This is a genomic window from Nocardioides bruguierae (genome assembly GCF_023554635.1).
In the GTDB taxonomy this organism is placed as follows: Bacteria; Actinomycetota; Actinomycetes; order Propionibacteriales; family Nocardioidaceae; genus Nocardioides; species Nocardioides bruguierae.
In genome coordinates this window covers 1-57,671 of sequence record NZ_JAMJPH010000034.1, presented here as the reverse complement: position 1 = coordinate 57,671, position 57,671 = coordinate 1, and the positions used below count along the sequence as shown (strand labels likewise).

The following is a 57,671-nucleotide window of genomic DNA, read 5'->3' as shown; positions in this document are numbered from 1 at the left end:
AGCAGGTCGCCCCAGGTGCCGGCGTCGCGGACGTCGCGCTGGTGGGTGCCCGCCGGCGCGGCGGCCTCGCCGTGCGCCATGGGCAGCATCAGGTCGACGCGGACGACCTCGTCGCCGCGGGCCTCGAGCGCGTCGGCGACCGCGCCGCCGATGAAGCCCTCCGAGCCGGTGAGCAGGACCCGCATCAGGCGCCGGCGCCCGGCAGGCCGGCCGCGTCGGGGTCGGGGATGGCGTAGGTCGGCGGGGTCGCCTCCAGCCAGGACGCGCAGGAGCAGTCGGCCGGGTCGGGCAGGGCCGCGACGGCCGAGCCGAGGATGCCGTGCAGCCGCTCGAGGTTCTGCGCGAACAGCGCCATCACCTCGTCCGCGGAGACGCCGTGCTCGCCCTCGGCGCCCGCGTCCATGTCGGTCACGAGGGCCATGGAGGCGTAGCACATGCCCATCTCGCGGGCCAGCGGCGCCTCGGGCGTCGCGGTCATGTTGATCAGGGTCCACCCGGAGGCGGCGTAGGCCTGCGACTCGGCCCGGGTGGAGAACCGCGGGCCCTCGATGACGACCATGGTGCCGCCGTCCTTGATGTCCTCGGCGGCGCCCACCAGCGCCGTGCGCACGCCCGGGCAGTAGGGGTCGGCGAACGGCAGGTGCACGCCACCGCGCTCGACGAAGGACGGGTTGCGGCGGTAGGTCCGGTCGACCAGCTGGTCGGGGACGACGACGTCGCCGGGCGCGACCTCGGGCCGCAGGCCCCCCACGGCGCACGGGGCGATGACCTGCTTGACGCCCAGGGAGCGCAGGGCCCAGAGGTTGGCGCGGTACGGGATGAGGTGCGGCGGGTAGCGGTGGTCGCGGCCGTGGCGGGGCAGGAACGCCACCCGCGTGCCGCCGACCTCGCCGACGCTGATCGCCGACGACGGCTCGCCGTAGGGCGTGGAGACCTCGACCTGCTCGGCCTCGGGCAGGAAGGAGTAGAACCCCGAGCCGCCGATGACGGCGACGTCGGCGCGGGGCGTGGTGGTGGTCTCGCTCATGCGGCCCACTCTGGCAGAGGGCTGCGACACCAGGTGGGTGGGACGTCGCCGATCTGCCGGCAGCGAGCCAGCGGCCGCGGGCGGCCGGCGCCGCGGGCGCCGGTGTCAGCTCAGGTGCTTGGGCAGCTCGAGGAACGCGTGGACGGCGGCCCAGACCTGCTTGGGGGGCACGCCCTCGTCCAGGGCCTCGAGCGGGGTGCGACCGCCCAGCTGGGTGAGCACGGTCAGCCGGGAGAAGGACCGGGTGCGATCGCCCAGGACCTCCTCCATCCGCGTCCAGAAGTCGGTGTGCCGCATGCGTCCATCCTGCACCGGGCCCCGCCCCCGGCCGTGGTCGGCCTCAGCCGGGGGCCACGTCCCAGCCGTGGTGGACCACGTCGTGCAGGTGGTAGGCGGCCAGGGTCTCCAGCGTGAACGCGCTGCCGTTGCTGCGCAGCCCCCGCTGCGCCCACAGCGCCTCGTCGTCGGCGTCGAGCCCGTCGTAGAGGTCGGCCACCTCGAGGACGCCGGCCTCCAGCTCCGCCAGGGTGGTGGCCGGGTCGGCCAGGTCGTAGCGCGCCTGCACGGCCGTGGCGTCCTGGTCCCAGTTCGCGAACCTCGCAGGCTCGTCGACGGCCGCCACGACCGCCCGCACCCGCTCGCCGAAGACCCGCTGCACGTCGCGGACGTGGCAGGCGTACTCGGTGGGCGACCAGGTACCCGGGTCGGGACGGGTCCTCGCCCCCTCTCCCGTCACGACCGCCCGCCACGTCGGCAGCTGGGCGCGCAGCGTCTGGCCCAGCGCGGTCCGCGGCACGGAGCCGGAGACGAACCCGCAGTCGGGGCAGGGCTGCTCCAGGACCCAGGTCCAGTCCTTGGTGTCGGGGGTGGCGGACGCCGCCGCGTCGAAGGGCGCGAGGTCGTGACCGGTGCTCATGTCTCTGATCCTCGTGCGGTGGCACTCCTCGCGGAAGCGGCAGGAAAGCCGAGCATCATCGATATCCTGCCACTGGGCAGGCTCCTCCCCCGGCCGTTGATCGAACGTTCGACGAAGGCGGACGCGGATGCTCGATCGTTCGACAACTCCGAGGACCCCCGGTCCCGGCCGGCAGGGCGGACCCGCGGCGCGTGGCGCGCCCGGTCCGCGGCCCGGCAGGGTGACCGGGCTGTCGGTGGCGTCGGCCAGGATGTGCGACGTGCCCGACGCCCTCGACAGGTTCAGCGAACCCACGCGCACGTGGTTCCGCGCGGCCTTCGCCGAGCCCACCGCCGCGCAGACGGGCGCGTGGGACGCGATCGCCGCGGGCCGGCACGCGCTCGTCGTCGCCCCCACCGGATCGGGCAAGACGCTCTCGGCGTTCCTCTCCGCCATCGACGGGCTGATGACCAGCCCCGTGCCGGAGGAGAAGGAGAAGCGCTGCCGCGTCCTCTACGTGAGCCCGCTGAAGGCCCTCGCGGTGGACGTCGAGCGCAACCTGCGCGCGCCGCTGACCGGCATCCGGCACACCGCGGACAGGCTCGGCACCCGCGTCCACGACGTCCAGGTCGGCGTCCGGTCGGGCGACACCACCGCCGCCGACCGCCGCCGCCTCACGACCCGGCCCCCGGACGTCCTCATCACCACCCCCGAGTCGCTGTTCCTCATGCTCACCTCGCAGGCGCGCGAGTCGCTGCGCGGGGTGGAGACGGTGATCGTCGACGAGGTGCACGCCGTGGCCGGCTCCAAGCGTGGCGCCCACCTGGCGCTGACCCTGGAGCGGCTCGACGAGCTGCTGGAGCGCCCGGCGCAGCGGGTCGGCCTCTCCGCCACGGTCCGGCCGCTCGAGGAGGTCGCCCGGTTCCTCGGTGGGCCGGCACCGGTGGAGATCGTCGCCCCGCCGGCGGCCAAGCAATGGGAGCTCGAGGTGGTCGTCCCCGTCGAGGACATGGAGCAGCCGGGCGGCGCGGAGGCCGCCCGCGAGCCCGACCCGTTCGAGGTCGACGACGGCTTCGAGGCCCCCACCCGGCCCGACCCCGACGCTGCCCGACGGGCCTCCAGCATCTGGCCGCACGTGGAGGAGCGCGTGGCCGACCTCATCGAGGCCCACCGCTCCACCATCGTCTTCGCCAACTCCCGTCGACTGGCCGAGCGGCTCACGGCGCGGCTCAACGCGATCGCCGCCGAGCGCGCCGGCGTCGAGGCCGACCCGGGCGACGTCGTGCCGCGCACGCCCGGCCCGGGCGGTCCGCCGGCCGAGACCATGGCGCAGGCCGGGGTGGCCGACGGAGTCGTCGAGGGCGCCCCGGTGCTCGCCCGGGCCCACCACGGCTCCGTCAGCAAGGACCAGCGCGCGCTCATCGAGGACGACCTGAAGCGGGGGCGCCTCCCGGCGGTCGTCGCCACCTCCAGCCTCGAGCTGGGCATCGACATGGGCTCGGTCGACCTGGTGATCCAGATCGAGTCGCCGCCGAGCGTGGCCAGCGCGCTCCAGCGCGTGGGCCGCGCCGGCCACCAGGTCGGGGAGACCTCGCACGGCGTGCTCTTCCCCAAGCACCGCGGCGACCTGGCCCCGACGGCGGTGTCGGTCGAGCGCATGCGCACCGGCGCGATCGAGTCCCTGCACGTCCCAGCGAACCCGCTCGACGTGCTCGCCCAGCAAGTCGTGGCGATGACCTCGATGGACACCCTCGAGGTGGACGCCCTCTTCGGCCTCGTGCGGCGGGCGGCCCCGTACGCGGCCCTGCCCCGCTCGGCGTTCGACTCCGTGCTCGACCTGCTCTCGGGCCGCTACCCCAGCGACGAGTTCGCCGAGCTGCGGCCCCGGGTCGTGTGGGACCGGGTGACGGGCGAGGTGACCGGGCGCCCCGGTGCCCAGCGACTGGCCGTGACCTCGGGCGGCACCATCCCCGACCGCGGCCTGTTCGGGGTCTTCCTCGTCGGCGGCAGCGAGGAGAAGGGGCCCGGCAAGCGCGTCGGCGAGCTCGACGAGGAGATGGTCTACGAGTCCCGCGTCGGCGACGTGTTCGCCCTGGGCGCCACGAGCTGGCGCATCGAGGACATCACCCACGACCGGGTGCTCGTCTCGCCGGCTCCAGGGCTGCCGGGCAAGCTGCCGTTCTGGCGCGGCGACACGCTGGGCCGCCCCGCCGAGCTCGGCGAGGCCGTGGGTGCCCTGACCCGCGAGCTGGCCGGCATGCCCCGCGCGAGGGCCGAGGCACGAGCCCGGGAGCAGGGCCTGGACGAGAACGCCGCGAGCAACCTCGTCGGCTACGTGCACGAGCAGGCCGAGTCCACGACCACCGTGCCCAGCGACGTCACGCTGCTGCTGGAGCGGTTCCGCGACGAGCTGGGCGACTGGCGGCTGGTGCTGCACTCCCCCTACGGCGTCCCCGTGCACGCACCCTGGGCCCTGGCGATCAACGCCCGGCTGCGCGAGCGGTACGGCATCGACGGCCAGGCCGTCGCCTCGGACGACGGCATCGTGGTGCGCGTGCCGGACACCGACGCCGAGCCCCCGGGTGCCGACGTCCTGGTGTTCTCGCCCGAGGAGATCGAGGACGTCGTCACCACCGAGGTCGGCGGCTCGGCCCTGTTCGCCTCCCGCTTCCGCGAGTGCGCCGCCCGAGCCCTCCTGCTCCCCCGCCGCGACCCGGGACGACGCTCCCCGCTGTGGCAGCAGCGGCAGCGCGCCGCCTCGCTGCTGGAGGTGGCCTCGAAGTACCCGTCGTTCCCGATCGTGCTCGAGGCGGTGCGCGAGTGCCTCCAGGACGTCTACGACCTGCCCGGCCTCGTGACCCTGCTGAGCCGCGTCGAGCAGCGCAGCGTCCAGGTCGCGGAGGTCACGACCACCACCCCCTCCCCCTTCGCCCGCACGCTGCTCTTCGGCTACGTCGCGCAGTTCGTCTACGAGGGCGACTCCCCCCTGGCCGAGCGGCGGGCCGCCGCTCTGTCCCTCGACCAGTCCCTCCTCGCCGAGCTGCTCGGCCGCGCCGAGCTGCGCGAGCTGCTGGACCCGGACGTCGTCGCCGAGGTGGAGGCCGAGCTGCAGCGGCTCGCCGAGGACCGGCGGGTCAGGGACGCCGAGGGCGTCGCCGACGCCCTGCGTCTGCTCGGCCCGCTGAGCACCGCCGAGGTGCAGCAGCGGTCGGTGCCCGGCACCGACACCGTGACGGTCGAGGAGTGGCTCACCGGGCTCGCCGCGAGCCGCCGCGCGGTGCAGGTGCGGATGGCGGGCGAGGAGCGCTGGGCGATGGTCGAGGACGTCGGGCGCCTGCGCGACGGCCTCGGCGTGCCCGTCCCGCCGGGCACCCCCGACGCCTTCACCGACCCGGTCGACGACCCCCTCGCCGACCTCGTGGGCCGGTACGCGCGCACGCACGGGCCCTTCACCGCCGACGAGGTTGCGGCCCGGCTGGGGCTCGGCAGCGCGGTGGTGCGGCACACGCTCCAGCGACTGGTGGCCGCGGGGCGCGTGATGGACGGGGAGTTCCGCCCCGGCGGCAGTGGCACCGAGTGGTGCGACGCCGAGGTGCTGCGCCGACTGCGACGGCGCTCCCTCGCACGGCTGCGCGAGGAGATCGAGCCGGTCGACCCCGACGCCCTGGGCCGGTTCCTGCCCGCCTGGCAGCACGTCGAGGCCGTCGAGCCGGCCGCCCCCGAGCGGTCGCCCGGCCACCGCGAGCCCCGGGCCCGCCGGGGCGCGCTGCGCGGGGTGGACGGCGTGGTCGCCGCCATCGACCAGCTCGCGGGGGCGATCGTGCCGGCGAGCGCGCTGGAGTCACTCGTCCTGCCCGCCCGGGTCACCGACTACGAGCCGGCGCACCTGGACGAGCTGACCAGCACCGGTGAGGTGGTGTGGGCCGGCCACGGTGCGCTCGGTGGCGCGGACGGCTGGGTCTCCCTGCACCTCGCGGACACCGCCCACCTGACCCTGCCGGCGCCCGCCACCGGCCCCGCCGGGGCCCAGGACGGTGGGTCGTGGCCGGCGCTGCACGCCGCGCTCCTGGAGGTGCTGGACGGCGGCGGCGCCTGGTTCTTCCACCAGCTCGTCTCCCAGGTCGGCGCCACCGGCGTCACCGCCACCGAGCAGAACGTCGCCACCGCCCTGTGGGAGCTGGCCTGGGGCGGCGTGGTCGGCAACGACACGCTGTCGGCCCTGCGCGCCCTGACCCGCTCGGGCAGGGCCACCCAGCGCACCCGCCGCGCCCCGGCCCGGCCACGGCTCGCGTCCACGACCAGCGGCCGCGGCGGTGCACGTCCCCGCGGGGTGGTGCGCGGCGGGCCGCCGGAGACGGTCGGCCGGTGGTCCCTGCTGCCCGAGGTGGACGCGGACCCGACCCGGCGCGCGCACGCGGCTGCCGAGCGGCTGCTGGAGCGGTACGGCGTGCTGACCCGCGGCAGCGTGGTCGCGGAGCGGGTGCCGGGCGGCTTCGCCGCGGTCTACAAGGTGCTCAGCGCCTTCGAGGACTCCGGCCGCACCCGTCGCGGCTACTTCGTGGCCGGCCTGGGAGCGGCCCAGTTCGGCAGCGCCGGAGCCGTGGACCGCCTGCGGACCTACGCCGACGCCCCGCGCGTCGCCGACCCGGCCGCGCGGCCGCAGGCCGTCGTCCTGGCCGCCTCCGACCCGGCCAACCCGTACGGCGCGGCCCTCGACTGGCCGCAGCGCCCTGCGCCCGAGGGTGCCGAGGCCGCCGAGTCCTCGGGTCATCGTCCGGGCCGCAAGGCCGGGGCCATCGTGGTCGTCGTGGACGGTCGCCTGGCGCTCTACCTCGAGCGGGGAGGCAAGACCCTGCTCAGCTTCACCGACGACCCCGACGAGCTGGCGACGGCCGCCGGCGCGCTCGTGGCCGCGGCACGCCGGGGGTCGCTGGGCCGGATCACCCTGGAGCGCGCGGACGGAGCTGCGCTGCTGGGGTCGGCCACACCGGTCCGCGAGGCGCTCGGGTCCGCCGGCTTCACCACCACCCCGCGCGGGCTCCAGCTGCGGGGCTGACGCCCTCCGAGGCACGTCGCTTTCGAAACCAGCACCGGGTCACCCTGCGCTCGCGAGCGCAGGATGACCCGGTGACGGTCGTGCGGGAACGTCAGGCCGCCGAGGCGACGACGTCCTCTCGGCGGGTGACGGGGATGGGCGTGGCGCCCGCGACGGCGGCATCCACGGCGGAGCCGAGTGCGGCCTCCTCCAGCGCCACGGCGTCGGAGACCGACCGGAGCACGGACGAGAGCGGCACCTCGAGCGCGCCGCACAGCGACGCCAGCAGCTCCGAGGACGCCTCCTTCTGGCCACGCTCGATCTCGGAGATGTAGCCCAGCGACACGCGTGCCTCCTGCGACACCTGGCGCAGGGTGAGGCCCCGCTCCACGCGGTGGGCACGGAGCACGTCGCCGAGCAGTCGACGGAACAGCACCATGCGGGCCTCCTCTCTCGTCCCACCGATCGGCGGGAGTTGGGTCAACGTTACCGGAGCCACCCTTGTTCCGGCGGTGAACCCCGGGTCCGTCCCTCCACCTGACCACGCCCGAGACGACCGCTGATCACCCGCACGGTGCACGCCTGCCCACACCTGGCCGCTGAGCAGCGACGACGGCGCCGAAGGGGTGGGTCGGGCCCTCCTAGGTTGGAGGGCATGGCCCTGCCCATCGAGCACTACGCCCTCATCGGTGACCGCCGCACCGCCGCCCTCGTCGGCCAGAACGGCTCCATCGACTGGTTGTGCCTCCCCCGGTTCGACTCCCCCGCCTGCCTGGCCGCGCTGGTCGGCACCGACGAGCACGGGTTCTGGCAGCTCGTGCCGGCCGAGGAGCACACGGTCAGCCGCCGCTACGTCGGCGCCTCCGCCGTCCTGGAGACCACCTTCACCACCGAGTCCGGCACGGTCACGCTGACGGACCTCATGCCGCGCGGTGACGGTCGCGCCGACGTGGTGCGGCGGCTGGACGGGGTCGAGGGCAGCGTCGAGATGCGCCACGAGCTGCGGCTGCGCATGGACTACGGGGCCGCGACCCCGTGGGTCCGACGCCAGGAGGTGGACGGCGAGGAGGTGATCACCGCCGTCGCGGGCCCGGACCAGCTGGTGCTGCGCGGCCCCCGCCTGCCCGTGGCCTCCGACCACCGGCACTGCGACTCCTTCACGCTGGCCGCCGGCGAGTCGCAGACCTACTCCCTCACGTGGCTCCCGAGCCACCTGGAGCCCTACTCCCTCGGTCACCACGACGACCGGGTGCGCCGCACGATCGAGGAGGACGAGGCATGGGCCGCGCTGTGCCGCGACGACCTCCCCCACCAAGCGGTCGTGCTGCGCTCCCTGCTCACCCTGCGACTCATGACGCACGCCGAGACCGGCGGCATCGTGGCCGCGCCCACCACCTCCCTGCCCGAGGAGATCGGCGGCGGGCGCAACTGGGACTACCGCTACTGCTGGCTGCGCGACGCCGCCCTGACCCTCGAGGCGCTGGTGGACGCCGGCTACACCGACGAGGCCGAGCTCTGGCGAGGCTGGCTGCTGCGCACGGTGGCCGGCGACCCGGCCGACCTGCAGATCATGTACGGCGTGGACGGGAGCCGGCGGCTGCCCGAGAGCGTGCTGGACCACCTGCCCGGCTACGAGGGCTCCCTGCCGGTGCGCGTGGGCAACGGCGCCGTCTCCCAGCTGCAGCACGACGTGCTCGGCGAGGTCATGCAGGCGCTGGAGAAGGTCCGCCGGGCCACCGGCGAGGACGACGCGAACGCCTGGGCGCTGCAACGGGCGCTGGTCGACGAGCTCGTCACGCACTGGGACGAGCCCGACTGCGGCATCTGGGAGGTCCGCGGCGAGCCGCGTCACTTCGTCCACTCCAAGGCGATGGTGTGGGCGGCTCTCGACAGCGCCGTGCGCGCCGTCGAGGAGCACGACCTCGAGGGTGCGGTGGAGGACTGGCGCCGGGTGCGCGACGAGGTGCGGGACGAGGTGCTGAGCCGCGGCTTCAGCACCGAGCGCAACAGCTTCCGCCAGCACTACGACACCGAGGAGGTCGACGCCGCGCTGCTCGTGCTGCCCTCCCTCGGCCTGCTGCCGCCCGACGACCCGCGCGTGCTCGGCACGATCGCGGCCATCGAGGAGGACCTCCTGCGCGACGGCCTGGTGCTGCGCTACCGCACCGCCAGCGGCGTCGACGGCGTGGAGGGCGACGAGCACCCGTTCCTGGCGTGCTCGTTCTGGCTGGTCGCCGCCCTGGCCGGGGCCGGACGGCGCGAGGACGCCGAGGCGCTGATGGAGCGCCTGGTGGGGCTCGTCAACGACGTGGGCCTGCTCTCCGAGGAGTACGACGTCGGCCGTGGCCGCATGCTCGGCAACTTCCCCCAGGCCTTCAGCCACCTGGCTCTCGTGCAGGCCGCCGTCAGGCTGGCGGACGCCGGCTGAGCCGACGTCACGCGCCCGTCGGCGCGGGTGACCTGACGACGAAGCCCCTCCGAGCCTGGTGGCTCGGAGGGGCTCGTCGTTCAGCGGGTCACCGGTCTCTCACCGGTGCCGGTGGCGTCAGCGGGTGACGCGCACCTGGCGCACGACCTTGCGGGCGTGCACCGCGTCGCTGCCGGTGTAGCGGATGACGACCTTCTTCACGCCCAGGCCCCGGTAGGGGTCGGTGGTGATGAGGGCCTGGCCCGACGTGAGGCGCCCGACGTAGCGCTCGCCGCCCGTGCGGACGACGACGCGGCCGTCCGGCACGGTGCCCGCGCCGAGGGCGCGGACCGTGACGATCCAGGACACGTGGGTCGTGCCCCGGGTGGCCTTGGCCGGGAACTTCAGCGTGCTGAGACCGGCCCTGGCCTTCTTCACGAACACCGAGGTGGTCGCGGAGGAGGCGTCGACCTCGTCGGAGCCCTGGTAGGTGACCACGAGCTTCTGCTTGCCGGTCGTGTAGAACGGGCCGGCCTGCAGGTAGGCGCCGCCGTTGTCGTTGAGCTCGGCGGTGTCGACGACCTGGCCGTCGACCGAGAGCGTCACCATGCCGGTGGGCGTGGTGCCCTCCGCCTGGACCTTGGCCTTGACCAGGACCTTGCGGTTGCCGTTGACGAGCGCCTTCTTGGCGTTGACCACCGTGGCGGTGGTCGTGGAGGCGACCGAGGTGGCCTCGCCGACCGGGACCGTCACCGTGGTGCCCGAGGGCGCCGCGGTGAAGGTGACGTAGTCGCCGACCGTGGCGTCCGCGGGGACGTCCACGTCGATGTCGGCGATGCCGTCGGTCACGGTGAAGGTGCCGAGCTCGGTCTCGCCGAGCGTGGCGACGACCTCGGTGTTCACCGGGCTCGAGAGCGAGGTGAGGTCCAGGGTCTTGCTCGCGGTCGGTGCCTCGTCCGTCGTGCCCATGCCGAGCGTGAAGGAGGAGGTCGAGCCCACGGGCAGCGTCGTCGGCAGGTCGTCGGAGAAGACCTGCTGGCGGGCGAAGTCCGGGGAGCGGGTCTCGGCGGACAGGTAGTCGCGGAAGGCCGCGGCGTCCTGGATGCCGGTGTTGACCACGTCGTCGGACTCGGCGAGGGCGGTGAAGTTGTCGCCGCCGGCCGCGAGGAAGTTGAGCGTGGAGACCTGGTAGGTCGCGCCCATGTCCAGCGGCTCGCCGTCGATCATCACCGAGGTGATGCGGCTGCCGGCCTCGGCGGTCGGGTCGGCGGTGACCGACACGTTCTCCGAGAGACCCAGCTGCAGGTACGGCCGGCTGACGCCGGACGGCTGCCACTGCTGCTCCAGCAGCTCCTTCACCTGTGCACCGGTGAGGGCCACGATGCTGACCTCGTTGCCGAAGGGCAGCACCTGGTTGGCCTCGGCGTAGGTGACGACACCGTCGGTGTTCGTCTCCGAGCCCTCCTCGCCGTCGTAGTACAGCTCGGCACGCAGACCACCCGAGTTGGTGACACCGAAGTCGGCGCCCTCACCGTCGAAGTAGCCGGACACGGCGTCGAGCAGCGAGTCGGCAACCAGGGTGCCCAGGGTCGACTCGCGGGAGCGGTCGTCACGCAGCGTGGTGCGGTCGTCGGCCGGGACCGAGAACTCACCGTCGACGATCGAGCCGCTCTTGAAGGCGGTGGTGAAGTCGTCGGTGATGGTGCCGACCGGCTGGGAGCCGACCTCGTCGGCGTAGGCCAGCGCGGCGTCGACGATCGAGACGACCTCGGCCACCCGGGGGTAGCTGGTGTCGACCTCGGTGTCGCCGGTGGACACGTTCTCCTGGGTGAAGTCGACGACGTCACCGGTCTCGGTGTCCAGCTGGAGCGTGACGGCGCCGATGTTCTCGCCGTACGAGCCGGTCTGGAGGATCGGGCGGGTGCCCTCCTCACCAGGGATCGGACCCTCCCACGCGTACTGCTTGTGGGTGTGGCCGGTGAAGATCACGTCGACCGAGGCCGCGGTGTTCTCCACGATGTCGGCGAACGCACCGCCGGCGGCGATCTCGTCCTCCAGGCTGGCACCGTCCGGGGTGCCGTCGGTCGCGCCCTCGTGGTACTCGGCCACGATGACGTCGGCCTCGCCGTTGGACTCGTCGCCGTCGGAGAGCTCCGCGGCGACGCGGTTCACGGCCTCGACGGGGTCACCGAAGGTGAGGCCCTCGACACCGGCCGGGGAGACGAGGGACGGGGTCTCCTCGGTCACGGCACCGATCACGCCGACGGTCACGCCGTCGACCTCGAAGGTGTCGTACTCGGGGAGGATCGGCTCGCCGTCGGCGTCGTAGACGTTGGCGGCCAGGTAGTCCCAGTCGGCAGCGTCGGAGACACGACCGGTGAGGTCGTCCACGCCCTTGTCGAACTCGTGGTTGCCCACCGCGGACGAGGCGAGCCCCAGCGCGTTGAGCACGTCGATCGTGGGCTGGTCGTCCTGGATGGAGGAGGCGAACAGCGAGGCACCGATGTTGTCACCGGCGGAGAGGAACAGCGTGCTGTCCTCGCCCTGCTCCGCGCGGAGCTCCTCGATCGTGGTGGCGAACGCCGGAGTGTCCTCGCTGATCCGACCGTGGAAGTCGTTGATGTTCAGCAGCAGGAGGCTGTCGACGTCCGCGGCCGCGGAGGTGACGGGGACCGACACGGTGGTGCCGGACTCGTCGGCGACGACCTCGAGGGTGTCGCCCACCTTCGCCAGCGCCGGCACGGTGACGTCGACCGTGGCGAGACCGTCGGTGACGGTGACGTCACCCAGGTCGCGCACCAGGGCGCCGTCGCGGTACAGGCCCACGGAGGCGGAGGTGTTGAGCGGGCTGCCCTGCGAGCGCAGGTCCAGCGACTTGTCGTTGATCGGGTACACCGGCGCCTCGCTGGTACCCATGCCCAGCGTGAACGAGGTGGCCTCGCCCGCGGCCAGCTCCGTCGGCAGGTCCTCGGAGAAGACCTGCTGGCGGGCGAAGTCCGGCGACCGGGTCTCGGCGGCCAGGTAGTCGCGGAAGAGCGCCACGTCGAGCAGACCGGTGTCGACCACGTCGCCCTCGGCGAGGGTGCGGAAGTTGTCACCGCCGGCCGCGAGGAAGTTGAGCGTGGAGACCGTGTAGGTCGCGCTCTCGTCCACCGGCTCGCCGTCGATGGTCACGGAGGTGATCCGCTCGCCCTCGGGGGCGGTCGGGTCGGCCGTGACGGCCACGTTCTCGGAGAGACCCAGCTGCAGGTACGGACGCGAGGGGATCTCGCCCTCGTCGTTGCGCTGCCACTGCTCCTCGAGCACGGCCAGCAGCTGGGCACCGGTGAGGTCCACCAGGGTCACGGTGTTGCCGAAGGGCAGCACCGCGTTGGCCTCGGCGTAGGTGACGACACCGTCGGTGTTCGTCTCCGAGCCCTCCTCGCCGTCGTAGTACAGCTCGGCGCGCAGACCACCGGGGTTGGTCAGACCGAGGTCCGCACCGTCCTCGAGGTCGGAGACGCCGTCCAGGAGCGCCTCGGCGACCATGTCGCCGAGGGTGGACTCCGAGGAACGGTCGTCGCGGGTGCCGCCGGTGTACTCGCCGTCGACGTAGCTGCCGTCGGTGAAGGCGGTGGTGACGTCACCGGTGATGGTGCCGATCGGCTCCTGGCCGATCTCGTCGGCGTAGGCCAGCGCCGCGTCGACGATGTCGGAGACCTCGGCCACCCGCGGGTAGCTGGTGTCGGCCTCGACGCCCTCGGTGGAGACGTTCTGCTGGGTGTAGGAGACGACGTCGCCGGTGGCGGGGTCGACGGTCAGGACGACCTGGCCGATGTTCTCGCCGTAGGAGCCGGTCTGGAGGACCGGGCGGGTGCCGGACTCGCCGGGGATCGGGCCGTCCCACGCGTACTGCTTGTGGGTGTGGCCGGTGAAGATCACGTCGACCGAGGCCGCCGTGTTCTCCACGATGTCGGCGAACGCGCCGCCGGCGGTGATCTCGTCCTCGAGGGTGGCGTCGTCCGGCGTGCCGGCGGAGGCGCCCTCGTGGTACTCGGCGACGATGACGTCGGCCTCGCCGTTGGACTCGTCGCCGTCGGAGAGCTCCGCGGCGACGCGGTTCACGGCCTCGACGGGGTCACCGAAGGTGAGGTCGGCGACGCCGGCGGGCGAGACGAGGGACGGGGTCTCCTCGGTGACGACGCCGATCACGCCGACGGTCACGCCGTCGACCTCGAAGGTGTCGTACTCGGGGAGGATGGGGTCGCCCTCGGTGTCGTAGACGTTGGCGGCCAGGTAGTCCCAGCCGGCGGCGTCGGAGACACGACCGGTGAGGTCGTCCACGCCCTTGTCGAACTCGTGGTTGCCCACGGCCGAGGAGTCCAGACCGAGCGCGTTGAGCACGTCGATCGTGGGCTGGTCGTCCTGGATGGAGGAGGCGAACAGCGAGGCACCGATGTTGTCACCGGCGGAGAGGAACAGGGTGTTGTCCTCGCCCTCGGCCTCGCGCAGCTGCTCGATGGCGGTGGCGAACGCCGGGGTGTCCTCGCTGATCCGACCGTGGAAGTCGTTGATGTTCAGCAGGTTGATGTCGACGTCGCCGACGACCTCCTGGTCGGGGCTGACGCCCACGACGACCGGGTCGTGGTCCGAGGCGCGGAACTTGTTCTCCTGGTACAGCAGCGTCGCGTTGTAGTTGTAGCGGCTGTACTCGAAGCCGACGGACTCGCCGGAGTTGATGTTCCAGATGTCGGAGCCGGTGACCATCGCGGCGCCGGCCTCGTTGGCCAGGACGTGGTCGAGGCTGCCGGACAGGCCGGAGTACGAGTAGGAGTACTCGCCCTCGGGGGCCAGGTCGGTGTACCCGTCGTCGTAGAGGACCTGCATGGGGTCCTCCATCGTGTACGAGTTGAAGTCACCGGTGAGGAACACCGCGCCCGAGCCACCGAGGTCGGCGGCGAAGTCGTCGGCGAAGGTGCTCAGCGAGGTGGCCTGCGCGACGCGGTCGGGGTTGGCGTTGCCCTGCCCGGTGCCGTCGTCGGTGCCCGAGCCCTTGGACTTGAGGTGGTTGACGATGACGCCGAACGCGTTCGCGTCCTCGTCGCCGACCAGCTTGAAGCCCTGGGCCAGCGGCTCACGGGCGTTGTCGAACGCGGCGTCGCCGGTCAGCACCGAGGAGGCGCCGACGGTCTCGACCGCGGCCGGCTGGTAGATGAACGCCGTGCGGATGACGTCCTGGTCGGCCAGGTCGGGCAGGTCCGCCGCGTCCGGGGACGGGACGAAGGCCCACTTGGTCTCGCCGGCGTCCGCGTTGAGGGCGTCGACCAGGGTGGAGAGCGCGGCGTCGCGGTCGAAGCCGAACTTCACCGAGTTCTCGATCTCCTCGAGGGAGACGATGTCGGCGTCCAGGGTGTTGATCGCCTTGACGATCTTCACCTCCTGGCGGGCCAGGCTGGCGTCGGTCGCGGCACCACGGGGGCCGTCGCCGCCGTCGGCGGTGTCGCAGTAGCCGGCGCCGATCGGGTTGTCCTCACGGTCGACGTAGAAGTCGCACGTGCCGCCGTCGGCGACGTTGTCCTCACCGGTGTAGGTGAAGTAGTTGAGGACGTTGAAGGACGAGAGCGTGAGCGCGCCACCGACCTCGGCCGGGGCGGCCTCGTCGAGGCGGGTGTTCTCGAACGAGACCACGTCGCTGCCGTCGTCGGTGACCTGCGCGGTCGGCTGGACCGTCCAGGCGCCGTAGCGGTAGTCGACGATCACCGGGGACTCGAAGGTGGCGGCCGCGCCGACCCGGATCGGGTTGTCGGTGGTCAGCCACGCCATCGGCGTGTCCTCGGCCGCACCCAGGTAGTTGGCGCTGGAGCCGTCGTCCAGCACCAGGGCGCGAGCGTCGTTGTCGGCCTCGATGCCGGCGACGTCGCCGGTCTGCGCGTCCTCGACCTCGGTCGGCTGGATCAGCGGGGTGTCGCCCGAAGCGAGCCCGATGGTGCCGTAGCCGTTGGTCGAGTAGGTGTTGGAGACGGTGAAGTCGCCGGTCGGGAGGATGAGCTCCGACTCGTGAGCCTCGCGCTCCTCCTCGGTCTCGAACCAGGTGGTCTCGAGCGGGGTGACCGGGTCGAGGGCGGTCTCGAGCGCCTCCCACGACGGGTCGACCAGCTCGGTCAGCGCGTTGTACTCGTCCACCGTGGCGGTGACGGCGACGGAGTCGCCGACTGCCGGGAAGGTGTCGGGGCCGTAGACGTAGACGGCGTCGGAGGCGCCGGGCGTCGCGTCGGCGCCGGCACCCGTGCCGCCGGTCTGGATGACGAAGGCGTTGAGGCCGCCGGTCTCGTAGACGGCCGTGACGACACCCTCGGTGGTCACGGTGTCCCCGTCGAGCGGGGACGCCGCCGCGTCGGTGCCCTGGATCTCGGCGATGCTCACCGCGTCCGGGTCGACCGGGTCGACCGGGTCCGGGGCGGGCGCCTCGGTCTCGCCGGCGCTGTTCGTCGGGGACGGCGCACCGGCGGTGAAGTCAGCACTGTTGTCGTCGGTGTCCGTGCCCGCGGCCGCACGGGAGGCGGACGTGGTGCTGGACAGGCCGGGCGCAGCCGCGGTCTCGACGATGGACGCCGAGCCGTAGCCCACGAGGTCGACCACCGCGCTGGCGTCGACCCGCGGGTCGACGACCTCGGTGCCGTCCACGAGGGAGACCGTGCCGCTGGAGCCGCTCATGCCGAGCGTCCCCTCGGCGTCGGGCGTCGGCAGGGCGTCGGTGCCACCGTTGCCGGCCGCCTCCTGGATCAGGAAGGTCGCACCGGGAGCGACGCTGCCGCTCAGGTCGGTGGTGCCACCGGAGTTGCCACCGGAGGAGCGGTACTGGACCGACATGCCGTCGACCGAGATGGCCGCGTCCGTCGGGTTGTACAGCTCGATGAAGTCGTTCGTCCACGTGGCACCGGAGTTACCGCCGCCTCCGTACACCTCGCTGATCACGAGGCCGCTGCCGTCCGTGGCTGCCTGCGCGACTCCGGTCAGGGCCAGCGGGCTCAAGCCCGCCGCCATGACCGAGACGCTCAGCAGCCCGGCAACACGCTTGCGCGCTGAGGGCATGAAAAAATCTCCCGAAAGTGAGAATGAGTTCAACAGATGCTGAGAAGCGCCTCACCCTAACCAGGAGCACATGCCGTGAAACAGGCGTTCTGGTGAACGCTGCGTAACGAAACGGGACGGCTCGTTGTTACACAGGTCTGGACCGCTCGCGCGCAGGGGCGCGAACCTTACACGGGCGGTCCGGAACAGCGGAACGCGGGGGTCCACGACCCCCGCCTCCACCGGAATCTCACAGCAGAACCCCAGGTCAGGGGCCCTGCGCGCCTCAGCGCAGCTGGTCGCGCTGCTTCCACAGCTCCTTGTAGAACTCGAAGCCGGACCAGAGCGTCAGCCCGACCGCCACGGCCAGGCACGCCTGGAACACGTAGAAGACCACCTGGAACGGCAGTTCCAGGCTCGCCGGCACGTCCGAGTCCAGCCACGGCAGCGTGAGGCCGCCGAGGGCCAGCGCCTGCACCGTGGTCTTGAGCTTGCCCAGGTCCTTGGCGGCGATCACGACCTTGCGCAGCACCGAGAGCCGCAGCAGGGTCACGCTCCACTCGCGCAGGAGGACGACGATGGTGACCCACCACCAGATGTCCCCCACGATCGAGAGAGCGATCAGCGCCATCCCGGTCATCGCCTTGTCCGCGATCGGGTCGGCGATCTTGCCGAAGTCGGTGACCAGGTTCCGGGCTCGGGCCAGGTCACCGTCGATCTTGTCGGTGATCATCGCGACGGCGAAGATCACCCAGGCGATGATCCGCGACGTCGCGGACTCACCCCCGTCGTAGAGCAGGGCCCAGCCGAAGAACGGCACCAGGACGATCCGCAGGGTCGTCAGGGCGTTGGGGAGGTTCCAGTTCGAGGGCTTCGGTGCCTCGGTGGCGGCGCTGTCGGTCACTCAGACCTCCTCGGCGATCAGGTCGACGCCGTCGGTCCCGACGACCTCGGCGCGCACGATCATGCCGACCTCGGCCGAGGAGCCGAGCAGCAGGGTCGTCCCGTCCACCTCCGGGCCCTGGAAGGCTGCGCGGCCGACGGCCCCCTCGGGGTCCGACTCGACGTCCTCGACCAGCACCTCGACGAGCTCGCCCACGCGCTCCTCGGCGCGCTCCGCGTTGAGCTGCTCGACCAGCTGGGAGACGTGCTCGGCGCGGGCGCGCACCTCGTCCTCGTCCAGCTTGTCCTCGTACCCGGCGGCCTCGGTGCCGTCCTCGTCGGAGTAGCCGAAGACGCCGGTGACGTCCATCCGCGCGGCGACGAGGAAGTCGCACAGCGTCTGCAGGTCCTCCTCGGTCTCCCCCGGGAAGCCCACGATCACGTTCGAGCGCACGCCGGCGGTGGGGGCCAGCGACCGGACCTGCTCGAGCAGGCCCAGGAAGCTCTCCGGGTCGCCGAAGCGGCGCATGCGGCGCAGCACGGACGCCGAGGCGTGCTGGAAGGACAGGTCGAAGTACGGGACGACCCCGGGCGTCTGCGCGATCGCCTGGACCAGCCCCGGCCGCGTCTCGGCCGGCTGGAGGTAGCTCACCCGGACGCGCTCGATCCCGTCGACCGCCGCCAGCTCGGGCAGAAGGGTCTCCAGGAGCCGGATGTCGCCGAGGTCCTTGCCGTAGGACGTGGAGTTCTCGCTGACCAGGAACAGCTCCTTGACGCCCTGCTCGGCGAGCCAGCGGGCCTCGTCCAGCACGTCGGTGGGCCGACGGGAGACGAACGAGCCGCGGAAGGAGGGGATCGCGCAGAAGCTGCACCGACGGTCGCAGCCGGAGGCGAGCTTGAGGGAGGCGGTGGGCCCGTCGTCGAGGCGGCGACGCAGGGACGCGGGGCCGGAGGCGTGACCGGGGACGGGGGCGGTCGACAGCGCCCGCTCGACCGGGCTGATCGGCAGCAGCGTGCGGCGGTCGGCCGGCACGTGGGAGGTGTGCGCCTCGCCCGCCATGATCGAGCGCAGCCGGTCGGCGATCACCGGGTAGTCGTCGAAGCCGAGCACCGCGTCGGCCTCGGGCAGCGACTCGGCCAGGTCCTTGCCGTAGCGCTCGGCCATGCAGCCCACCGCCACGACCGCCTGGGCGCGGCCACCGTTGGTGGTCTTGAGGTCGGCGGCCTCGAGGAGGGTGTCGACCGAGTCCTTCTTCGCGGACTCGACGAACCCGCAGGTGTTCACGACCACCGTGTCGGCCTCGGCGGCGTCGGTGACGAGCCGGAAGCCACCGGCCTCCAGGCGTCCGGCCAGCTCCTCGGAGTCGACCTCGTTGCGGGCGCACCCGAGGGTGACCATCGCGACGGAGAGGAGGGGCCGCTCCCCCGCCTCCGCGTCCACGGCGGTGGTCTCGGCGGGAGTCTGGTCCGGGGCTGGCTGGGTAGTCGTCATCTCGATCACCGAGTATGACGCGCCACGACGGCCGGGGCGAACCCTCGGCCGTCGTGGCGCGTGCTGGTGGAGGTGCAGGTGGCGGCTCCGGTGACAGGGGCCGGCACCGGCGTCAGTCGGCGGTGTAGGTGTCCTCGGCCGCGTGGCCCGTGCGGCCCATCGCGCCCTGGGCGACGCCACCGACGCTGACCTCGAGCGAGCCGTCGCTGGTGCGGATGCGCACCGGCTGGGAGACCCGGTCGAGCGTCTCGACCTCGCCGAACGCCAGGGTGCCGCGGAAGACCAGCTCGTTGGCGCCGTCGCGCACCACGACCCGGGCGCCACCGCCGGCCGCGGTCAGCTCGACCGTCGTCCGCGCACCGGTGCCGGCGGCCGACGAGGTGCTGAGCGTCGGCACGTCCTCGACGGCCGGCGAGCCGCCGTCCACGACGAGCCGGGCGATGCTCCACGCGAGCACCAGCGCCATCACGGCCGCCACGAGCACCGACCAGCGGGGGCTGCCGCCGCGACCGAGCCGCGGGTGCCGGACGGCGGGGTCCACGCCGAGCACGCGCTGCGCCGAGACCGGCGCGTCGGCGTAGTGCTCGTCGTAGAGCGCGACCAGCGGTGCGGGGTCGGTGCCGAGCACCCGGGCCAGGGTGCGCAGGTGGCCTCGGGCGTAGAAGTCGCCGCCGCAGGGGCCGAAGTCGTCGACCTCCATGGCCTCGATGACGTGCGGGCGGACGCGGGTGCGGTCGGCCAGCTGGTCGACGCTGAGCCCCAGGCGGGTACGGGCCGCGGCCAGCTCCGGCCCGACGACGGGCTCGTCGGCCGGCTCGTCGGAGTCCGCCCACGCGATCGGGTCGACGGGGTGGCCGGCCCGGGCGATCGGGCGCACCCGGTCTCCCCAGGTGGTGGTCTCCTCCACCAGGTCCACCGAGCCGGGGCGTCGCAGCTCGCGCGCCTCGGGCAGCCGGCGGGCGCCGTCCCCGTCCTCGGTATCGGCCGGGTCCAGGCGCAGGGCGTTCGCGCCGAAGACGGTCAGCGGGCTGCCGCCGTCGGAGCCGACCTGAGCGCCGGTGCGGGGGCCGTCGGCCCGCACGCCGGCGACGACCGGGCGGGTCGCCTCGGGCGTCGCCGACGGCAGGTCGCCGGTCTCGGTCGCACCCGCGTCCTGGCCCTCGCGGCGGAACAGCGAGAGGGACGGCAGCAGGCCGCTCATGCGGTGCACGGCGTCGGTGAAGGGGTTGCGCGAGCGCGGCAGGCCGGCGTCGGCCGAGGCACGCGGCTCGTCGTGGGGGAACGGGTCGCTGAGCGGGTCCCAGCCGCGGGTGGTCGCCTCGTCGGAGGACGGCTCCACCGGCGAGGCCTCGAGGGTCTCCGCGGCCGCGGCGGGCTCGTGCTCGACCGGCGCGTCCACGACCGGCGTGGGCTCGTCGTCGACGTCCTGCGGCTCCGGGGCGAGCTCGTCGTGCTGCACGTCGTCGTGCACGTCGTCGTGCTCGACGTCCTGCTCGGTGTCCTGGTCCACGGGCTCGGCCGGGACCGGCTCGTCGGCACGTCGTGCCGCGGCGGTCTCCGCGACGACCACCGGGACGGCGGCCACGACCGCGTCCGCGGGCTGCGTCCGTGCCTGCTCCTGGTCCTGGGCGCCGCCCGGCTCGGAGGGCTCGGGCTGCTGCACCGGCCGGGTCGGCTGGTGCGAGGCCTGCCCCGCGGCCCACTCGTCCGCGTCGACGTACTCGTAGCCGTCGATCTCGGCCACGTCGCAGCGGCCCTCGGCCAGCTCGGAGAGGGCGTCGACCAGGTCACGGTGCCGCGAGTGGAGCCCGGCCACGCGGGTCGCGGCGCCCAGGCGCAGGGCGATCGGGTCGCCGTGGGCGGGCAGCACGTCGAGCGAGCCGTCCTTCCACCACGACCGACGTGGGGGGGCCCGCCCCCCCCCCCCGGCCCGCCCCCCGGGGGGCGCCCCCCCCCCCCCCCCCCCCCCCCCGGGGCCCCCCCCCCCCCCCGGGCGCGCCCCCCCCACGGGTAGCCCCGCCACGTCCGCCGCTCACGCACGCGGACGCCGAGGCCGTCGGCCACCAGCAGCGGCGCGCGGGAGTCGACCAGCGTCGCCACGTGCAGGCCGGCGACGACCAGCACGACGACCAGCACGGCCAGGTCCAGCGCGCTGGGCCCGGAGAGCACCCGCACGAGGTAGCCGAGGGTCAGCAGCGCCGCGAGGGCGAGGACGACGGCCGAGAGCCGGGTGTTGCGACGCAGCTCCACGACGGGGCCCGCCGGGGTGCCGGCGTCCCGCTCGAGGGTGTCGGTGCCGCTCGTGGTCAGGTCCTGCTCGTGCTCGTTCACATCTCCCCCTGCAGGGTCGCGATGACGCCGTCCACCTCGTCGGGCTTGACCAGGACGTCACGCGCCTTGGAGCCCTCACTGGGACCGACCACGCCACGGGACTCCAGGATGTCCATGAGGCGGCCGGCCTTGGCGAAGCCGACGCGCAGCTTGCGCTGCAGCATCGACGTGGAACCGAACTGCGTGGAGACGATCAGCTCGATGGCCTGGATCACCAGGTCGAGGTCGTCGCCGATGTCGTCGTCGAGCTCCTTCTTGGACGACGCCGGGGCGGTGACGTCCTCGCGGTAGCTCGGCTCGAGCTGGGTCTTGACGAACTGCACGACCTCGCGGACCTCGGACTCCGAGACCCACGAGCCCTGCACGCGGACGGGCTTGGAGGCGCCCATCGGCAGGAACAGACCGTCACCCTGACCGACCAGCTTCTCCGCGCCCGGCTGGTCGAGGATGACGCGGGAGTCACCCAGGCTCGAGGTGGCGAACGCCAGTCGGCTGGGCACGTTGGCCTTGATCAGGCCGGTGACGACGTCGACAGAAGGACGCTGCGTGGCGAGCACCAGGTGGATCCCGGCGGCACGGGCCAGCTGGGTAATGCGGACGACCGCGTCCTCGACGTCGCGCGGGGCGACCATCATCAGGTCCGCGAGCTCGTCGACGATGACCAGCAGGTACGGGTACGGCTCGAGCGTGCGCTCGCTGCCCAGCGGCAGCTCGACCTTGCCCGCCCGGACGGCCTTGTTGAAGTCGTCCACGTGCCGGAACCCGAAGTTGGCCAGGTCGTCGTAGCGCAGGTCCATCTCGCGCACGACCCAGGCCAGCGCCTCGGCGGCCTTCTTCGGGTTCGTGATGATCGGGGTGATCAGGTGCGGGACGCCCTCGTAGGCGTTCAGCTCGACCCGCTTGGGGTCGACCATGATCATCCGCACCTCGTCCGGCGTGGAGCGCATGAGGATCGAGGTGATCATCGAGTTGATGAAGGACGACTTGCCCGATCCGGTGGCGCCGGCGACGAGCAGGTGGGGCATCTTGGCCAGGTTGGCGACGACGAAGCCGCCCTCCACGTCCTTGCCGAGGCCGGTCACCATCGGGTGGTGGTCGCTGCGCGCCTTGGTCGAGCGCAGGACGTCACCGAGGGTGACGACCTCCTTGTCGGTGTTCGGGATCTCGACGCCGACGGCGGACTTGCCCGGGATGGGCGAGAGGATGCGGACGTCGGCCGAGGCGACCGCGTAGGCGATGTTCTTCTGGATGCCGGTGATCTTCTCGACCTTCACGCCGGCGCCGAGCTCGACCTCGTACCGCGTGACCGTCGGGCCGCGGGTGTAGCCGGTGACGGCCGCGTCGATGCCGAACTCCTCCAGCACCTGGGTCAGTCGCGCGACGACGTCGTCGGAGGCCTTCGACTTCGGCTTGTGCGGCGAGCCGGCCTTCAGCAGGTCGCTGGCCGGGAGGCTGTAGGCGATGTCGCCGGAGATCTCCAGCTGCTCCACGCGCGGCGGCAGCTGGGCGTGCTGCGGGGCCTCGAGGCCCTTGCCGGGCAGCGGCTCCCCGCCGGCGACGACCGCCAGCGCCTCGGCCGCGTCGGGGGAGGTGTGGTTCTCGTCGGCGCGGCCGTAGCCGGCGTCCGAGCCGCGCGTGGCCTGCGGCTGGTCCCCTTCGTCGTGCTCGGCGTACTCGCCGTAGGGGTCGACCGCGCTCATGTGCTCGGTCTGCGCCCCCTCGTCCGCGGGCTCCTGGCCGTCGAGGATGTCGAGGCCCGCCTCGTCCTCGCCGGTCTTCTTGCGGCCGCGGCGGAACAGGGTGCGGCCGCGGCCGCCCTCGGTCTGCTCCATGGCGACGTCGAGGGCGTCCTTCTCGCGCGCGGCCGTGGCGCCGACCGCGGGCATCGGACCGGTGTCCTCGCCGGTGGTGTCGTGCACGCGCTTGCCGCTGCGCGTGTCGACCAGCGGGGAGTCGTAGGCGGGCGAGCCCATCTCGGGGTCGATCTCGCCGCGGCGCGCGGCGAGCTCGGCCTGGGCCTCCGGGGTGCGGCCGAGCATCCGGTCGCGGGCGTCGGCCAGCTTCAACGGCACCTGGTAGACGGGCGTCGCGGTGATGACCAGGACGCCGAAGAAGGAGAGCAGGACCAGCAGCGGCACGACCAGGAAGCCGGTGCGCAGCAGGTCCATGAGCAGGGAGGCGACGACGTAGCCGACCGCTCCCCCGCCCTCGCGCAGCGGCGTCACGTCGCCGGCGATCGGCTGCGGGTCCCCGTTGGCCAGGTGCACGATGCCGAGCACGCCGAACGCGAGCGCGGCCCAGCCGATCACCTGGCGGCCCACCGGGCCGTTGCCGACCGGGTCGCGCATGAGGCGCCAGCCGGCCCACACCAGGGCCAGCGGCACGAGCCAGCCGATCTTGCCGACGCTGCCCTCGACCGCCACGCGGACCACGTCGGTGACCGGGCTGGAGATCTGGAACCAGACCGCCGCCGCCGTCACCAGCGCGAGCGCGAGCAGCGCCAGGCCGCCGCCGTCACGGCGGTGCTCCGGCTCCAGGTCGCGGGCGCTGCGGCCGATGCCGCGAGCGGCCGCGCCCAGCGTGTGGGCGATGCCCAGCCACACGGCGCGCAGGCCGCGGAAGACCAGCCCGAAGAACCGGGAGACCGGGCCCTGCCCGCTGCGCACGGCGCGGGGCTCGGGCCGACTGCTCGTCGACTTCTTGGTGCTCTTGGAGGAGGTCTTCGAGGTGGCCTTGGAGGACGCCGGGCGCCGTCCGGTCGACGTGGACCGGGCGGTGCTGGTGGTCGTACTCCGGGATCGGGTGCTCGAGCCGCTGCGTCCGGCCGGGGAAGAACCGGACGATGTCGTGCTCGTGCTCCGCGACCCCGGCGGGGAAGACGTACGGGTCGCCATGGTGAGCACCCTAGGTGAGAGTCACTGCCGTCCCAGGGATTAACAGGCGTCCCACCCTCACGTGTCGCTTGAGGGTTGTCTCACCGGCGTGTCGCGACCCCTCCCCCACCGGGACCGGCCGCGGTCGGGGTTGTGTCACCGCACGCACCTCCGAGACCCTCGGAGGCGTGCGTGCGGTGACGCAACCCGGGTCGCGCGAGGAGTCCGGCGGTCAGGCCGGTGCGTCCCAGACGGTCACCGACCGCCACAGCCGCACCCGACGCGTGCGGGCCCCGGGCAGGTGCCGCTGCAGGAGCGCGGCCTCCTCGGCCCACGTCCGGGTCGGCTCGGCGCGAGCGGTGGGCGGCTCGTGCCACCGGCCCCGGGTCCGCGAGAGCACCTGGTGGGCGAGGACGTCGGCGGCCTCGGCCGGCAGGTCACGCCAGCCGCCCGTGCGGGCGACCGAGAGGACGACCACCCGACCGCCCGGCACGACCGCACGGCGCGCCTCGGCCAGCGCGAGGGCGGCGTCCACGTGGTGCAGCACCGCGCCGAGGACCACTCCCCCGCACGATGAGTCGGGCACGGGCAGCGCCTCGGCCGAGCCCCGGAACAGCCGGCCGCGGGCGCCGGGCACGGCAGCCGCGACCGCGACCGGGTCCGGGTCGCAGCCCCACGCCGGCGTCCCGGAGGCTCTCAGGGCCGCGACCAGTCCGCCGTCCCCGCAGCCGACGTCCAGCACGGGGGCGGGCAGGCCCGCCAGGAGACGACAGAGCCGCGGGTGGTGGTGGACGTTGTGGTTCCAGCCAACGTCCACCCCGGCCCGCGGCTCGGTCATGGGATCAGGAGATCCCCTCAGGTCGTGACGACCGTCGGGATGATCATCGGGCGACGGCGGTGCTGGGTGTTGACCCAGCGACCGATGGTGCGGCGCACGGCCTGCTGCATCTGGTAGCTGTCCGGGACGCCCTCGGCGGCGAGGCGGTCCAGGGCCTTGACGATATCCGGCTTGACGTTCTCGAAGACCGAGTCGTCCTCGGCGAAGCCGCGGGCGTGGATGTCCGGGCCGGAGATGACGCGACCGGTCGAGGAGTCGACGACGACGATGACGGAGATGAACCCCTCCTCGCCGAGGATCTGGCGGTCCTTGAGGTCGGACTCGGTGATGTCGCCGACCGAGGAGCCGTCCACGAAGACGTAGCTGCAGTCGACCTTGCCGACGACCGAGGCGACGCCGTCGACCAGGTCGACCACGGTGCCGTCCTCGGCGATGACGGTGTTCTCGACGCCGGTCTGCTCGGCCAGGGCCGCGTTCGCCTTGAGGTGCCGGTACTCGCCGTGCACGGGCATGACGTTCTTCGGCTTCACGATGTTGTAGCAGTACAGCAGCTCGCCGGCGCTGGCGTGGCCGGAGACGTGCACCATCGCGTTGCCCTTGTGGACGACCTTCGCGCCCCAGCGGGAGAGCCCGTTGATGACGCGGTAGACGGCGTTCTCGTTGCCGGGGATGAGCGAGGAGGCGAGCAGGACGGTGTCGCCCTCCTCCAGGTGCACGAAGTTGTGGTTGCCCTGGGCGATCCGGGAGAGCGCCGACATCGGCTCGCCCTGCGAGCCGGTGGAGATCAGCACCTGCTTCTCCGGGGCGATGTTCGCCAGCTCCTTGGCGTCCACCAGCACGTTCTCGGGCAGGTCCAGGTAGCCCAGGTCGCGGGCGATGCCCATGTTGCGCACCATCGAGCGGCCGACGAAGCCGACCTTGCGCTTGTGCGCGACGGCGGCCTCGAGCACCTGCTGGACGCGGTGCACGTGCGAGGCGAAGCAGGCCACGATGATCCGCTGGTCGGACTCGCGGAAGACCTGGTCGATCACCGGGGTGATCTGCTTCTCGCTCGGGGTGAAGCCCGGGGTCTCGGCGTTGGTGGAGTCGGTGAGGAACAGGTCCACGCCCTCCTCGCCCAGCCGCGCGAACGAGCGCAGGTCGGTGATCCGGCCGTCGAGCGGCAGCTGGTCCATCTTGAAGTCGCCGGTGTGCAGCACGGTGCCCGCGGAGGTGCGGATGAAGACCGCCAGCGCGTCCGGGATGGAGTGGTTGACGGCTACGAACTCGAGCTCGAACGGGCCGAACTTGATCACGTCACCCTCGGCGACGGTGTGCTGCACGGTCTCGCGCAGGCGGTGCTCACGGAGCTTGGAGGCGACCAGCGCCAGGGTCAGCTGCGAGCCGACCAGCGGGATGTCCTCGCGCTCGCGCAGCAGGTACGGGGTCGCGCCGATGTGGTCCTCGTGACCGTGCGTCAGCACCAGCGCCTCGACGGTGTCGAGGCGGTCCCGGATGGAGGACCAGTCGGGCAGGATCAGGTCGACACCGGGGTGGGAGTCCTCGGGGAACAGGACGCCGCAGTCCACGAGCAGGATGCGCCCGTCGTGCTCGAAGGCGGTCATGTTGCGGCCGACGTCGCCGAGACCGCCGAGCGGGGTGACCCGCAGGGCGTTCTTCTTCAGCTTCTTCGGGGTGCCGAGGTTGGTCTGGGGGTTGGTCATGCAGTTCCTGTTCTGTTCTCGTCCGCCGCGCAGGGCAGCCCGAGACCGCGGTGTGTCGCGGCTCAGAGCACCCCGGCGGCCTCGAGGCCGGCGCGGAGGTCGGTGACCTCGGCGTCGGTCAGCGCGACCAGCGGTGAGCGGACGTTGCGGTTGTCGAGAACGCCCTGCAGCTCGAGTGCTGCCTTGGCGGTGGTGGCTCCGTAGTTCGCGACGCCCATCATGGCGTCGATCGCGGGGAGCAGCCGCGAGAAGATCTGGGTGGCCTCGTGGGCGTCGCCGCCGAACCAGGCATCGAGCATGGCCCGCAGCTGGGTGCCGGCGGCGTGGCCGACCACGGAGACGAAGCCGCTGGCGCCGTAGGCGAGCCAGCCGAGGTTGAGGGCGTCGTCGCCCGAGTAGACGGCGTAGCCCATCTTGGTCAGTCGCAGGCCGCGGACGAGGTCGCCCACCGCGTCCTTGATCGCGACGACCGACTCCCACTCGCGCATGACCTCGTAGGTCTCCAGCGAGATCTGCGAGCCGGTGCGGCCGGGGATGTCGTAGATCATCACCGGCAGGCCGGCGGCGGGCACGACCTGGGAGAAGTGGTGCAGGATGCCGGCCTGGCCGGGCTTGTTGTAGTACGGCGTCACGAGCAGGACGCCGTCGGCGCCGCGCTCCCCGGCCTGGGCGGCCAGCTGGAGCGAGGTGCGGGTGTCGTTGGTGCCGATGCCGGCGACCAGGTGCACGTCCGGGCCGACGGCGGCGCGGACGGCGGCGAGGATCTCGCCGTCCTCCTCGATGGTGGTCGTCGGCGACTCCCCGGTCGTGCCGGAGACGACGAGACCGTCGTGCCCCGTGGCCACGAGGTGCTTGGCCAGACGCTGCGTCGACTCGAGGTCGAGCGACCCGTCGTCGTGGAACGCGGTGGCCATCGCGGTCAGCATGCGCCCGAAGGGCGCGGCGGGGGCGGTGCTCATGGGGGTCAGGCTATCGCCCGTACCCCCTGAACCCCTCCCCCGCGTCGCCGTGCCGCCGTGGGGGCACCTCACACGTGCGGCATGACCTGCTCGGCGACCAGCCGGAGGTGGTCGAGGTCGGCGAGGTCGAGCACCTGGAGGTAGAGGCGCGAGTGGCCCGCCTCGGTGTAGCGGGCGATCTTCTCGACGACCTCCTCGGGCGTGCCGGCGAGCCCGTTCTCGCGCAGCTCCGGCACCTCGCGGCCGATGGCTGCCGCACGGCGCGCCACCTCCGCCTCGTCCTCGCCGACGCAGAGCACGAGGGCCGCGGAGAAGGTCATGGACGACGGGTCGCGGTCGATCGCCTCGCAGGCCGCCCGGACCCGGTCGTTCTGCACCAGCGCGTCCTCGAAGGCGGCGAACGGGGTGTTGAACTCGTCGGCGAAGCGCGCGGCCAGGGCCGGCGTCTTCCGCTTGCCCGAGCCGCCCACCAGCACCGGGACACCGCCGGCGCGACCGCTGCGGTTGACCGGCTTCGGCAGGCCCGGGGAGTCGGTGACCTGGTAGTGGGTGCCGTCGAAGGAGTACCCGCCCTCGGTGGCCCACAGGCCGGTGATCAGCTCCAGCTGCTCGGCGAGCTTCTCGAAGCGCTCCTTGAGCGAGGGGAACGGGATGCCGTAGGCGCGGTGCTCGGCCTCGAACCAGCCGGACCCGAGGCCGAGGTCGACGCGGCCGCCGGACATCTGGTCGACCTGGGCCACCTGGACCGCCAGCGGGCCCGGGTGGCGGAAGGTGGCGCTGGTGACCAGCGTGCCGAGGCGGATGCTCCGGGTCTCGCGGGCCAGGCCGGCCAGGGTCGTCCAGGCGTCCGTGGGGCCGGGCAGGCCGTCGCCGCCCATCGTCAGGTAGTGGTCGGAGCGGAAGAAGGCGCCGTAGCCCAGCTCCTCGGCCTCCCGGGCCACCGCGAGCAGGTCGTCGTAGGTCGCGCCCTGCTGGGGCTCGGTGAAGATGCGCAGGTCGGTCTTCTCGCCAGTCATGGCGACCAGCCTGCCAGCAGGCTCAGGCCCGTTCGTAGGTGACCCGGGTGAACCCCTCGAACGGCTCGCGGCCGGTCTCGACCCAGCCGTCGCGGGGCGGGAAGGAGGGGTAGCGGACGTCGCCCGGCGGGTCGAGCGGCACCTCCGTGAGCACCTGCGCGTCGGCGTGCTCGAGCAGGGCCGCGTAGACGCTGCCGCCGCCGGCGACCATCAGGTCGCCCTGCGTGCCGGCCGCCGCGGCGAGCGCGTCGGCCACCGACGTCACGACGAGCACGTCCTCGGAGCCCGGCGCCGGGGCGGGCCGCCACGCGGGGTCGCGGGTGAGGACGATCGTGGTGCGGCCGGGCAGCGGGCGGCCGATCGACTCGTACGTCGTGCGGCCCATCAGCAGCGTGTGGCCGGTCGTGAGCTGCTTGAACGTCCTCTGCTCGCCGGGCACCGACCAAGGGATGTCGGGCCCGTCGCCGATGACGCCGTTGCGGGCGACGGCAGCCACGAGGACCACACGCGTGCCGTCGGGCAGGGGCATCAGACCGCCACCGGGGCCTTGATGCCCGGGTGCGGGTCGTAGCCCTCGACGCTGATGTGCTCGAGCTCGAAGGCGTCCAGCGCGGTGACCGAGGGGTCCAGCACCAGCGTCGGCAGCGGACGCGGCTCGCGGGTCAGCTGGAGGCGCGCCTGCTCGAGGTGGTTGAGGTAGAGGTGCGCGTCGCCGAGGGTGTGCACGAAGTCGCCGACCCGCAGGCCGGTGACCTGGGCGACCATGTGCGTGAGCAGCGCGTAGGAGGCGATGTTGAACGGCACGCCGAGGAACACGTCGCCCGAGCGCTGGTAGAGCTGGCAGGAGAGCCGGTCGGGGCCGCCGTCGTCCGCCGGGGCGACGTAGAACTGGAACATCGTGTGGCAGGGCGCGAGCGCCATGTCGGGCACGTCGGCGACGTTCCACGCCGAGACGATGAGGCGCCGCGAGTCCGGGGTGGCCCGGATCTGCTCGACGACCTGGGAGATCTGGTCGACGTGGGTGCCGCTCGGGGTCGGCCACGAGCGCCACTGGTGGCCGTAGACGGGGCCGAGGTCGCCGGCCTCGTCGGCCCACTCGTCCCAGATCGAGATGCCCCGCTCCTGGAGCCAGGCGACGTTCGTGTCGCCGCGCAGGAACCACAGCAGCTCGCCGAAGACCGAGCGCGTGTGCACCTTCTTGGTCGTGACCAGCGGGAACCCCGCGTCCAGGTCGAAGCGCATCTGGTGGCCGAAGACCGACAGCGTGCCGGTGCCCGTCCGGTCGGTCTTCTCCACGCCCTCGTCGAGGATGCGAGTGAGCAGGTCGAGGTAGGCGCGCACGGCCTCAGCGTAGGCGCTGGCGCGGCTACAGGGTCACGCTGCCCGTGATCGTGGTCAGCGTGTCGCCGCCGACCCACACGTCCGCCCCGACCCGGCTCACGCGGACCCGGCCGCTGCGCCCCAGCACGGTGCCCTGGGCGGCGGTGTAGGCCTCCGGCAGCAGCCCTCCGGCCAGCCACTGCCCCAGGGCGGCGTTGAGCGAGCCGGTCACCGGGTCCTCGTCGACGCCGAAGCCCGGGCAGAACGCCCGCACCTCCACCGCGGCGCCGTCCGGGTGCTCCCCGGGGGCGTAGGTGCCCACGACGCCGACCTCGAGGCCGTCGAAGGCGGTGAGGTCCGGCTCCAGCGCCAGGACGGCGGCGGCGTCGGCCAGCCGGACGCCGACCCAGCCGGGGCCGTTGTCGCACCAGCGGGCGTCCACGATCGCCGACCGCGCGACGCGCAGCGCCCGGGCCACGCGCGCCAGGTCGACCTCGTCCACCTCGCCGGAGCGGGCCCGCGGCGGGGCGGCGAAGGCCAGGCCGTCCTCCCCGACGCGCAGCGCGACGGTGCCGACCCCGCACTCCTGCACGACGCGGCCCGCCACGCGGGGCGCTCCCCCGGCCTCCAGCCAGGCGTGCGCGGAGCCGAGGGTCGGGTGGCCGGCGAAGGGCAGCTCCTCGCCGGGGGTGAAGATCCGCAGCCGGTAGTCGGCCCCGGCGGCTGCCCCCTGCGGCGTCGGCGCGAGCAGGAACGTGGTCTCGGACAGGTTGGTCCAGCGCGCGAACGCCGCCATCCGCGCCTCGTCCACGCCGTCGGCGTCGTGCACCACCGCGACCGGGTTGCCCCCGAGCGAGGCGGAGGAGAAGACGTCGACCTGGCGGAACGGGTGCGTGCTCACGCCCCCGAGCCTGCCAGGCGCGGGGGCGTGAGCGGGGGGCCGTCACCAGCCGATGTAGATCTCCACCCGGCGGTTCTGGGACTTGCCGGTGGTCGTCGCGTTGCTGGCGACCGGGTCGTCCTCGCCGAACCAGGCCTGGTCCGAGCCGATGCCGCGCCCGGCCAGCAGCGCGGCCACCGTGCCGGTGCGGGCGTGGGCGAGCCGCAGGTTGGAGGCGGCGTCACCGTCGGCGTCGGTGTAGCCCTCGACGTAGGCGCGGCCGAAGCCGAGGGCGACGATGCGGCGGGCGATCTTCTCCAGACGGGTGCGCTGGCCGTCGGTCAGCTCCCACTCGTCCGGGTCGAAGTAGACCGTCGCCATCCACACCCGCGAGCCCTCGGTGCGCGTCGCCGTGCGCAGGCCCGAGGCGGTGCCGTCGCGACCGAGCACCCGCACCCGCACCTGGTGGGTGGGGCCGAGCACCCGGTCCAGGTCGCACAGGAGGTCGGCGGTCACGCACACGCGCTGCCCGTCGACGAGGACCTCGTAGCGGGCGTCGGTGGTGGGCGCCGGGCTCCAGGAGACCCGGGTGTCGGCACGGCCGGCACCCTCCACGAAGCGCTGGCTGGCCACCCGCACCCGCGGCGGGGTGACGACGTCGACGAGCACGGCGGACGCGGTCGCGCCCACCTCGTCCGTCGCGGTCAGCCGCACCCGCACGTGGCCGGAGACCTCGCGCCCGGCGCGGAGCACCAGGCGGCCCTCACGCACGGTGGCGGTGACGCCCGGCTCGTCGACGGCCGCGGTGACCACCACGTCGTCCCGGTTCGGGTCGGCCACCCGGAGCCGCACCGCGCGAGTGGTGCCGGCGGGCTGGCGGACGTCGGAGACGACCAGGCTCGGGGCCGCGTTGGCCACACGGACCGAGACGGTGGCCGTCGCCGTGCGCCCCTGCTCGTCGCGGACCGTGTAGGTGAAGGCGTCCGCGCCCCGGTAGCCGGCGCGGGGCCGGTAGGTGACGGTGCCCGCACGCAGGGCCGTGGCACCGTGCTCGGCGCGGCCGACGCGGCTCGGGACGGGGCCGGCCGGGTCGTTGTCGAGCACGTCGACCACCACGGCGGCGGTGGTGCCGGCCGGCACCCGGAGGACGTCGTCGACGGGGGTGACGACGTCGAGGGCGGCCGAGACGGGCTGCGCCGGCGCGTGGTCGGCGTCGCCCGGCTGCTGCGCCTCGACCTCGCAGGCACCCGGGTCGGTGACCGACAGCGTCGCGCTGCTCGCCCCCTCGGCGTGGGTCACGTCGAGCACGGTGCAGGCGCCGGCGGCGACGAAGGAGACCGGGAGCCCGGCACTGCTGGTGGCCGTGACGGTCACCGGGGCGGGCCCGGCGAGGACGACGGCCGGCGCACCGAGGCCGAGCAGCTGGGCGTCGCGGGGCACGACGGCGAGACGCACGACCACCGGCTCGGCGGGCAGCCAGGCGTCGTCGCCCTCCTGCGAGACCTCGATGTCGCAGGCGCCCTCGGCGAGCGCCGTGACGGCGCCCTGCTCGTCCACCGAGCAGGTCTCGGGGGTGAGGCTGGTGAAGGTGACGGGCAGCTCCGAGGTGGCCTCGCCGAGCACCGTCGCCGTGCCACCGACGCGCACCTGGGCCGGGCCCGAGGCGGTGACCACCTGCGGCTGGGCCGCTCCGGTCACGGTGAGGACGAGCACCAGCGGCTCGGCCGGCAGGTGCGCGGCGTCGCCGGGCTGGGAGGCCTCGAGCCGGCAGGTGCCCGCAGCCAGGGTCACGACGTGGCCGGCCTCGTCGACGGTGCAGACCTCCGGGGTCAGGCTGGTCCAGCCGACGGGCAGGCCGGCGTCGCTGAGCACGGACAGGTCCACCTCCCCGCCCGGCTCCAGCCCGGTCGGGAGGGCGCCGTCCAGGGTGAGCACCTGCGGCGCCCGGGTGACGGTCACGGGGACCTCGACCGGCGTCGCGGCCGCCCAGTCCTCGTCGCCGTCCTGGGTCGCCACCAGGACGCACTCGCCCTCGGCGAGCGCCGTCACGGTGGCGGTGCCGTCGCCGTGGTCGACGACGGAGCAGGTCTCGGGGGTGGTGGTCGCCAGGGCGACCGGGAGGCCGGAGGTGGCCGTGGCGCGGACGAGGACCTCGTCGCCGACCAGCTGGTCGGGCACCGGCTCCACGGTGATGGTCTGCGGCGCGGCCGTCGGCGTCGCACCGAACGGGAGCACCAGCAGCGTGCCGGTGGCGGTGCCGCCGCGGCCGTCGGAGACGGTGTAGCCGACCGGGTCGCCCTCGGGCAGCGGGTCGCCGAGGTAGTCGATCCCGGACGGGTCCCAGAAGGCGGTGCCGTCGAGGGGCTGCTCGACGTCGGTCAGGACCAGCGGGTCGCCGTCAGGGTCGGAGGCCAGGAGGTGCAGCGGCACCGAGGCCCAGCCGCCCGGGTCCACCACCACGGTGCGCGGCACGGTGACCGGCGGGGTGTTCACCTCGACGGTGACGCCGGCGGCGTTGGAGCCGTCGACGACGTCGGTGCTGGTGCCGACGATGCTGTCGCCGACGGTGGGCTCGACCGTGATGTCCTGGTCGCCCGGGGTGCCGTCGAGCAGCACGTCCACGACGAAGTCGCAGCCTCCGGGCATGAGGACGAAGGGGCCGGTCACGACCCAGACGCCGTCGACCAGCTCGGGGTCGCCGACCGGCTCGCCGCACCAGGTGGCGGTGCCGGGCACCACGCTCGCCCCGTCGGGCAGCGTCAGGCCGACCTCGTCGAGCTCGGCGCCGGCGGTGCCGGCGACGGCGGTGGTGACGGTGGTGGTGCCGCCACCGGTCGGCAGCGTCGCCGGGTCGGCGGTCGCCGCCGCGGTCAGGTCGTTGTCCGGCGGGGTGATCGGCGGCAGGGAGGCCGGGTAGGAGCCGGTGTACTTCATCAGGTTGCCCGAGGCGATCTGGTGCACCGGACGCACCGTGGCCGGCGCGTGCGTGAAGCCGACGGCGCGGAAGGTGTAGACGGCTGTGTAGGGGCGCGCCGAGGCGCCGAGGTCGGCCAGGCGCAGCGTGTTGGTCCAGGTCACCGCGGGCGCCGAGCCGTCGGGCGACATGGTCAGCTCGGTGCCGACCAGCCGGAAGGCGTCCGCCGGCCACGCCGCGTCCACCGAGGGGGTCATCCAGAACGACTGGCTGTCGCCGGTGACCCCCGCGCCGATGGTGCCCGTGGTGCCGGTGACGGTGACGGTGAAGGTCGAGCCGATGGTCGGCGTGCCGCCGTCGACGGTGACGGTCTCGACCTTGTTGGCGTTGGCCGAGGTCGTCTGCGCGACCTGGGTGAAGCCACCGCTGGTCGTGCACAGCACGGACGAGGAGGGCAGGCCGGGACGGTGCTGGGAGACCGTGACCGTGTGCTGCTGGGCCAGCGCGCTCGCGCCGGAGGCGGTGAGGTACCAGAACCGCTCGCCGTCGCCGGCGTCCGCGAGGTCGCCCACCCGCTGCGTCGGCGCCTGCCCGGCGGCCAGGTCGAGCGCACCGCCGGTGAAGTCGCCCAGCGTCACGTACAGGTCGTCCAGCGGGGCGCCGGAGGCGTTCAGCACCCGGTAGCCGGTGTAGCCGGAGAGGAAGGACGGCGTGCTGCCCGAGCCGATGTAGAAGTTCGGGCCGCCCAGGCTGGTCACGGTGAGGCCCGCGGACGCGCAGGTCGGCACGGAGGCCGAGGCAGCGGTCGGCAGGGCCACCACGCCGGCCGCGGTGGTGGCGGCGGCCAGGAGGCCTGCCAGGACGGAGCGGACCCGCGGGGCGCGCAGCGCCCAGGGTCGGCGGGACGAGCGCGGACGTGACGAGCGCATGGGGGTCCGATCGCGAGCAGGGATGATGCTGCTCACATCGGCACCGGTTGCAACCGTTTGAGAAGACCCCCTGCGGGGATGACCAAGGTCCCGCGGGCGGACTGGACCGGCCCCGGCTCAGACCTTGCCCAGCACCAGCCTCGTGACCTCGCGGCCCTCCTGGACCAGGACGACGGAGGCCACCCCGGCGGCGGCCAGGCCGCGCCAGGCGTTGCCGAGCCACGTCTCGGCGTCACCCCGGCTGGGGAACCCGGCGGGCACGTCGCTCACCGCGTCCCCGGGTTCCGGCTCACCGTCCCCGTTCCCGTTCCGCTCCCGGTCACGGGGTGCCGAGGTCGCGGGCTCCCCGGCGTCGTCGAGCAACCGCCACGACCACGGGCGGGCGACGGGCTCGGGGTCCCGGAGGGCCGACTCCCGGGCGGGCGGCAGCGCCGGCAGCACGTCAGCCCCGGACGCCGGTCTCGACGAACGGCGGCTTGACCAGGTCGAACTCCAGGGTGCGACCGCGGACGTCGACGCTGACCCGGGCGTCGGCCGGCACGTCCGCGGCCACGAGTGCCAGGCCGATGCCGGTGCGCAGGGTGGGGCTGAAGGTGCCCGAGGTGATCTCCCCGACGGGGCGTCCCTCGTGGGAGACCTCCATGTGGGCGCGCGGGATGCCGCGTCCCACGGCCTTGAGGCCGCGCAGGACGCGGGCGGGCTTGGCGGCGCGCTCGGCGGCCAGCGCCTCCTTGCCCCAGAAGGTCGGCTTGTCCCACCCGACGGCCCAGGCCGACCGGGCCTGCACCGGGGTGATGTCCATCGACAGGTCCTGGCCGTGCAGCGGGTAGCCCATCTCGGTGCGCAGCGTGTCGCGAGCCCCGAGGCCGGCGGGCCGCAGGCCGTGCTCGGTGCCCGCCTCGACGAGGGCGTCCCAGAGCCGGGTGGCCACGGCCACGGGGGCGATGACCTCGTAGCCCCGCTCGCCCGTGTACCCGGTGCGGCAGACGACCACGTCGGTGTCGGCGAAGCTGGCGGTCACGAAGCTCATGTAGTCGTGCCCCACGGGGAGCCCGGCGCCCACCATGACGGCGTCGCAGGCGGGGCCCTGGACGGCCAGGACGGCGTGGTCGCGGTGCTCGTCGGTGACGGTGACGCCGGCGGGGGCCGCCTCGCGCAGGCGGCGCACGACCTCGGCGGTGTTGGCCGCGTTCGGCACGAGCAGCAGGTGCTCGGGCGAGTGCAGGTAGACGATCAGGTCGTCGACGACGCCGCCGCTCTCGTCGCAGCACAGCGTGTACTGCGCCTGGCCCGGGACGATGCGGCCCAGGTCGTTGGTGAGGCAGGCGTTGACGAAGTCGGCCGCGCCCGGGCCGGAGACGGTCGCCTTGCCGAGGTGGCTGACGTCGAAGATCCCGACGGCCTCGCGCACCGCGGTGTGCTCGGCCACCACGCCGCCGGCCGCGTACTCCAGGGGCATCGACCAGCCGCCGAACTCGCCGAGCTTGGCGCCCAGCGCGACGTGGCGCTCGTGCAGGGGTGAGGTCAGCAGCGACATGGCCCGGAACCTACCCGAACGCCTCACCGATCGGCCGTGCCCGGCCCCGTCCCCACCCGACCCGGCGTCAGGTGTGGTTAGCCTGGCCCGCGTGAGCCCGTCCTTCCTCCTCCGTGCCGCCAGCCCCGCCAAGACCAAGGCCGACGCCGTCGTCGTCGGCCTGGTGCCCGCCTCGCCCTCGGGGCGCCGCAAGTCCGGCCCCGCCGTCGCGCTGGCCGCGGGCGGCGAGGACGTGGCCAAGGCCTACGGCCGCAAGCTGGACCCGATGCTCGCCTCGCTGGGGCTCAAGGGCGAGGCCGGCGAGGTCGTGCGCGTGCCGACCAACGGCGTGATCGGCAGCCCGCAGCTCGTCCTGGTCGGCCTCGGCAAGGACGCCGGCCCGGCCGCCCTGCGCCGCGCGGCCGGTGGCGCGGCGCGCGTGGTGACCAACTGCGCCAGCGTCGCCCTGGCCCTGCCCGCCGACGACCCGGCCCTGCTGCGCGCCGTGGTCGAGGGGTGGCAGCTGGGCGGCTACACCTACACCGACTACAAGTCGGCCGCCCGCACGGACGAGGCGCCCGGCCAGGTCGTCGTGCTGACCCCGTTGGCCCGCCGCAAGGAGTCCCAGAAGCTGGTGGAGGAGACGCAGGTCGTGCTGCGCGCCACCGAGCAGGTGCGCTCGTGGGTGAACACTCCCCCGGGCGACCTGACCCCGCCGACCTTCGCCGACGCAGTGGTCGCCGCCGGGCAGCCGCTGACCAAGGGTCGCGGCGCCACCGTGAAGGTCACCGTGCACGACGAGGCGTCGCTGGTGGAGATGGGCTGTGGCGGCATCCTCGGCGTGGGTGCGGGCTCCGCGGCCGCCCCGCGGCTGGTGGAGATCACCTACACCCCGAAGAAGCCGGTCGCCCACCTCGCGCTCGTCGGCAAGGGCATCACCTTCGACTCCGGCGGCCTCACCATCAAGCCCGCCGCGTCCATGAAGGAGATGAAGTCCGACATGGCCGGCGCCGCCACCGTCGTCGCCGCCACGTACGCGATCGCCGAGCTCGCGCTGCCGGTGCAGGTCTCGTGCTTCGCCCCGATGGCCGAGAACATGGTCTCCGGCGCGGCGATGCGCCCCGGCGACGTGCTCACCACCTACGGCGGCAAGACCGTCGAGGTGACCAACACCGACGCCGAGGGCCGCCTCGTGCTGGCCGACGCGCTCGGCCGGGCGATCGAGAAGGAGCCCGACCTCGTCCTGGACGTCGCGACGCTCACGGGCCACATGGTCCTGGCGCTCGGCGACAAGGTCGCGGGCGTGCTCGGTGACGACGCCGTCGTCGCGCAGGTGCTCGAGGCCTCCGAGACCGCCGGCGAGCCGATGTGGCACATGCCGATCCCCGAGGAGATGAAGGGTCGCGTCACGTCCTCGAAGATCGCCGACCTCGCCCAGCACGACTGGGTGCGGTGGGGCGGCGGCCTGTTCGCCGCCGCGTTCCTGCGCGAGTTCGTCGGCACCACCCCGTGGGCGCACCTCGACATCGCCGGCCCGTCGTTCGCCTCGGCCACCTCGGGCCACGTCACCGCGGGCGGCACCGGCTTCTCCACGGCCACGCTCGTGGACGTGGCGCGCAACCTGGCGGGCTGAGCCGGCGGCTCAGCCCCGCTTCTGCTGCTCCCGGTAGCGGCGGTTGTACTCGCGCATCCGCTGCGGCACGCCCACGACGGCCGCGTCGTAGGACGGCACCCGGTGGTCGTTGCAGAAGGCGTGCGCCCACTTCACGGACGGGACGCGGCGTCGCGTCCACTCGCCGTCGTGCGCGACCAGGAGGAGCGTGACGTCGCTGACCGACGTGCGCGGCTCGACGAACCCCTCGACGCCGTGCCGGGGCTCCATCCACGCCTGCAGGTGCTCGACGTCGGCCGCGTCCGAGGCACGCACGCGGGTGGAGCCGGTGCGGAAGCCGTCACGAGCGGGGGCGCTCGTGCGCGGGCCGCGCCGGAAGCGGTCCAGGATTCCCATGCTCACCAGTGTGCCCTGTGCGACCCAGGCCACGGAGCAGGACCGTCCCGACGCGCCCCCCGGAGGCAGGTGGACAGCCGCCCGTGAGGTGGCAGGATGGCGGCGCACGGACGCAACGAGGCGTCTCGTGGGGAAGGACAGGTGTGACCGGGACCGACGTCGACGTGCTCATCCTCGGAGCAGGATCTGCGGGCTACGCCTGCGCCCTCCGAGCGGCCCAGCTCGGCCTGAGCGTGACGCTGGTCGAGGAGGCGAAGGTCGGCGGCACCTGCCTGCACGCCGGCTGCATCCCCACCAAGGCGCTGCTGCACGCCGCCGAGGTCGCCGACGCCGCGCGCGACGCCTCCTCCTTCGGCGTGCTGGCCACGCTCGACGGCGTCGACATGGCCGGGGTGCACGCCTACAAGGACGGCGTGGTGGCCCGCCTCTTCGCCGGCCTCACCGGCCTGGTCCGCAGCCGCGGCATCACCGTCGTCGAGGGACGCGGCACGCTGACGGGCCCCCGTGAGGTCACCGTCGTCCGCACGGTCGACGGCGAGCAGGAGCGCACCACGCTCACCGGCCGGGCCGTCGTCCTGGCCACCGGGTCGGCGCCCACCGTGCTGCCGGGCATCGAGGTCGACGGCACCCACGTCCTCACCTCCGACGAGGCGCTGCGCCTCGACCGCGTGCCCACGTCCGCGATCGTGCTCGGCGGCGGCGTGATCGGCTGCGAGATGGCCAGCGCCTGGCGCTCCTTCGGCGCCGAGGTCACGATCGTGGAGGCCGCTCCGAGCCTGCTGCCCGCCGAGGAGCCCTCCAGCTCGGCCGCCCTGGCCCGTGCGTTCCGCAAGCGCGGCATCACCTCCCGCACCGGGGAGACCTTCCAGAGCGTGAAGCGCTCGGACGACGGCGTGGCGGTGACCCTCGAGGGCGGTGAGGTCCTGGAGGCCGAGGTGCTGCTCGTGGCCGTCGGCCGTCGGCCCGCCACCGCCGGGCTGGGCCTGGAGGACGTCGGCGTCGCCACCGAGCGCGGCTACGTGACCGTCGACGAGCGGTGCCGCACCTCCGTCGCGGGCGTCCACGCGCTCGGAGACATCGTGCCCGGGCTCCAGCTGGCCCACCGCGGCTTCGCCCAGGGCATCTTCCTCGCCGAGGAGCTCGCCGGGCTCTCCCCCGCACCCGTGGTCGAGGAGACCATCCCGCGGGTCACCTACTCCCACCCCGAGGTGGCGTCGGTCGGCCTCACCGAGGCCGCCGCCCGCGAGCGCTACGGGGACGACGCGGTGCAGACCCAGACCTACGACCTGGCCGGCAACGGCAAGAGCCAGATCCTGCGGACCTCCGGGCACGTCCGGCTCGTGCGCCGGGTCGACGGGCCGGTGGTCGGCGTCCACCTCGTCGGCGAGCGCGTCGGCGAGCTGGTCGGCGAGGCGCAGGCCATCGTCGGCTGGGAGGCCCACCCCGAGGACGTGGCACCGCTGGTGCACGCCCACCCGACCCAGTCCGAGGCGCTGGGCGAGGCGCACCTCGCGCTCGCCGGGAAGCCGCTGCACGTCCATGGCTGAGACGCCCGGCCGGGTCCGCCCTCGGACTTCTGCCGACGCGCCGCAGCCCCGTCCGACATCCGAAACCAACTCTCGATACTGTTCGCCCAGCGGTGCATCGCGGTCGCACTCCGACCACCTGTTCGCTGGGCGGACCCCGCCGCGCGACACGTTGCGCTACGGGTGAACAATCGGGAACAACTGAGCCTGGCACGACCCTGTGGCAACCGGACCCGCGCGACGCGCACGGACCCGCGAGCACCGACACGAAACCGCGAGCGAAGGAATCGAATTGGCTACCGAAGTCAACCTCCCGGAACTGGGTGAGTCCGTCACCGAGGGCACCGTCACCCGCTGGCTGAAGCAGGTGGGCGACACGGTCGCCGTCGACGAGCCCCTGCTGGAGGTCTCCACCGACAAGGTCGACACCGAGATCCCCTCGCCCGTCGCCGGCACGCTCCTCGAGGTCAAGGTCAACGAGGACGACACCGTCGAGGTCGGCACCGTGCTCGCGCTCATCGGCGAGGAGGGCGAGGCCCCCACCGGCGGCGACGACGCCCCCGCCCCGAGCGAGGAGCCCGCCGCGGAGGAGGCGCCCGAGCCCGAGGCCGCTCCCGAGCCGGAGCCCGAGCCCGCCCCGGCGGCGCCCGCCGCGTCCGGTGGCTCCGGTGGTTCCGGCACCCCGGTGACCCTGCCCGAGCTGGGCGAGTCCGTCACCGAGGGCACCGTCACCCGCTGGCTCAAGCAGGTCGGTGACGAGGTCGCGGTCGACGAGCCCCTGCTCGAGGTCTCCACCGACAAGGTCGACACCGAGATCCCCTCGCCCGTCGCCGGCACCCTGCTCGAGATCAAGGTCAACGAGGACGACACCGTCGAGGTCGGCACCGAGCTGGCCCTCATCGGTGACGGCTCCGCCGCCCCGGCCGAGCCGGAGCCCACCCCGGAGCCCGAGCCCGAGCCCGAGCCGGAGCCCACCCCCGAGCCCGAGCCCGAGCCGGCCCCCGCACCCGAGGCCCCGAAGGCTGCTCCGGCCCCCGAGGCCCCGAAGCCGGCCGCCCCGGCCGCGCCCGCTGCCCCCGCCGCGTCCTCGGACTCCTCCGGCACCTACGTGACCCCGCTCGTGCGCAAGCTCGCCGCGCAGCACGGTGTCGACCTCGCGTCGGTCACCGGCTCCGGTGTCGGCGGTCGCGTGCGCAAGCAGGACGTCCTCGACGCGGCGGAGAAGGCGAAGGCCGCCGCGGCCGCGCCGGCACCCGCCGCCCCGGCCGCCGCTGCCCCGTCGGCACCGGCCGCCGCCGGCGTCCCGGTGACGCCGTCGCCGCTGCGTGGCACGACCGAGAAGATGTCGCGTCTGCGCAAGATCGTGGCCACGCGCATGAAGGAGTCCCTGGACACCTCCGCGCAGCTGACCCAGGTCGTCGAGGTCGACGTCACCAACATCGCCCGCCTGCGCACCGCGAAGAAGGACGAGTTCCTGGCCCGCGAGGGCGTCAAGCTCTCGTTCCTGCCGTTCTTCGCCAAGGCGGCCGTGGACAGCCTCAAGCAGCACCCGAAGCTGAACGCGACCATCGACGACGAGGCCGGCGAGGTGACCTACCACGACGTGGAGCACGTCGCCTTCGCGGTGGACACCGACAAGGGTCTGCTCACCCCGGTCGTGAAGGACGCGGGCGACCTGTCGATCGCGGGCCTGGCCAAGAAGATCGGCGACGTCGCGGGCCGCACCCGGACGAACAAGATCGGCCCCGACGAGCTGTCGGGCGGCACCTTCACCATCACCAACCTCGGCTCGGTCGGCGCCCTGTGGGACACCCCGATCATCAACCAGCCGCAGGTGGCCATCCTCGGCCCCGGTGCCGTGGTGAAGCGTCCGGTCGTCATCGACGACCCGAACCTCGGCGAGACCATCGCCGTGCGCCACATGGTCTACCTGGCCCTGACCTACGACCACCGCCTGGTGGACGGCGCCGACGCCGGCCGCTTCCTCTCGGAGGTCAAGAAGCGCCTCGAGAGCGGCGCGTTCGAGGTCTGAGCTGACCTAGCAGGCTGACACGGGTCCCCAGCGGCACACATCGCGTGTGCCCCTGGGGACTCGGTCGTTCCGGACCCATGAGGCGTCCGAGCGCGACGCCTGTTCTGCCACGAGGATGGCGAGGTCACGACCGTGAGCGCAGCGAACGTCGGCGCCGGGGCTCCGAGCGAAGAGCAGGGGTACAAGCGCGAGGGCATGCGCCCGGAGGGCGCCCAGGTAAATGAAGAGGCGCCACGTCGGTGGTTCGTCGTACCTTCGGCTCATCGTGACCATGACTGCACCCCCCGCTACCGCTCCCTCCTCCGCTCCCACCCGGCCCACACCCCCGGCCGGGCGTCGTCCGGTCGACTGGCGCCGTCTCCGCTCCCCGCTGGCCCTCGTGTGCCTGGTCGGGGCGTTCGTCGCCGCCGTCGGCACCTCCCTGTCCACCGTCTTCGCCGGCCGCCTGGCCGACGACCCCACCACGGGCTGGCTGTCCCTGCTGGCGCTGGCCGCCGTGGGCGCGGCCGTCGTCCAGACGATCGCCCGCACCGCCTGGGCGGGCGTCGTCGACCGGGCCGAGGGCCGCCTGCGCGCGGACCTCCTCCAGGCGGCCATCTCCCAGCCCCTGCCGGAGCTCTCCGAGCAGGCCGTCGGCGAGATCTACGACCGCCTGGACGACGACACCTGGGAGGTCGGCAACCTGCTGCGCCAGGGCGTCTGGCAGGCCGCCGCCACGTTCCTCGCGGCCGGGCCGCTGTGGGTGGTCGCGACCGTCACCTGGTGGCCCGCGTTCTTCCTGTTCCCGCTCACCGCCCTCGTGACGTTCGCGGCCGTGCGTCGCCTCCTGCCCGAGATCTCGCGCCGCAAGGTGCTGGAGGAGATGGCGTGGACGGACCACGCCGCCGCCATGGAGGAGGGCGTCGCCGCGCGCGACGACCTGCGCACCAGCCTGGGCCAGGCGCACGTGCTGCGCCGCTGCTCGGAGCTGGCCGCCACCGTGCACGCCCGCTTCGCCTCGATCGTCTCGCTGGAGAAGCGGGTCGGGCGTCGCTCGGGCGGCCTGCTGCACGGCCTGCTGGCGGGCGTGGGCGTGGTCGGTGTGGCCCTGGTGCTGGCCGGCGACCTGTCCACGGCCTCGCTGGTGACGCTGTTCCTGGTGACCACCACCTTCGTCGGCCAGGTCGACCAGCTGGCCCGGCACCTGCCGGACCTCCAGGCGGGCTTCGGCGCCGTGATCCGCCTGCGCGACCTGATGTCCGTGGCGCCGGAGCCGGACGGCGGCGACCCGGTGCCCGACGGCTCCCTCTCCCTGGAGCTGCGCGGCCTGCACTTCTCCTACGGCACCGGCACGTTCGCGCTGCGTGACGTCGACCTGACCGTGCCCGCCGGCACGACCTGCGCCCTCGTGGGCCGCACGGGCTCGGGCAAGTCGACCCTGGCCTCGCTGGTCTCCCGCGCGCTGGACCCCGAGCCGGGCTCGGTGCTGCTCGGCGGGCGCGACGTGCTCGAGCTGGACCTCCAGCAGCTGCGTGCCGGCGTCGGCGTCGTCACCCAGCGCACCGAGATCCTCGCGGGCACGCTCGCGGAGAACATCGCCCTGTTCTCGGACGTGCCCCGCGCCGAGGTCGAGGCCGCGGTGGCCGAGCTCGCGCTGGACGGCTGGGTCGCCGGCCTCCCGCAGGGCCTGGACACCCCGCTGGGCCCAGGCGGCGCCACGCTGTCGGCCGGAGAGGAGCAGCTGGTGGCGTTCGCGCGCCTGCTGGTCCGCGACGTCCAGGTCGTCGTCCTCGACGAGGCCACGGCCCGGATGGACCCGGTGACCGAGGCCCGCGTCGTGCGCGCCTCGGACCGGCTGCTGGTGGGCCGCACGGGCATCCTCATCGCGCACCGTCTGTCCACCACCGAGCGCGCCGAGCAGGTCGCGGTCCTCGAGGCCGGCACGGTCGTGCAGAACGGCCCGCGCACGGTGCTGGCCGAGCAGCCGGGCCCGTTCCGCGACCTCCTGGAGGCCGCCGCGCACGCCCAGCCGGACGCCGCCGGGGCCGCGGAGGCGGCCCGGGTCGCGGCCGACTCGGGCACCGCGGACGAGGACGGCACGCCGGGCATCGGCACCGCGCGGCGCGTCGGCGTCGCCCCGGAGCCGCCGGCCGTCGCCCCGGTCCCCCGCCTGGCGCGGGCGACCTGGTCGGCGCTGACCATCGAGCCGCAGTGGGGCCTGTTCGGCATGCTGCTGTTCGCGGTCTCCGCGATGACCGGCGCCTTCGGCGTCGTCACCGCCTGGATCTGGGGCCACCTGGTCACCGACCTCCAGGGCGGGGCGTCCCCCTGGCTCCTGCTCGTCGCGCTGGTCGCCTCGCTGATGGTCTCCCCGTTCCTGCTGGCCCACGCCTTCGGCGTCTACCCGCGCTGGTGGGTCGCGGTGATGATGCGCGTGCGCGGCTCGGTGCTGCACGGCCAGACCACGCAGCACCGCCTGCTGCGCACCCCGCCCGGCGAGGCGGTGGCGCGCGCCATGGACGCCGACCGCCTGGCCCGCTACGCCGACCGCTGGGTCGACTTCGTCAACGGCCTGGCGATCGTGGTCGTGACGATGGTGCTGTCGTGGAACGTCTTCACCGGCCTCGTGCTGCTCGCGGTCATGGTGGTCTCGGCGGTCGCCTCGTCCTTCGGACGTCGGGTGGCCGGCCGCTCGGCCGCCGCCTCCTCGGCCGCGCGGGCCGGCTTCGGTCGGTCCCTGGTCTCGGCGCTGGAGTCGATCCGCACCGTGAAGCTCGCGGCAGCCACGCCGCAGGTGCACCGGCACCTGGAGAAGGTCGACTCCGGCCGCGTCGACGCGGCGGTGCGCGAGCACCGCGTGCAGGCGCTGCTGGACGGCGTCCCGATCGTCATGGTGCAGGGCGGCATCGTGGCCGCCTGGGCCGCCTACGTCTGGGGCGGCTGGGGCCTGGCCACGGCCCTGCTCGTGGCGAACGCGGTCAACGGCTTCGACTGGTTCGGCCGGGTCGCCGGCTCCGTCGTGACCGAGGCACCGGGGACGGCGGCGTGGTACCGCGAGACCAGCCGGCTGGCCGGCGGCGGGGACCTGATGGACCAGCCTGCCGGGGTCGACCTCATCACCGGCGCCGCGCCTGCCCCCGCCCACGGCGTGACGGACCGGCTGACCGAGCTGGAGGTGCGTGACCTGACCGCCGTCCACGACGACGGCACGATCGGCGTCAGTGGCGTCGACCTCACGGTGCGCCGCGGTGAGCTGGTGCTGCTGCTGGGACAGGTCGGCTCGGGCAAGTCCAGCCTGCTGGGCGCGCTCGCGGGGCTCGTGCACTCCACCGGGCAGGTCACCTGGAACGGCACGCCGCTGACCGACCGCCAGACCGAGCTGCGGCCCGGGCGCATGGCGCACGTGGCCCAGGTGCCGCGCGTCCTGTCGGGCACGTTCACCGGCAACATCGCCCTGGACCACGCCGACCGCCAGGTCGCCCCGGCCGTCGCCACGGCTCGCCTGGAGCGGGACGTCGCCGAGGCCGGCGGACCGGACTCGCTCGTCGGCCACCGCGGCGTCCGGCTCTCGGGCGGGCAGGTGCAGCGCCTCGCGCTGGCCCGTGCGCTCGCGTGCGAGGCCGAGGTGCTGCTGGCCGACGACGTGTCCTCCGCCCTGGACGCCGCGACCGAGATCGAGCTGTGGGAGGCCCTGCGCGAGCGGGGCGCCACGGTGATCGGTGCGACGTCGAAGACGGCGGCGCTGGCCCGGGCCGACCAGGTCGTGGTCGTCGCCGGTGGCACCGTGGCGGCCGCCGGCCCGTGGTCGGAGCTCTCCCGGGACTGGTCGCACCTGGCGGGCTGACGCCCGGGCCGATGGGCCCGCGCACCTGCTGGGTGACCTGACCGGGGCGCCGGCGGTGGCACGCTGCGAGCATGAGCTTGCACGTGGTCATCGCCGGCGCCTCCGGCTTCCTCGGCACGCACCTGACCGAGCGGCTGCGCGCCCGGGGGCACGAGGTCACCCACCTCGTCCGACACCCCACGCAGGAGCCCGGCGAGGCGTCGTGGGACCCCTACGGGGACGTCTACCCCCCGGCGCTGATCGAGGCGGCGGACGTGGTGGTGAACCTGGCCGGGGCGCCGCTGATCGGCAACCCGCACTCGCAGAAGTGGGCCGACGCGGTGCTCGAGAGCCGGGTGACGACGACCCGCCTGCTCGCCTCGGCGATCGCCCGCAGCGACCGCAAGCCCGCCTTCATGGCCGGCAGCGGCGTGAGCATCTACGGCGACCACGGCGACACCGTGCTGACCGAGGCCTCCGACAGCCGCGGGCACGCGTTCCTCACCGAGGTGGCACGCCAGTGGGAGGCAGCCACCCAGCCGGCCGAGGACGCCGGCGCCCGCGTCGTCCGCCTGCGCACCTCCCCCGTGATGGACCGGCGCAGCGCCCCGCTGGCGCAGCTGCGCCTGCTCTTCTCCCTGGGGCTGGGTGCCCGGCTCGGCTCCGGCGAGCAGCACATGGCGATGATCTCCCTGCGCGACTGGGTCGACGCCGTCGTCCACCTGGCCGAGCACGAGCAGGCTTCGGGCCCGGTCAACCTGGTCAGCGCCGTGACACCCACCAACGCCGAGTTCACCCGCGCCCTCGCGCACGCGCTGCACCGGCCCGCGGTGGTCTTCGCCCCGGCTCCGGTGATGAAGGTGGCCGCGGGTCGCCTCGCGCCCGAGCTGCTCGGCTCGCTGAACCTGCGACCCGCCGCGCTCGAGGCCCTCGGCTTCACGCACCGCGACCCCGACGTCGCGGCGGTGCTGGCCGCCGGGCTGGCCGCCGCCGACTGACGCAGCACGACACAGGCTGACACCGGGCGGGCCCTGGCTCAGCGCACCCCGCGCACCCGCCACTCCCCCGCTCCGCGCACCAGGGTCACCACGCTGGTGCTGGGGCGGCTGGTCGGCAGCGACTGACCGGTCGCCTCCCCGGTGTCGATCCGCTCCACGGAGCCGGCGGCGACCCGGTCGGTGACCCGCAGCCGCACGAGCCGCGGCGAGACCCGCAGCGCCGAGACGCTCAGCACCTGGGTGCGCAGCCCGGCGACCCGCAGCCCCCGGTCCTGCCAGGCCCGCAGCATCGCCACGTCCGCACTGCCCGTGGGCGACCCGCGCGTGTAGAGCCGCTCGAGCGTCACCGGGTCGGCGGCGGCCCAGGCGACGGCGCGGCGACGGTCCCAGCCACGCAGCAGGGCCAGGGCCCGTCGGTCCTCGCTGGTATTGGCCACCGGCGTGGTCGTGGCCGACGGCGCGACGACCGGGCTGGGCGTGGTCGCTCCGACGCCCAGCAGGCGCAGTCCCACGGCGAGCGCCACGGTCGTCACCGCGACGACGAGCGCGCCCAGCCCCACCAGGAGCGGCAGCGGCAGGGAGCGCGGCGGGAGCAGGCGGGTCGAGGGCGGGCGGGTGGACGGGGCGCGGTGGTGCGTCTCGGTCGGGTGCACCCCCTCGTCCTACCCGCGACGACGGGGTCGGCGGCCGTCGTCCACAGGCGTATCGTCTGCGCTCATGAGCACCGACGCCCTGGCCAGCACGACCACCGCGCCCGGCCGCGAGGTCGCCTTCGAGGTCGCGGGCCTCGGCGACGAGGCGGTCGGCTACCTCGACGCCTGGGAGCTCCAGCGTCGCGTGCACGCGGAGGTCGTGGCCGGCGAGCGGCCCGACACCGTGCTCCTGCTCGAGCACCCGCCCACGTTCACCGCGGGCAAGCGCACCGAGCCGCACGAGCGTCCGGTGGACGCCGGCGGCGCACCCGTCGTGGACGTCGACCGCGGCGGCAAGATCACCTTCCACGGCCCCGGCCAGCTGGTGGCCTACCCGATCGTCCGCCTGCCCGACCACGTGCTGGTCGTCGACTTCGTCCGTCGGATGGAGGAGGCCATGCTGCGCGCGTGCGCCGACCTCGGCGTGGTGGCCGGCCGTGTCGACGGCCGCTCGGGCGCCTGGCTGTCGGCCTCCGAGCGCGGCCCGGAGCGCAAGGTCGGCGCGATCGGCATCCGCGTCTCCCACGGCGTGACGATGCACGGCATCGCGGTGAACTGCGACGTCGACCTGGCCTGGTTCGACCGGTTCGTGCCGTGCGGCATCGCGGACGCCGGGGTCACCTCGCTCTCCTCCGAGCTCGACCGCGACGTGAGCGTCCACGAGCTGCTCCCGGTGCTGCGCGAGCGGCTGGCCGAGATGCTGGCCTGGCAGCCGTACGAGCCCACCCCGGACGCGGGTCCGCCTGCCCCGTGCGCCCCCGGGGGCGTGCCCCGCGTCGAGGTGCTGCGCCCGGGCTCGTCCGCCTGATCGGCCCAGGCACCGTCCCGCAGGGGACATCTGGACACCTCGGCGCGGCATACCCGGTATGCACGTGAGGCGTGCCACGCTGCGCTGGTGACCACCACCGCACCCGCGACGGGCGCTCCCGTCATCGAGACGCACGGCCTGCGCAAGGTCTACCGCGGCCGCAAGGGCACCCACGTGGCCGTCGCGGACCTCGACCTCCTCGTCCCCGCCGGCGGGGTGCACGGCTTCCTCGGGCCCAACGGCTCGGGCAAGACCACGACCATCCGCATGCTGCTCGGGCTGGCCCGCCCCACGTCCGGCTCGATGAGGCTGTTCGGCGAGGAGGTGCCCGCGCGGCTGCCCGCGGTCATCGGCCGCGTCGGCGCGGTCGTGGAGTCACCGAAGTTCTCCCCCAACCTGACCGGCCGGCAGAACCTGCGCCTGCTCTCCCGCTCCATCGGCGTGCCCGACGAGCGGGTCGAGCGTGCGGTGGCCACGGTGGGGCTCACCGGGCGCGAGAAGGACCGCTACAAGGGCTACTCCCTCGGCATGAAGCAGCGCCTGGCGATCGCGGCGACCCTGCTGAAGGACCCGGCCCTGCTCATCCTCGACGAGCCCACCAACGGGCTGGACCCCGCGGGCATCCGGGAGGTGCGCGACACCATCACCGGCCTGGGCGAGCAGGGCGTCACCGTGCTGCTGAGCAGCCACATCCTCGCCGAGGTCCAGCAGGTCTGCTCCTCGGCCACCATCGTCGGCCGCGGTCGGCTGCTCGCCTCCGGGCGCGTCGAGGACCTCCTCGGCGCGGTCACCCGGCACCGGGTCACCCTCACGCCGGGCACGCACGAGGCCGGCACCCACGAGGCGGCGCGGTCCGCCGCCGGCGTCCTCACGTCCGCGGGCCTGCCCTGCGAGGTCCAGGACGACGGCAGCCTGCTGGTCACCGCGGAGGACCCGGCGGTCGTCACCCGCACCCTGGGCGAGGCGGGCACCTGGCTGGCGTCCCTGGCCCCGGTCAAGCGCGACCTCGAGGACCTGTTCCTGGAGGTGACCGCCGGGCAGGGCCCCGGCATGGACATGCCGCCGGACTGGTCGGGCGCCGGGCAGGGCGGGGCCGCGCGATGAACGGCTCGTGGCTGCCCCTGCTGCGCGCCGAGGTCGACCGGCTGCGGTGGCGACGTGCCGTGCTGCTGCTGGTGCTGGGCGCCGTCGTGGTCACCGCGTTCACGTTCACGGTGACGGCCTGGGACACGCGACCGGTCAGCGACGAGGAGGTCGCGGAGGTCAGGCAGACCACCTACGTGGTCTCGGAGATCGACCAGTGCACCGCCCACCCCCGCCGCTACCTGGGTCCGCGTGCCCGTGGGCTCGACGCCGACGAGGCTGCCCGGACCTGCGAGGAGCTGGTGCTCGGCTGGTACTCCGGCCGCCCGACGCTGGACGTCGCCTCCGAGCTCGGCAACGGCTTCATCGCGTGCACGGTCTTCGTCGTCCTCCTGCTGCTCCTCATGGGCGCCACGTTCGCGGGCCACGACTGGAGCACCGGCTCGATGAGCAACCAGCTGCTCTACGAGACGCGCCGCACCCGCGTCTGGCTGGCCAAGGCGCTGGTCGTCGGCGTCGCCGGCCTCGTCGTCTCCGCGGTGCTGCTCGGCGCGCTCTGGGGAGGCCTCCTGCTGCTCGCCTCGAGCCGCGACCTGCCCGTGCCGGACGCGGTGGTGGCCGACGGCTGGGCCCAGGTGGCCCGCACGGCCGTCGCCGCGGCGCTGGCGACCCTGCTGGGGTTCGCGCTCGCGATGCTCTTCCGCAGCACGGTGGCCACCATCGCGGTGCTGTTCGCCCTCGCGGTGAGCACCGGCGGCCTGGTCGCCGCCGCGGGCCTGTTCTCGGAGTCCAGCCGCTGGGACCCGGTCACGAACATCGCCGCGCTGGTCGAGGGCAGCGCCAGCTACTACGTCGACGTGGGCCTCGACCGTGAGTGCTACACCTCCTACGGCGAGGTGCGGGGCAGGCTGCCCGGCTGCGACCCGGAACGCACCGTGGGGGCCGTCCAGGGCGGTCTGTACACCGGCCTCGGGGTGGTCGTCGTCGGCGCTGCGTCGGTGCTCGTCCACCGGCGGCGAGACGTCTGAGCCGTATCCGACACCTGTAGACGGACGTTCGAGGTCCGCCTGGTTCGGTGGGCGGACACGCGGCACGTAGGCTGGGAGACGTGACGCAGGCACCGAGCACCCCCGCCAGCACGCCCTCCACGAGCACCACCCCCCGCGCCGGGGGCGGGTGCGGCCCCGCGCCGTCGTCCTCGGCCAACGTGGACGCCGGCGGTCGCAAGCTGCTCCGCATCGAGGCCCGCAACGCCGAGGTCCCGATCGAGCGCAAGCCGGAGTGGATCAAGACCCGCGCGAAGATGGGCCCGCAGTACAAGGAGCTCCAGGGGCTGGTGAAGGGCGAGGGTCTGCACACCGTCTGCCAGGAGGCCGGCTGCCCCAACATCTTCGAGTGCTGGGAGGACCGCGAGGCCACGTTCCTCATCGGCGGCGAGCAGTGCACCCGACGCTGCGACTTCTGCCAGATCGACACCGGCAAGCCGTCCCCGCTGGACCGTGACGAGCCCCGCCGCGTCGCCGAGTCCGTGCGCACCATGGGGCTGCGGTACTCGACGATCACCGGCGTCGCGCGCGACGACCTCGAGGACGGCGGCGCCTGGCTGTACGCCGAGACGGTCCGCCAGATCCACGAGCTCAACCCGGGCACCGGCGTCGAGAACCTGATCCCCGACTTCAACGGCAAGCCCGACCTCCTGGCGCAGGTCTTCGAGTCCCGCCCCGAGGTGCTGGCGCACAACGTGGAGACGGTGCCGCGCATCTTCAAGCGCATCCGCCCCGCGTTCCGCTACGAGCGCTCGCTGGACGTCATCACCCAGGCCCGGGACTTCGGCCTCGTCACCAAGTCGAACCTCATCCTCGGCATGGGCGAGACCCGCGAGGAGGTCAGCCAGGCGCTCGTCGACCTCCACGAGGCCGGCTGCGAGCTCATCACCATCACCCAGTACCTGCGGCCCTCCAAGCGCCACCACCCCGTCGAGCGCTGGGTGAAGCCGCAGGAGTTCGTGGAGCTCAAGGACGAGGCGGACGAGATCGGCTTCTCCGGCGTCATGTCCGGCCCGCTCGTGCGCTCCTCCTACCGCGCCGGCCGCCTCTACCAGCAGGCGATGGCCGCGCGGGGCGAGCACGACGTGCAGCTCGGCGGCCCGGCCGCCGGCGTCCGTGAGGGTGCCGTGCAGGAGCCGACCACCGCGGGCTGAACCGCCCCACCCTGACGTAAGATCGAACGTCGGCGCAGCCTCTCCTCCCGCTCGGGGTCGGACGAGGCCCCGCGCCGAGCCCGCGCCGGACCCGGCGCCGGGAGGAAGACGACGAGCGAGGCACGCCACCAGATGGCCAACACGAACCCGGCGTCGATGGGCCGGATCAAGCAGTTCATCGAGACCTACAAGGTCACCAAGCGCAACGACCCGCTGATCGGCCTGTGGCTGCTGCTCGGCTTCGTGGTCGGCGGCGCGATCGGCTTCGGCCTGTTCTGGCTGCTGCCCGGCTCGGGCGTGCTGGACTGGATCTTCGGCGTCCTCGGCGGCCTGATCTTCGGCATCCTCACGGCGCTGATCATCTTCAGCCGCCGTGCGCAGACCTCGGCCTACGCCCAGATGGAGGGCCAGGTCGGCGCGGCCGCCGCCGCGCTCACCATGCTCCGCAAGGGCTGGGTGACCACCCCGGCCGTCGGCTTCACCAAGCAGCAGGACGTCGTCCACCGCGTCGTGGGCCCCCCGGGCATCGTCCTGGTCGGCGAGGGCAACCCGAGCCGCCTCAAGGCGCTGCTGGCCAACGAGCGCAAGAAGCACGAGCGCGTGGCCTACGAGGTGCCGGTCGAGGAGATCGTCGTCGGCCGCGAGGCCGGTCAGACCCCGCTGCCGAAGCTGGTCGGCGTGCTGCAGAAGAAGAAGCGCGCGCTCAAGCCGGCCGAGATGACCGCCGTGCTGAACCGGCTCAAGGCCCTCGACGCCAGCCGCCCCGCCGTCCCCATGCCGCGCGGCCCGGTGCCGACGTCCATGAAGGGCATGCGCGGCAACATGCGCGGCCGCTGAGCCACTCCCCCGCACCTCCCGCCCCTCGTGGGCGACGACGAAGCCCCCGCACTCCGAGCGAGTACGGGGGCTTCGTCGTGTGGGACGGTGCCGGGCGGGTCGCCTCAGTCGACGGCGACCGCGCCCGCGGGAGCGTCCACGGTGACCTTGCCGGCCCGGAAGGCGTACAGGCTCACGACCTGGCCGGCGTCCTGGAGCGTCACGCTGACCAGGTCGCCGCGCCGGTCGAGGTGGACGTAGACGGTGACCTCACCACTGAGGCCGGAGGCGCGGAGGGTGCCGGCCGGCCCGGCAACCTTCAGGATCGACTCCCAGGTGCTGGTGAGCTCCAGCTCCCGGACCTGGACGGCCTTCCCGTCGATCGTGTCGGTCGTGGCGCCGTGGTCGACGACGGCGGAGGCGGTCTGCGCGGTCGCCGTGGTGATCGCGCTGCCGTTGAAGATCGTGATCGGCGGCAGCAGGTCGGCTCCCGTGGCCCCGCTCAGGGAGGTCGACGCCCAGACACCCTGGGACTCCGGCGCCCGCAGGTAGAGGGTGTCGCCCACGCGAGTGACCTCCGTGGCGTCCCCGGTGGGGTCCAGGACGACGGCCACGCGCGCGTCGGACCCGGTGCCCTGCACGTCGACCTCGACGAAGCTCTGCACGCCGCCCTCGACGTAGGAGCCCGAGTAGTGGGCGTTCGCAGGGATCGACGCCTTCAGCTGCTTCTTCGCCTCTGCCAGCAGCTGCTCGGGCGAGCGCGACTCCTCGACCTCGGCGACGACCTCGGTCGTCTCCTCGGCGCCGGCCGAGGCCGACGTCGGCGCTGCGGCGTCCTCGGCGGACTCGCTGCCGCCGGAGCAGGCGGACAGCACGAGAGCCAGGGGCAGGAGGACGGAGGCGGTGGCCAGTCCGGTGCGGCGCAGCGGGCGCGTGCTCATCGTCGGCACCTCAGTCCAGCTTGAAGGCGTTGGCCGGGGCCGGCTCGGGGGTGACCTTGCCCCAGCCCGAGAGCTGGAAGCGGGACGTCGCGCCGACCACGTCGGACTCGACCCACACGATGCGGCCCCGCGGGTCGTAGCCCACGGTCGCGCTGACCTCGTCGTCCACCATCTCGGCGACGTCGGCGGCGACGTACCCGATCGCGTCCATCACCGCCGCGCCCGGGGCCGTGAACCGCCACTGGTGGACCGTCACCAGGTCGTCCCCGATGGTCATCACGTTGCTGCCCTCGTCCGAGACGGAGTCCGCGGTGGCGGCCACGGCCCGCAGCTGGCCCAGCACGTCGACGGAGACGAGGAACTCGGAGCCCTGCACCGTCGCCGAGTCCAGCGCCGAGGAGGTCCAGGCGGGCTCGGACGTCGGGGGGAGGGCGTAGAACGTCCCGTCCGCGACCCGGAAACCGACCTCACCATCGACGTCCTCCATGCCGGTGACGACCCCGGAGGCACGCGTGGCCGCCCCCTTGCCGGCGAGCAGCACCGTGCCGCTCCACTCCGGCGAGTAGTACAGCGTGAGGTCGGCACGCACGCTGCTGGGCACGGCCGCCTTCAGCTCCTTCGTGGCCGCCGCGAGCTCCTGCTCGGGCGACGTGGACTCCTCGACCTCAGCGACGGCCTCGGCCGTCTCCTCGGCGCCGGGGCTGGCGGTGGCGGAGGCCGGCTCAGCGGCGTCCTCGGCGGACTCGCTGCCACCGGAGCAGGCGGTCAGCGTCAGGGCGAGAGGCAGGACGGCGGCAGCGGCCAGGGCCCGCAGGGCCGGGCGTCGCGCGCCTGCGCGCAGGGGCAGGGTGGTGCGGTGGTTCACGGTGGTCCCGTCTGTGTGGTGGTCCGAACGGCCACGGGGCAGCACCGAGAGCGGCCACCCGGAGGCCTCGCGGGACGCTACCGGCCGGGCTGCACGACAGCTGCTGCAAAAGGCAACGATCCGGTCACGACCACCACACCCTGACGGGTGCGCGTCGACCCGTCTCGGTGAACGGTCGTCAACGTCCGCTGATCGAGCGGAAGGTGCCGAGCTCGACGACGGCGGAGCCGACCGCGAGGTCGTGCAGGCCCCGGCCGTCGGGCTTGAACACGAGCGGCGGGATGACGAGCGCGACCAGCAGCTGGCGACCGATCGCCGGCAGGAGCGCGAGGGGTCGCCCGCCGCCGTCCGCCCTGACGACGCGCAGGCGGGTGACCAGCTGACCGAACGACCCACCCGCGGTGGCACACATGACGGCGGACTCCAGCACGAACACGCCGAGCACGACGAAGCCGGACGCCTGGGAGGCGTTGGCGCCGTAGACCGGCATGAAGATGCCCGTGACCAGCAGGCAGGCGATCCAGTCGACCGCCAGGGCCAGCATCCGACGTGGCCACGTGGCGGTCTCGAACCCAAGGTGCACGCCCCTCACCCTAGAGTGAGGCCGGTGCTCGACCGCGACGGCGGGGGCCGCACCTGACCTGAAACGGGCTGTTACATCCGTGACACACAACCGATACGGTCACGAAACGGTCCCGCTCGTAGGGTTGGGCCCAATCGTCGGTGGCAACGGCGCCACGGGCTGTCCACTCCCTATACGTATGGTCGGCTGCCCTCGGAACGGACAGCCACAGGAGGACGTATGTTCAGCAGTGACGATGAGCTGATGCAGTTCATCAAGGACGAGGGCGTCGAGTTCGTCTCGGTTCGCTTCGTCGACCTCCCCGGCATCATGCAGCACCTCACCGTGCCGGTGTCGTCGTTCAACCTCGACCCCATGGCGTTCGACGGCTCGTCGATCCGCGGGTTCCAGGCCATCAACGAGTCCGACATGGCCCTGTACCCGGACATCTCCACGGCCTACATCGACCCGTTCCGCAAGTCGAAGACGCTGGCGCTGCTCTACTTCGTGCACGACCCGATCACGGGCGAGGCCTACTCCCGCGACCCGCGCAACATCGCGCGCAAGGCGCTGGCCTACCTGGCCACCACCGGCATCGGCGACACCGCCTACTTCGCCCCCGAGGCCGAGTTCTTCATCTTCGACTCGGTGAAGTTCTCCACCGGGATGAACGAGTCCTTCTACAAGGTCGAGTCCTTCGAGGGTGTCTGGAACTCCGGCGCGGACACCGACCCCGACGGTTCCCCGAACCGCGGCTACAAGGTCCGCCAGAAGGGTGGCTACTTCCCGGTCACGCCGACCGACGGCACGCAGGACCTGCGTGACGACATGGTCAAGAACCTCGAGAAGGTCGGCCTGCTCGTCGAGCGCGCCCACCACGAGGTCGGCACCGCGGCCCAGGCCGAGATCAACTACAAGTTCGACACGCTGCTCAAGGCTGCCGACGATGTCATGAAGTTCAAGTACATCGTCCGCAACACCGCGTGGGAGGCCGGCAAGTCGGTCACCTTCATGCCGAAGCCCGTCTTCGGTGACAACGGTTCGGGCATGCACGTCCACCAGTCGATCTGGGAGAACGGCGAGCCGCTCTTCTATGACGAGAAGGGCTACGGCGGCCTGTCCGACATGGCCCGCTGGTACATCGGCGGCATCCTGAAGCACGCAGCCTCGGTGCTGGCGTTCACCAACCCCACGGTGAACTCCTTCCACCGCCTGGTGCCGGGCTTCGAGGCCCCGATCTCCCTGGTGTACTCCTCGCGCAACCGCTCCGCGGCCGTGCGTATCCCGATCACGGGCACCAACCCCAAGGCGAAGCGCATCGAGACCCGCTTCCCCGACCCGTCGTCCAACCCGTACCTCGCCTTCTCGGCGCTGCTGCTGGCCGGCATCGACGGCATCAAGAACAAGATCGAGCCGCCCGCTCCGATCGACAAGGACATCTACGAGCTCCCGCCGGACGAGAAGGCCGAGATCGACCAGGTCCCGACCTCCCTCGACGCCGTGCTCGTGGCCCTCGAGAACGACCACGCCTTCCTCACCGAGGGCGGTGTCTTCACCGAGGACCTCATCGAGATGTGGATCGAGTGGAAGCGCGAGAACGAGATCCTGCCCGTGCAGCTGCGGCCGCACCCGCACGAGTTCGAGCTCTACTACGACATCTGAGCAAGGGGGGCCTCACCGCCCCTGACCTGCGCAAACGCGAATCCCTCGCCCGGATTTCCCCCGAGTTCCCCCGGAACTCTGGGATCCGCCGGGCGGGGGATTCCGCGTCCCCCGGCCGGCCGGCGACTGGCCGGCTGGCGGGGCGGCCGCGATGACGGCCCGTCGACGGCCCGAGCCGGTCAGCCGGGTCGGCCGCGTCGCGGTCTTCGCCCCGGCCCGCGCGGGCACCTACTGGCGGCTGCGCTGGACCGGCCTGGACGGCGCCCGCGCCGACACCTCGGGGGGCCGCGACCGGCCGACCGCCGAGGCGAAGGCGCGCGGCATCGACGCGCGGCTGGCCCGCGCCGCCGGTCAGCAGTCGGGTCTGCCCCGAGTCTGGTCGATACCTGACCTGTGAGGATCTGTCCTCGCTGGAAGGATGTCCCCGTGGCAAAGCCTTATCCCAAGGAGTTCCGCGACGACGTCGTGGCCGTGGCCCGCAAGGGCCAGGCTCCGCTGTCTCAGATCGCGAAGGACTTCGGCATCTCTGAAGGTTCGCTGGCGAACTGGATGAAGAAGGCCGATGTCGAGGACGGTCACCGTCCCGGTCTGACCGATGCCGACCGTGCCGAGCTGCGCGAGGCGAAGAAGCGGATCCGGCTCCTGGAGCAGGAGAACGAGGTCCTGCGTCGCGCGGCTGCCTACCTGTCCCAGGCGAACCTGCCGGGAAAATAGTTTTCCCGCTCGTCCGTGAGATGGCCGCGACCGGTGCTCGCATCAGGGTGCCGGTCGCGGTGGCGTGCAGGGTCCTGGGGCTCTCGACTCAGGGGTACTACAAGTGGCTCAAAGACCCGGTGTGCCGGCGGGACTGGGACGACGCCCACCTCATCGACATCCTCTACGAGTTGCATGCCGACGACGCCACGCTGGGCTACCGGTTCCTCACCGACGAGCTCGACCTCGAGCACGGCATCACCGTCGGTGAGAACCGTGTGCACCGGCTGTGCCGGATCGCCGGGATCACCGCGTCGCACCACAAGAAGCGCAGCAAGGCCGGCTCGAGCGGCCCCGCGCCCCACGACGACCTCCTGGCCGTGGTCGACGAGCACGGCGTGGTCCGCCACGAGTTCGTCGCCGACGCCCCGAACAAGGTGTGGCTGTGGGACATCTCGGCTGTGGGACATCTCGGAACACCCCACACGAGAAGGGAAGCTCTACATCTGCGCGATCAAGGACGTCTTCTCCAACAAGATCGTGGGCTACTCCATCGACTCACGAATGAAGTCCTCCCTGGACCGGGCGGCGATGAGGAACGCCATCGCCCTGCGCTCACCCGATGAGACGGTGTGTCACTCGGACCGAGGCGGTCAATTTCGAGCCAAGCGCACCCAACGGCTCCTGGTGAACAACGGCCTGGTCGGCTCGATGGGCCGCTCCTACGGAGCCGGGGACAACGCCAGCATGGAGAGCTTCTTCTCCCTGCTGCAGAAAAACGTGCTCAACTGACGACGACGCTCCAATCTGGGGCCAGAACGACGGTCGAAAACGGGGCCACCCAGACAGATTGGATGGGTGATCTCGATGGAGGATTGGGCTCTGATCCGGAGGCTTGTCGCGGACGGTGTCCCGC

General features: G+C 73.4%; 39 protein-coding genes and 1 pseudogene (1 of these 40 running past the window's edge). 15 read left to right on the top strand and 25 right to left on the bottom strand.

Annotated features, from left to right (window positions below; translation table 11 throughout):
- The 4 genes from M8316_RS18120 to M8316_RS18105 form a co-directional block, all read right to left on the bottom strand.
- Window positions 1-185 carry the 5' portion of an NAD-dependent epimerase/dehydratase family protein gene (locus M8316_RS18120; protein WP_250056968.1) on the bottom strand. 859 nt of this gene lie to the left of the window's left edge, so only the first 185 of its 1,044 coding nucleotides appear in the window; it begins with the start codon at window positions 183-185; the stop codon falls past the left edge of the window.
- Window positions 185-1,027, bottom strand: coding sequence for an S-methyl-5'-thioadenosine phosphorylase (locus M8316_RS18115; protein ID WP_250056966.1), 843 nt, complete (start codon window positions 1,025-1,027; stop codon window positions 185-187). The genes M8316_RS18120 and M8316_RS18115 overlap by 1 nt, the downstream gene beginning before the upstream one ends.
- Before the next feature lie 105 nt (window positions 1,028-1,132).
- Entirely contained in the window at window positions 1,133-1,324 is a 192-nt protein-coding gene (locus M8316_RS18110) for a DUF3046 domain-containing protein (RefSeq protein WP_250056964.1), read from the bottom strand.
- A gap of 43 nt (window positions 1,325-1,367) precedes the next feature.
- Window positions 1,368-1,943 carry a DinB family protein gene (locus tag M8316_RS18105; protein ID WP_250056962.1) on the bottom strand — a complete coding sequence of 192 codons (576 nt, stop codon included), beginning with the start codon at window positions 1,941-1,943 and terminating at the stop codon, window positions 1,368-1,370.
- A gap of 250 nt (window positions 1,944-2,193) precedes the next feature.
- Here M8316_RS18105 and M8316_RS18100 point away from each other — a divergent pair, with 250 nt between their 5' ends.
- Window positions 2,194-6,978, top strand: coding sequence for an ATP-dependent helicase (locus tag M8316_RS18100; protein WP_250056960.1), 4,785 nt, complete (start codon window positions 2,194-2,196; stop codon window positions 6,976-6,978).
- Between the two features lie 91 nt (window positions 6,979-7,069).
- Here M8316_RS18100 and M8316_RS18095 read toward each other — a convergent pair whose 3' ends face one another.
- Window positions 7,070-7,396 (bottom strand): helix-turn-helix domain-containing protein, encoded by a 327-nt coding sequence (locus tag M8316_RS18095; protein WP_250056958.1) that lies wholly within the window; start codon window positions 7,394-7,396, stop codon window positions 7,070-7,072.
- A 216-nt stretch (window positions 7,397-7,612) separates the two neighbouring features.
- Here M8316_RS18095 and M8316_RS18090 point away from each other — a divergent pair, with 216 nt between their 5' ends.
- Window positions 7,613-9,385, top strand: a complete 1,773-nt coding sequence (locus M8316_RS18090) for a glycoside hydrolase family 15 protein (RefSeq protein ID WP_250056956.1) — start codon at window positions 7,613-7,615, stop codon at window positions 9,383-9,385.
- A 117-nt stretch (window positions 9,386-9,502) separates the two neighbouring features.
- Here M8316_RS18090 and M8316_RS18085 read toward each other — a convergent pair whose 3' ends face one another.
- The 15 genes from M8316_RS18085 to gcvT form a co-directional block, all read right to left on the bottom strand.
- Complete coding sequence (locus tag M8316_RS18085) at window positions 9,503-16,435, bottom strand: ExeM/NucH family extracellular endonuclease (protein WP_250056954.1); 6,933 nt, start codon at window positions 16,433-16,435, stop codon at window positions 9,503-9,505.
- A gap of 265 nt (window positions 16,436-16,700) precedes the next feature.
- Window positions 16,701-17,318 carry a CDP-diacylglycerol--glycerol-3-phosphate 3-phosphatidyltransferase gene (gene pgsA / locus M8316_RS18080; RefSeq protein WP_250056952.1) on the bottom strand — a complete coding sequence of 206 codons (618 nt, stop codon included), beginning with the start codon at window positions 17,316-17,318 and terminating at the stop codon, window positions 16,701-16,703.
- Complete coding sequence (gene rimO, locus M8316_RS18075; RefSeq protein ID WP_250057130.1) at window positions 17,319-18,695, bottom strand: 30S ribosomal protein S12 methylthiotransferase RimO; 1,377 nt, start codon at window positions 18,693-18,695, stop codon at window positions 17,319-17,321.
- 205 nt (window positions 18,696-18,900) lie between these two features.
- Window positions 18,901-20,658 carry a helix-turn-helix domain-containing protein gene (locus M8316_RS18070; RefSeq protein ID WP_250056951.1) on the bottom strand — a complete coding sequence of 586 codons (1,758 nt, stop codon included), beginning with the start codon at window positions 20,656-20,658 and terminating at the stop codon, window positions 18,901-18,903.
- Window positions 20,659-21,115: 457 nt separating this feature from the next.
- Complete coding sequence (locus tag M8316_RS18065) at window positions 21,116-23,785, bottom strand: FtsK/SpoIIIE family DNA translocase (RefSeq protein WP_250056949.1); 2,670 nt, start codon at window positions 23,783-23,785, stop codon at window positions 21,116-21,118.
- 439 nt (window positions 23,786-24,224) lie between these two features.
- Window positions 24,225-24,830: a class I SAM-dependent methyltransferase gene (locus M8316_RS18060; RefSeq protein ID WP_250056947.1), complete on the bottom strand. Its 606-nt coding sequence runs from the start codon at window positions 24,828-24,830 to the stop codon at window positions 24,225-24,227.
- A gap of 17 nt (window positions 24,831-24,847) precedes the next feature.
- The gene (locus M8316_RS18055; protein ID WP_250056945.1) at window positions 24,848-26,533 is read right to left on the bottom strand and encodes a ribonuclease J; all 1,686 of its coding nucleotides are present in this window, start codon (window positions 26,531-26,533) and stop codon (window positions 24,848-24,850) included.
- 62 nt (window positions 26,534-26,595) lie between these two features.
- Window positions 26,596-27,492, bottom strand: coding sequence for a 4-hydroxy-tetrahydrodipicolinate synthase (gene dapA, locus M8316_RS18050; RefSeq protein ID WP_250056943.1), 897 nt, complete (start codon window positions 27,490-27,492; stop codon window positions 26,596-26,598).
- Between the two features lie 68 nt (window positions 27,493-27,560).
- Window positions 27,561-28,508, bottom strand: coding sequence for an LLM class F420-dependent oxidoreductase (locus M8316_RS18045; protein ID WP_250056941.1), 948 nt, complete (start codon window positions 28,506-28,508; stop codon window positions 27,561-27,563).
- Between the two features lie 22 nt (window positions 28,509-28,530).
- Complete coding sequence (locus tag M8316_RS18040; protein WP_250056939.1) at window positions 28,531-29,037, bottom strand: dihydrofolate reductase; 507 nt, start codon at window positions 29,035-29,037, stop codon at window positions 28,531-28,533.
- Window positions 29,037-29,849, bottom strand: coding sequence for a thymidylate synthase (locus tag M8316_RS18035; RefSeq protein ID WP_250056937.1), 813 nt, complete (start codon window positions 29,847-29,849; stop codon window positions 29,037-29,039). The genes M8316_RS18040 and M8316_RS18035 overlap by 1 nt, the downstream gene beginning before the upstream one ends.
- Before the next feature lie 25 nt (window positions 29,850-29,874).
- Window positions 29,875-30,729 (bottom strand): PhzF family phenazine biosynthesis protein, encoded by an 855-nt coding sequence (locus tag M8316_RS18030; RefSeq protein WP_250056935.1) that lies wholly within the window; start codon window positions 30,727-30,729, stop codon window positions 29,875-29,877.
- 42 nt (window positions 30,730-30,771) lie between these two features.
- Window positions 30,772-34,551, bottom strand: a complete 3,780-nt coding sequence (locus M8316_RS18025; protein WP_250056933.1) for an Ig-like domain-containing protein — start codon at window positions 34,549-34,551, stop codon at window positions 30,772-30,774.
- 117 nt (window positions 34,552-34,668) lie between these two features.
- Window positions 34,669-34,821, bottom strand: a complete 153-nt coding sequence (locus M8316_RS18020; protein WP_250056931.1) for a hypothetical protein — start codon at window positions 34,819-34,821, stop codon at window positions 34,669-34,671.
- A gap of 172 nt (window positions 34,822-34,993) precedes the next feature.
- The gene (gene gcvT / locus M8316_RS18015; protein WP_250056929.1) at window positions 34,994-36,088 is read right to left on the bottom strand and encodes a glycine cleavage system aminomethyltransferase GcvT; all 1,095 of its coding nucleotides are present in this window, start codon (window positions 36,086-36,088) and stop codon (window positions 34,994-34,996) included.
- 91 nt (window positions 36,089-36,179) lie between these two features.
- On the opposite strand from gcvT, the gene M8316_RS18010 reads away from it, so the two are divergent.
- Window positions 36,180-37,700, top strand: coding sequence for a leucyl aminopeptidase (locus tag M8316_RS18010; protein WP_250056927.1), 1,521 nt, complete (start codon window positions 36,180-36,182; stop codon window positions 37,698-37,700).
- A gap of 9 nt (window positions 37,701-37,709) precedes the next feature.
- On the opposite strand, the gene M8316_RS18005 is transcribed toward M8316_RS18010, so the two are convergent.
- Window positions 37,710-38,075, bottom strand: coding sequence for a hypothetical protein (locus M8316_RS18005; RefSeq protein WP_250056925.1), 366 nt, complete (start codon window positions 38,073-38,075; stop codon window positions 37,710-37,712).
- Window positions 38,076-38,218: 143 nt separating this feature from the next.
- Between M8316_RS18005 and lpdA the strand changes: the two genes are divergently transcribed.
- The 4 genes from lpdA to M8316_RS17985 all read left to right on the top strand — a co-directional run bounded on the left by lpdA (window position 38,219) and on the right by M8316_RS17985 (window position 46,433).
- Entirely contained in the window at window positions 38,219-39,622 is a 1,404-nt protein-coding gene (gene lpdA / locus M8316_RS18000) for a dihydrolipoyl dehydrogenase (RefSeq protein WP_250056923.1), read from the top strand.
- Window positions 39,623-39,893: 271 nt separating this feature from the next.
- Window positions 39,894-41,633 (top strand): 2-oxoglutarate dehydrogenase, E2 component, dihydrolipoamide succinyltransferase, encoded by a 1,740-nt coding sequence (gene sucB / locus M8316_RS17995; RefSeq protein WP_250056921.1) that lies wholly within the window; start codon window positions 39,894-39,896, stop codon window positions 41,631-41,633.
- A gap of 271 nt (window positions 41,634-41,904) precedes the next feature.
- Entirely contained in the window at window positions 41,905-45,456 is a 3,552-nt protein-coding gene (locus tag M8316_RS17990; RefSeq protein WP_250056919.1) for an ATP-binding cassette domain-containing protein, read from the top strand.
- Window positions 45,457-45,527: 71 nt separating this feature from the next.
- Entirely contained in the window at window positions 45,528-46,433 is a 906-nt protein-coding gene (locus tag M8316_RS17985; RefSeq protein ID WP_250056917.1) for a TIGR01777 family oxidoreductase, read from the top strand.
- Between the two features lie 38 nt (window positions 46,434-46,471).
- On the opposite strand, the gene M8316_RS17980 is transcribed toward M8316_RS17985, so the two are convergent.
- On the bottom strand, window positions 46,472-47,086 hold the full coding sequence (locus M8316_RS17980; RefSeq protein ID WP_250056915.1) for a hypothetical protein: 615 nt from the start codon (window positions 47,084-47,086) through the stop codon (window positions 46,472-46,474).
- 64 nt (window positions 47,087-47,150) lie between these two features.
- Between M8316_RS17980 and lipB the strand changes: the two genes are divergently transcribed.
- The 5 genes from lipB to M8316_RS17955 all read left to right on the top strand — a co-directional run bounded on the left by lipB (window position 47,151) and on the right by M8316_RS17955 (window position 52,053).
- A complete protein-coding gene (lipB, locus tag M8316_RS17975) occupies window positions 47,151-47,933 on the top strand; it encodes a lipoyl(octanoyl) transferase LipB (protein WP_250056914.1) in 783 nt (260 codons plus the stop codon).
- Window positions 47,934-48,020: 87 nt separating this feature from the next.
- Window positions 48,021-49,037 carry an ABC transporter ATP-binding protein gene (locus M8316_RS17970; protein ID WP_250056913.1) on the top strand — a complete coding sequence of 339 codons (1,017 nt, stop codon included), beginning with the start codon at window positions 48,021-48,023 and terminating at the stop codon, window positions 49,035-49,037.
- Complete coding sequence (locus tag M8316_RS17965) at window positions 49,034-50,044, top strand: ABC transporter permease subunit (RefSeq protein WP_250056911.1); 1,011 nt, start codon at window positions 49,034-49,036, stop codon at window positions 50,042-50,044. Before M8316_RS17970 ends, M8316_RS17965 begins: the two co-directional genes overlap by 4 nt.
- Before the next feature lie 179 nt (window positions 50,045-50,223).
- Entirely contained in the window at window positions 50,224-51,216 is a 993-nt protein-coding gene (gene lipA / locus M8316_RS17960) for a lipoyl synthase (protein ID WP_250057128.1), read from the top strand.
- 132 nt (window positions 51,217-51,348) lie between these two features.
- A complete protein-coding gene (locus M8316_RS17955) occupies window positions 51,349-52,053 on the top strand; it encodes a DUF4191 domain-containing protein (RefSeq protein ID WP_250056909.1) in 705 nt (234 codons plus the stop codon).
- A gap of 104 nt (window positions 52,054-52,157) precedes the next feature.
- On the opposite strand, the gene M8316_RS17950 is transcribed toward M8316_RS17955, so the two are convergent.
- The 3 genes from M8316_RS17950 to M8316_RS17940 all read right to left on the bottom strand — a co-directional run bounded on the left by M8316_RS17950 (window position 52,158) and on the right by M8316_RS17940 (window position 54,421).
- Window positions 52,158-52,973 carry a hypothetical protein gene (locus tag M8316_RS17950; RefSeq protein WP_250056907.1) on the bottom strand — a complete coding sequence of 272 codons (816 nt, stop codon included), beginning with the start codon at window positions 52,971-52,973 and terminating at the stop codon, window positions 52,158-52,160.
- 10 nt (window positions 52,974-52,983) lie between these two features.
- The gene (locus M8316_RS17945) at window positions 52,984-53,838 is read right to left on the bottom strand and encodes a hypothetical protein (RefSeq protein WP_250056905.1); all 855 of its coding nucleotides are present in this window, start codon (window positions 53,836-53,838) and stop codon (window positions 52,984-52,986) included.
- Between the two features lie 178 nt (window positions 53,839-54,016).
- Window positions 54,017-54,421, bottom strand: coding sequence for an RDD family protein (locus M8316_RS17940; RefSeq protein WP_250056902.1), 405 nt, complete (start codon window positions 54,419-54,421; stop codon window positions 54,017-54,019).
- Between the two features lie 219 nt (window positions 54,422-54,640).
- On the opposite strand from M8316_RS17940, the gene glnA reads away from it, so the two are divergent.
- From glnA to M8316_RS17925, 3 genes and pseudogenes are all read left to right on the top strand, one after another.
- Window positions 54,641-56,062, top strand: a complete 1,422-nt coding sequence (gene glnA / locus M8316_RS17935; protein WP_250056900.1) for a type I glutamate--ammonia ligase — start codon at window positions 54,641-54,643, stop codon at window positions 56,060-56,062.
- A gap of 151 nt (window positions 56,063-56,213) precedes the next feature.
- A complete protein-coding gene (locus M8316_RS17930; protein WP_250056898.1) occupies window positions 56,214-56,459 on the top strand; it encodes a hypothetical protein in 246 nt (81 codons plus the stop codon).
- A gap of 29 nt (window positions 56,460-56,488) precedes the next feature.
- Window positions 56,489-57,544, top strand: a pseudogene (locus M8316_RS17925) (IS3 family transposase); the annotation flags it as partial.
- Window positions 57,545-57,671 lie beyond the last annotated feature (127 nt).

Excerpts from the sequence above, each read along its gene's own strand:
- M8316_RS18095 (WP_250056958.1), bottom strand. The coding sequence starts at position 7,396 with ATGGTGCTGTTCCGTCGACTGCTCGGCGACGTGCTCCGTGCCCACCGC.
- M8316_RS18110 (WP_250056964.1), bottom strand. The coding sequence starts at position 1,324 with ATGCGGCACACCGACTTCTGGACGCGGATGGAGGAGGTCCTGGGCGAT.
- glnA (WP_250056900.1), top strand. The coding sequence starts at position 54,641 with ATGTTCAGCAGTGACGATGAGCTGATGCAGTTCATCAAGGACGAGGGC.
- M8316_RS18115 (WP_250056966.1), bottom strand. The coding sequence starts at position 1,027 with ATGAGCGAGACCACCACCACGCCCCGCGCCGACGTCGCCGTCATCGGC.
- M8316_RS18060 (WP_250056947.1), bottom strand. The coding sequence starts at position 24,830 with ATGACCGAGCCGCGGGCCGGGGTGGACGTTGGCTGGAACCACAACGTC.
- M8316_RS18040 (WP_250056939.1), bottom strand. The coding sequence starts at position 29,037 with ATGCCCCTGCCCGACGGCACGCGTGTGGTCCTCGTGGCTGCCGTCGCC.
- M8316_RS18005 (WP_250056925.1), bottom strand. The coding sequence starts at position 38,075 with ATGGGAATCCTGGACCGCTTCCGGCGCGGCCCGCGCACGAGCGCCCCC.
- M8316_RS18045 (WP_250056941.1), bottom strand. The coding sequence starts at position 28,508 with ATGACTGGCGAGAAGACCGACCTGCGCATCTTCACCGAGCCCCAGCAG.
- dapA (WP_250056943.1), bottom strand. The coding sequence starts at position 27,492 with ATGAGCACCGCCCCCGCCGCGCCCTTCGGGCGCATGCTGACCGCGATG.
- M8316_RS17955 (WP_250056909.1), top strand. The coding sequence starts at position 51,349 with ATGGCCAACACGAACCCGGCGTCGATGGGCCGGATCAAGCAGTTCATC.
- M8316_RS17985 (WP_250056917.1), top strand. The coding sequence starts at position 45,528 with ATGAGCTTGCACGTGGTCATCGCCGGCGCCTCCGGCTTCCTCGGCACG.
- M8316_RS17990 (WP_250056919.1), top strand. The coding sequence starts at position 41,905 with ATGACTGCACCCCCCGCTACCGCTCCCTCCTCCGCTCCCACCCGGCCC.
- M8316_RS18055 (WP_250056945.1), bottom strand. The coding sequence starts at position 26,533 with ATGACCAACCCCCAGACCAACCTCGGCACCCCGAAGAAGCTGAAGAAG.
- lipB (WP_250056914.1), top strand. The coding sequence starts at position 47,151 with ATGAGCACCGACGCCCTGGCCAGCACGACCACCGCGCCCGGCCGCGAG.
- M8316_RS18090 (WP_250056956.1), top strand. The coding sequence starts at position 7,613 with ATGGCCCTGCCCATCGAGCACTACGCCCTCATCGGTGACCGCCGCACC.
- M8316_RS17965 (WP_250056911.1), top strand. The coding sequence starts at position 49,034 with ATGAACGGCTCGTGGCTGCCCCTGCTGCGCGCCGAGGTCGACCGGCTG.
- gcvT (WP_250056929.1), bottom strand. The coding sequence starts at position 36,088 with ATGTCGCTGCTGACCTCACCCCTGCACGAGCGCCACGTCGCGCTGGGC.
- M8316_RS18085 (WP_250056954.1), bottom strand. The coding sequence starts at position 16,435 with ATGCCCTCAGCGCGCAAGCGTGTTGCCGGGCTGCTGAGCGTCTCGGTC.
- M8316_RS17930 (WP_250056898.1), top strand. The coding sequence starts at position 56,214 with ATGACGGCCCGTCGACGGCCCGAGCCGGTCAGCCGGGTCGGCCGCGTC.
- M8316_RS17950 (WP_250056907.1), bottom strand. The coding sequence starts at position 52,973 with ATGAGCACGCGCCCGCTGCGCCGCACCGGACTGGCCACCGCCTCCGTC.
- M8316_RS18105 (WP_250056962.1), bottom strand. The coding sequence starts at position 1,943 with ATGAGCACCGGTCACGACCTCGCGCCCTTCGACGCGGCGGCGTCCGCC.
- M8316_RS18025 (WP_250056933.1), bottom strand. The coding sequence starts at position 34,551 with ATGCGCTCGTCACGTCCGCGCTCGTCCCGCCGACCCTGGGCGCTGCGC.
- M8316_RS18100 (WP_250056960.1), top strand. The coding sequence starts at position 2,194 with ATGTGCGACGTGCCCGACGCCCTCGACAGGTTCAGCGAACCCACGCGC.
- rimO (WP_250057130.1), bottom strand. The coding sequence starts at position 18,695 with ATGGTCACCCTCGGGTGCGCCCGCAACGAGGTCGACTCCGAGGAGCTG.